The organism is Streptomyces sp. NPDC041122, assembly GCF_055592445.1.
On the sequence record NZ_JBVIYQ010000004.1, the window covers coordinates 221,933 to 276,100 of the forward strand.

General features: G+C 71.6%; 56 protein-coding genes and 2 pseudogenes (2 of these 58 only partly in view). 31 read left to right on the forward strand and 27 right to left on the reverse strand.

The genetic code is table 11. From position 1 onward, the window contains the following. From ACZ6B8_RS17030 to ACZ6B8_RS17040, 3 genes are all read left to right on the forward strand, one after another. Positions 1-81: the final stretch of a M6 family metalloprotease domain-containing protein gene (locus tag ACZ6B8_RS17030; protein WP_471607690.1), read on the forward strand. Its footprint begins 2,022 nt before the window's first position; the window shows 81 of its 2,103 coding nt (coding positions 2,023-2,103); its start codon lies off the left edge, out of view; the stop codon is at positions 79-81. 109 nt (positions 82-190) lie between these two features. Next, the gene (locus ACZ6B8_RS17035) at positions 191-973 is read left to right on the forward strand and encodes an arylamine N-acetyltransferase family protein (protein ID WP_471607691.1); all 783 of its coding nucleotides are present in this window, start codon (positions 191-193) and stop codon (positions 971-973) included. Positions 974-1,087: 114 nt separating this feature from the next. After that, positions 1,088-1,567 carry a VOC family protein gene (locus tag ACZ6B8_RS17040; RefSeq protein ID WP_471607692.1) on the forward strand — a complete coding sequence of 160 codons (480 nt, stop codon included), beginning with the start codon at positions 1,088-1,090 and terminating at the stop codon, positions 1,565-1,567. 14 nt (positions 1,568-1,581) lie between these two features. On the opposite strand, the gene ACZ6B8_RS17045 is transcribed toward ACZ6B8_RS17040, so the two are convergent. Continuing rightward, positions 1,582-2,313, reverse strand: a complete 732-nt coding sequence (locus tag ACZ6B8_RS17045) for a class I SAM-dependent methyltransferase (protein ID WP_471607693.1) — start codon at positions 2,311-2,313, stop codon at positions 1,582-1,584. A 152-nt stretch (positions 2,314-2,465) separates the two neighbouring features. Between ACZ6B8_RS17045 and ACZ6B8_RS17050 the strand changes: the two genes are divergently transcribed. Both ACZ6B8_RS17050 and ACZ6B8_RS17055 read left to right on the forward strand, forming a co-directional pair. Further along, positions 2,466-3,305 (forward strand): hypothetical protein, encoded by an 840-nt coding sequence (locus ACZ6B8_RS17050; RefSeq protein WP_471607694.1) that lies wholly within the window; start codon positions 2,466-2,468, stop codon positions 3,303-3,305. Positions 3,306-3,428: 123 nt separating this feature from the next. Then, positions 3,429-4,274, forward strand: coding sequence for a slipin family protein (locus ACZ6B8_RS17055; protein ID WP_471083519.1), 846 nt, complete (start codon positions 3,429-3,431; stop codon positions 4,272-4,274). Here the strand turns inward: ACZ6B8_RS17055 and ACZ6B8_RS17060 are convergent. Next, positions 4,182-4,679: a GNAT family N-acetyltransferase gene (locus ACZ6B8_RS17060; protein ID WP_471607695.1), complete on the reverse strand. Its 498-nt coding sequence runs from the start codon at positions 4,677-4,679 to the stop codon at positions 4,182-4,184. The genes ACZ6B8_RS17055 and ACZ6B8_RS17060 overlap by 93 nt on opposite strands. Before the next feature lie 9 nt (positions 4,680-4,688). Then, a complete protein-coding gene (locus ACZ6B8_RS17065; RefSeq protein WP_471083513.1) occupies positions 4,689-5,222 on the reverse strand; it encodes an ArsR/SmtB family transcription factor in 534 nt (177 codons plus the stop codon). A 58-nt stretch (positions 5,223-5,280) separates the two neighbouring features. Between ACZ6B8_RS17065 and ACZ6B8_RS17070 the strand changes: the two genes are divergently transcribed. The 3 genes and pseudogenes from ACZ6B8_RS17070 to ACZ6B8_RS17080 form a co-directional block, all read left to right on the forward strand. Further along, on the forward strand, positions 5,281-6,210 hold the full coding sequence (locus ACZ6B8_RS17070; protein ID WP_471607696.1) for a S41 family peptidase: 930 nt from the start codon (positions 5,281-5,283) through the stop codon (positions 6,208-6,210). Between the two features lie 29 nt (positions 6,211-6,239). Further along, entirely contained in the window at positions 6,240-6,683 is a 444-nt protein-coding gene (locus ACZ6B8_RS17075) for a DUF3093 domain-containing protein (RefSeq protein ID WP_471083507.1), read from the forward strand. Positions 6,684-7,369: 686 nt separating this feature from the next. Further along, positions 7,370-7,477, forward strand: a pseudogene (locus ACZ6B8_RS17080) (pyridoxal-phosphate dependent enzyme); the annotation flags it as partial. A 12-nt stretch (positions 7,478-7,489) separates the two neighbouring features. On the opposite strand, the gene ACZ6B8_RS17085 reads toward ACZ6B8_RS17080, so the two are convergent. Continuing rightward, entirely contained in the window at positions 7,490-7,753 is a 264-nt protein-coding gene (locus tag ACZ6B8_RS17085; RefSeq protein ID WP_471083968.1) for a hypothetical protein, read from the reverse strand. A gap of 226 nt (positions 7,754-7,979) precedes the next feature. On the opposite strand from ACZ6B8_RS17085, the gene ACZ6B8_RS17090 reads away from it, so the two are divergent. Further along, a complete protein-coding gene (locus tag ACZ6B8_RS17090; protein ID WP_471607697.1) occupies positions 7,980-8,420 on the forward strand; it encodes a subtilase-type protease inhibitor in 441 nt (146 codons plus the stop codon). A gap of 207 nt (positions 8,421-8,627) precedes the next feature. On the opposite strand, the gene ACZ6B8_RS17095 is transcribed toward ACZ6B8_RS17090, so the two are convergent. Beyond that, the gene (locus tag ACZ6B8_RS17095) at positions 8,628-9,842 is read right to left on the reverse strand and encodes a CaiB/BaiF CoA transferase family protein (RefSeq protein ID WP_471607698.1); all 1,215 of its coding nucleotides are present in this window, start codon (positions 9,840-9,842) and stop codon (positions 8,628-8,630) included. A gap of 137 nt (positions 9,843-9,979) precedes the next feature. On the opposite strand from ACZ6B8_RS17095, the gene ACZ6B8_RS17100 reads away from it, so the two are divergent. Beyond that, positions 9,980-10,480 (forward strand): GNAT family N-acetyltransferase, encoded by a 501-nt coding sequence (locus ACZ6B8_RS17100; protein WP_471083498.1) that lies wholly within the window; start codon positions 9,980-9,982, stop codon positions 10,478-10,480. A gap of 22 nt (positions 10,481-10,502) precedes the next feature. Here ACZ6B8_RS17100 and ACZ6B8_RS17105 read toward each other — a convergent pair whose 3' ends face one another. Continuing rightward, complete coding sequence (locus ACZ6B8_RS17105) at positions 10,503-11,378, reverse strand: TauD/TfdA dioxygenase family protein (protein WP_471607918.1); 876 nt, start codon at positions 11,376-11,378, stop codon at positions 10,503-10,505. Positions 11,379-11,624: 246 nt separating this feature from the next. Next, a complete protein-coding gene (locus tag ACZ6B8_RS17110; protein WP_471083495.1) occupies positions 11,625-12,476 on the reverse strand; it encodes an SAM-dependent methyltransferase in 852 nt (283 codons plus the stop codon). A gap of 275 nt (positions 12,477-12,751) precedes the next feature. Between ACZ6B8_RS17110 and lpdA the strand changes: the two genes are divergently transcribed. Together lpdA and ACZ6B8_RS17120 are read left to right on the forward strand one after the other, a co-directional pair. Then, positions 12,752-14,155, forward strand: a complete 1,404-nt coding sequence (gene lpdA, locus ACZ6B8_RS17115; RefSeq protein WP_471607699.1) for a dihydrolipoyl dehydrogenase — start codon at positions 12,752-12,754, stop codon at positions 14,153-14,155. 129 nt (positions 14,156-14,284) lie between these two features. Then, the gene (locus ACZ6B8_RS17120; protein ID WP_471607700.1) at positions 14,285-16,471 is read left to right on the forward strand and encodes an MMPL family transporter; all 2,187 of its coding nucleotides are present in this window, start codon (positions 14,285-14,287) and stop codon (positions 16,469-16,471) included. 212 nt (positions 16,472-16,683) lie between these two features. Here ACZ6B8_RS17120 and ACZ6B8_RS17125 read toward each other — a convergent pair whose 3' ends face one another. Next, the gene (locus ACZ6B8_RS17125) at positions 16,684-17,895 is read right to left on the reverse strand and encodes an LLM class flavin-dependent oxidoreductase (RefSeq protein WP_471607701.1); all 1,212 of its coding nucleotides are present in this window, start codon (positions 17,893-17,895) and stop codon (positions 16,684-16,686) included. A 440-nt stretch (positions 17,896-18,335) separates the two neighbouring features. On the opposite strand from ACZ6B8_RS17125, the gene ACZ6B8_RS17130 reads away from it, so the two are divergent. Further along, positions 18,336-19,877, forward strand: a complete 1,542-nt coding sequence (locus tag ACZ6B8_RS17130; RefSeq protein WP_471607702.1) for a DHA2 family efflux MFS transporter permease subunit — start codon at positions 18,336-18,338, stop codon at positions 19,875-19,877. Beyond that, positions 19,874-20,095, forward strand: coding sequence for a hypothetical protein (locus ACZ6B8_RS17135; protein ID WP_471607935.1), 222 nt, complete (start codon positions 19,874-19,876; stop codon positions 20,093-20,095). Before ACZ6B8_RS17130 ends, ACZ6B8_RS17135 begins: the two co-directional genes overlap by 4 nt. A 9-nt stretch (positions 20,096-20,104) precedes the next feature. Here ACZ6B8_RS17135 and ACZ6B8_RS17140 read toward each other — a convergent pair. Further along, positions 20,105-20,245 (reverse strand): annotated as a pseudogene (locus ACZ6B8_RS17140) (RNA polymerase sigma factor); the annotation flags it as partial. Between ACZ6B8_RS17140 and ACZ6B8_RS17145 the strand changes: the two are divergent. From ACZ6B8_RS17145 to ACZ6B8_RS17155, 3 genes are all read left to right on the forward strand, one after another. Then, entirely contained in the window at positions 20,213-20,527 is a 315-nt protein-coding gene (locus ACZ6B8_RS17145) for a hypothetical protein (RefSeq protein WP_471607936.1), read from the forward strand. The pseudogene ACZ6B8_RS17140 and the gene ACZ6B8_RS17145 overlap by 33 nt on opposite strands. Before the next feature lie 163 nt (positions 20,528-20,690). Then, positions 20,691-21,449, forward strand: a complete 759-nt coding sequence (locus tag ACZ6B8_RS17150) for a sulfite exporter TauE/SafE family protein (protein ID WP_471607703.1) — start codon at positions 20,691-20,693, stop codon at positions 21,447-21,449. Positions 21,450-21,699: 250 nt separating this feature from the next. Further along, on the forward strand, positions 21,700-22,038 hold the full coding sequence (locus ACZ6B8_RS17155) for a hypothetical protein (RefSeq protein ID WP_471083477.1): 339 nt from the start codon (positions 21,700-21,702) through the stop codon (positions 22,036-22,038). On the opposite strand, the gene asnB is transcribed toward ACZ6B8_RS17155, so the two are convergent. The 3 genes from asnB to ACZ6B8_RS17170 form a co-directional block, all read right to left on the reverse strand. Beyond that, positions 22,011-23,852 (reverse strand): asparagine synthase (glutamine-hydrolyzing), encoded by a 1,842-nt coding sequence (asnB, locus tag ACZ6B8_RS17160; protein ID WP_471607704.1) that lies wholly within the window; start codon positions 23,850-23,852, stop codon positions 22,011-22,013. The genes ACZ6B8_RS17155 and asnB overlap by 28 nt on opposite strands. A 290-nt stretch (positions 23,853-24,142) precedes the next feature. Then, complete coding sequence (locus tag ACZ6B8_RS17165) at positions 24,143-25,063, reverse strand: PDR/VanB family oxidoreductase (protein WP_471607705.1); 921 nt, start codon at positions 25,061-25,063, stop codon at positions 24,143-24,145. 48 nt (positions 25,064-25,111) lie between these two features. After that, a complete protein-coding gene (locus tag ACZ6B8_RS17170) occupies positions 25,112-25,741 on the reverse strand; it encodes an MSMEG_1061 family FMN-dependent PPOX-type flavoprotein (protein ID WP_471083468.1) in 630 nt (209 codons plus the stop codon). Positions 25,742-25,925: 184 nt separating this feature from the next. On the opposite strand from ACZ6B8_RS17170, the gene ACZ6B8_RS17175 reads away from it, so the two are divergent. Then, on the forward strand, positions 25,926-26,552 hold the full coding sequence (locus ACZ6B8_RS17175; RefSeq protein ID WP_471607706.1) for a TetR/AcrR family transcriptional regulator: 627 nt from the start codon (positions 25,926-25,928) through the stop codon (positions 26,550-26,552). Here ACZ6B8_RS17175 and ACZ6B8_RS17180 read toward each other — a convergent pair. Further along, on the reverse strand, positions 26,533-27,096 hold the full coding sequence (locus ACZ6B8_RS17180) for a TetR/AcrR family transcriptional regulator (RefSeq protein ID WP_471607919.1): 564 nt from the start codon (positions 27,094-27,096) through the stop codon (positions 26,533-26,535). The two genes, ACZ6B8_RS17175 and ACZ6B8_RS17180, sit on opposite strands and share 20 nt — an antisense overlap. Before the next feature lie 221 nt (positions 27,097-27,317). Between ACZ6B8_RS17180 and ACZ6B8_RS17185 the strand changes: the two genes are divergently transcribed. Further along, positions 27,318-28,283: a DMT family transporter gene (locus ACZ6B8_RS17185; protein WP_471607707.1), complete on the forward strand. Its 966-nt coding sequence runs from the start codon at positions 27,318-27,320 to the stop codon at positions 28,281-28,283. On the opposite strand, the gene ACZ6B8_RS17190 is transcribed toward ACZ6B8_RS17185, so the two are convergent. Further along, positions 28,201-28,878: a TetR/AcrR family transcriptional regulator gene (locus ACZ6B8_RS17190; RefSeq protein WP_471083459.1), complete on the reverse strand. Its 678-nt coding sequence runs from the start codon at positions 28,876-28,878 to the stop codon at positions 28,201-28,203. The two genes, ACZ6B8_RS17185 and ACZ6B8_RS17190, sit on opposite strands and share 83 nt — an antisense overlap. Continuing rightward, entirely contained in the window at positions 28,875-30,320 is a 1,446-nt protein-coding gene (locus ACZ6B8_RS17195) for an MFS transporter (RefSeq protein ID WP_471607708.1), read from the reverse strand. The genes ACZ6B8_RS17190 and ACZ6B8_RS17195 overlap by 4 nt, the downstream gene beginning before the upstream one ends. 247 nt (positions 30,321-30,567) lie before the next feature. Between ACZ6B8_RS17195 and ACZ6B8_RS17200 the strand changes: the two genes are divergently transcribed. The 4 genes from ACZ6B8_RS17200 to ACZ6B8_RS17215 all read left to right on the forward strand — a co-directional run bounded on the left by ACZ6B8_RS17200 (position 30,568) and on the right by ACZ6B8_RS17215 (position 34,891). Next, entirely contained in the window at positions 30,568-31,455 is an 888-nt protein-coding gene (locus ACZ6B8_RS17200) for a Gfo/Idh/MocA family protein (protein ID WP_471083455.1), read from the forward strand. A gap of 512 nt (positions 31,456-31,967) precedes the next feature. After that, a complete protein-coding gene (locus tag ACZ6B8_RS17205) occupies positions 31,968-32,789 on the forward strand; it encodes an MmyB family transcriptional regulator (RefSeq protein ID WP_471083452.1) in 822 nt (273 codons plus the stop codon). A 219-nt stretch (positions 32,790-33,008) separates the two neighbouring features. Continuing rightward, positions 33,009-34,049, forward strand: a complete 1,041-nt coding sequence (locus tag ACZ6B8_RS17210) for a PhlD (RefSeq protein WP_471083449.1) — start codon at positions 33,009-33,011, stop codon at positions 34,047-34,049. Positions 34,050-34,102: 53 nt separating this feature from the next. Further along, positions 34,103-34,891 carry a GNAT family N-acetyltransferase gene (locus tag ACZ6B8_RS17215; RefSeq protein ID WP_471607709.1) on the forward strand — a complete coding sequence of 263 codons (789 nt, stop codon included), beginning with the start codon at positions 34,103-34,105 and terminating at the stop codon, positions 34,889-34,891. Positions 34,892-34,922: 31 nt separating this feature from the next. On the opposite strand, the gene ACZ6B8_RS17220 is transcribed toward ACZ6B8_RS17215, so the two are convergent. From ACZ6B8_RS17220 to ACZ6B8_RS17240, 5 genes are all read right to left on the reverse strand, one after another. Beyond that, positions 34,923-35,474 carry an isochorismatase family protein gene (locus ACZ6B8_RS17220; protein ID WP_471607710.1) on the reverse strand — a complete coding sequence of 184 codons (552 nt, stop codon included), beginning with the start codon at positions 35,472-35,474 and terminating at the stop codon, positions 34,923-34,925. A gap of 123 nt (positions 35,475-35,597) precedes the next feature. Beyond that, the gene (locus ACZ6B8_RS17225) at positions 35,598-37,061 is read right to left on the reverse strand and encodes an MFS transporter (protein WP_471607711.1); all 1,464 of its coding nucleotides are present in this window, start codon (positions 37,059-37,061) and stop codon (positions 35,598-35,600) included. Then, a complete protein-coding gene (locus ACZ6B8_RS17230; RefSeq protein WP_471083437.1) occupies positions 37,058-37,501 on the reverse strand; it encodes a MarR family winged helix-turn-helix transcriptional regulator in 444 nt (147 codons plus the stop codon). The genes ACZ6B8_RS17225 and ACZ6B8_RS17230 overlap by 4 nt, the downstream gene beginning before the upstream one ends. A gap of 138 nt (positions 37,502-37,639) precedes the next feature. Next, on the reverse strand, positions 37,640-39,361 hold the full coding sequence (locus ACZ6B8_RS17235; protein ID WP_471607712.1) for a chitinase: 1,722 nt from the start codon (positions 39,359-39,361) through the stop codon (positions 37,640-37,642). Between the two features lie 222 nt (positions 39,362-39,583). After that, positions 39,584-40,810: an acyl-CoA dehydrogenase family protein gene (locus ACZ6B8_RS17240; protein ID WP_471083431.1), complete on the reverse strand. Its 1,227-nt coding sequence runs from the start codon at positions 40,808-40,810 to the stop codon at positions 39,584-39,586. 164 nt (positions 40,811-40,974) lie between these two features. Here ACZ6B8_RS17240 and ACZ6B8_RS17245 point away from each other — a divergent pair, with 164 nt between their 5' ends. Further along, the gene (locus ACZ6B8_RS17245; protein ID WP_471083428.1) at positions 40,975-41,619 is read left to right on the forward strand and encodes a TetR/AcrR family transcriptional regulator; all 645 of its coding nucleotides are present in this window, start codon (positions 40,975-40,977) and stop codon (positions 41,617-41,619) included. 41 nt (positions 41,620-41,660) lie between these two features. Here ACZ6B8_RS17245 and def read toward each other — a convergent pair whose 3' ends face one another. Further along, on the reverse strand, positions 41,661-42,200 hold the full coding sequence (gene def / locus ACZ6B8_RS17250) for a peptide deformylase (protein ID WP_471083425.1): 540 nt from the start codon (positions 42,198-42,200) through the stop codon (positions 41,661-41,663). 152 nt (positions 42,201-42,352) lie between these two features. Between def and ACZ6B8_RS17255 the strand changes: the two genes are divergently transcribed. The 5 genes from ACZ6B8_RS17255 to ACZ6B8_RS17275 all read left to right on the forward strand — a co-directional run bounded on the left by ACZ6B8_RS17255 (position 42,353) and on the right by ACZ6B8_RS17275 (position 46,895). After that, entirely contained in the window at positions 42,353-43,591 is a 1,239-nt protein-coding gene (locus tag ACZ6B8_RS17255; protein ID WP_355806916.1) for a MurT ligase domain-containing protein, read from the forward strand. Between the two features lie 52 nt (positions 43,592-43,643). After that, positions 43,644-44,372 (forward strand): type 1 glutamine amidotransferase, encoded by a 729-nt coding sequence (locus ACZ6B8_RS17260; protein ID WP_355806914.1) that lies wholly within the window; start codon positions 43,644-43,646, stop codon positions 44,370-44,372. 190 nt (positions 44,373-44,562) lie between these two features. Continuing rightward, positions 44,563-45,588 (forward strand): 6-phosphofructokinase, encoded by a 1,026-nt coding sequence (locus ACZ6B8_RS17265; protein WP_471083420.1) that lies wholly within the window; start codon positions 44,563-44,565, stop codon positions 45,586-45,588. A 107-nt stretch (positions 45,589-45,695) separates the two neighbouring features. Beyond that, the gene (locus ACZ6B8_RS17270) at positions 45,696-46,646 is read left to right on the forward strand and encodes a cytochrome c oxidase assembly protein (protein ID WP_471607713.1); all 951 of its coding nucleotides are present in this window, start codon (positions 45,696-45,698) and stop codon (positions 46,644-46,646) included. Between the two features lie 87 nt (positions 46,647-46,733). Then, complete coding sequence (locus tag ACZ6B8_RS17275) at positions 46,734-46,895, forward strand: hypothetical protein (RefSeq protein ID WP_471083414.1); 162 nt, start codon at positions 46,734-46,736, stop codon at positions 46,893-46,895. A gap of 55 nt (positions 46,896-46,950) precedes the next feature. Here ACZ6B8_RS17275 and ACZ6B8_RS17280 read toward each other — a convergent pair whose 3' ends face one another. After that, positions 46,951-47,406: an SSI family serine proteinase inhibitor gene (locus tag ACZ6B8_RS17280; protein ID WP_471607714.1), complete on the reverse strand. Its 456-nt coding sequence runs from the start codon at positions 47,404-47,406 to the stop codon at positions 46,951-46,953. A 210-nt stretch (positions 47,407-47,616) separates the two neighbouring features. Between ACZ6B8_RS17280 and ACZ6B8_RS17285 the strand changes: the two genes are divergently transcribed. Further along, positions 47,617-48,351: a lysophospholipid acyltransferase family protein gene (locus tag ACZ6B8_RS17285; protein ID WP_471607715.1), complete on the forward strand. Its 735-nt coding sequence runs from the start codon at positions 47,617-47,619 to the stop codon at positions 48,349-48,351. Between the two features lie 139 nt (positions 48,352-48,490). Next, complete coding sequence (locus tag ACZ6B8_RS17290; protein WP_471607920.1) at positions 48,491-49,522, forward strand: NAD-dependent epimerase/dehydratase family protein; 1,032 nt, start codon at positions 48,491-48,493, stop codon at positions 49,520-49,522. Positions 49,523-49,598: 76 nt separating this feature from the next. Here the strand turns inward: ACZ6B8_RS17290 and ACZ6B8_RS17295 are convergent, their stop codons facing one another. The 5 genes from ACZ6B8_RS17295 to ACZ6B8_RS17315 form a co-directional block, all read right to left on the reverse strand. Then, positions 49,599-51,236 carry an alpha/beta hydrolase gene (locus ACZ6B8_RS17295; RefSeq protein WP_471083405.1) on the reverse strand — a complete coding sequence of 546 codons (1,638 nt, stop codon included), beginning with the start codon at positions 51,234-51,236 and terminating at the stop codon, positions 49,599-49,601. Between the two features lie 193 nt (positions 51,237-51,429). Further along, complete coding sequence (locus tag ACZ6B8_RS17300) at positions 51,430-52,173, reverse strand: urease accessory protein UreD (protein WP_471607921.1); 744 nt, start codon at positions 52,171-52,173, stop codon at positions 51,430-51,432. 125 nt (positions 52,174-52,298) lie between these two features. Then, a complete protein-coding gene (gene ureG, locus ACZ6B8_RS17305; RefSeq protein WP_471607716.1) occupies positions 52,299-52,982 on the reverse strand; it encodes an urease accessory protein UreG in 684 nt (227 codons plus the stop codon). Positions 52,983-53,144: 162 nt separating this feature from the next. Beyond that, a complete protein-coding gene (locus tag ACZ6B8_RS17310) occupies positions 53,145-53,819 on the reverse strand; it encodes an urease accessory protein UreF (protein ID WP_471607717.1) in 675 nt (224 codons plus the stop codon). A 30-nt stretch (positions 53,820-53,849) separates the two neighbouring features. Then, positions 53,850-54,168: the 3' end of an urease subunit alpha gene (locus ACZ6B8_RS17315; protein ID WP_471083397.1), read on the reverse strand. The gene runs 1,403 nt beyond the window's last position; only the last 319 of its 1,722 coding nucleotides appear in the window; the start codon falls outside the window, past its right edge; its stop codon occupies positions 53,850-53,852.

Genomic DNA, 54,168 nt, shown 5'->3' on the forward strand with positions numbered 1-54,168 from the left:
ACCCTCACCGCCCGTTCGGTGAGCGACCCGCACAAGACCGCCGAGGCCTCCTGCACGCTCTCCAGGAACGGCCGCCACTGACGACAGGTCTCACCCGCCACGTCCTACCGGAGTCCTACGACCGATGAACGGTGCCGGCGCCGTCCCGGGTCCGTGTCCCGGGACAGCGTCGACCACCACACTGGTGTCCATGGACACCGAACAGCTCGACGCCTACCTGCGGCGCATCGGCGCCGAACGCCCCGCGTCCCCCACCACCGCGGCGCTGTACGACCTGCACGCCGCGCATCTGCGCAGCGTCCCCTTCGAGAACCTCTCGATCCATCTCGGTGAGGACATCGAGCTCACCGACAAGGCTTTGGTGTCCAAGGTCGTGGACGCGCACCGGGGAGGCTTCTGCTATGAGCTCAACGGCGCGTTCGCCGCGCTGCTCACCGCGCTCGGCTTCGACGTCACGCTGTTGCAGGCCCGCGTCTACGACGACGAGGGACGACCCGGCATTCCCTACGACCACCTGGCGCTGCGCGTGCGCACCGCGGACGGCGGCGACCACCTGGCGGACGTCGGCTTCGGCCGCCACACCCGGCTGCCGCTCGACTTCGCCGACCGGGGCGAGCAGGCGGACCCGGAGGGGACGTTCCGCCTCACCGAGACCGCAGAGGGCGATCTGGAGGTCGCCCGCGACGGCACGCGGCAGTACCTGCTCGACCGGCGCCCGCGCGCCCTGGCCGACTTCAAGGCCGGTGCCTGGTACCACCGCACCTCGCCCGACTCCCACTTCACCCGCTCCCTGGTCTGCTCCCTGCTCACCGACGAGGGCCGGGTCACCCTCAGCGGCCGCACGCTGACCACCACCGTCGACGGCGAACGGCACACCGCCGAGCTGGGCTCCCAGGCAGAGGTGCTCGCGGCGTACGAGCGATGCTTCGGCATCGTGCTCGACCGCGAACCGCAGGTGCGCGACCCCCGCTGACCGGGGCGGCACAGACGGCCCGCCGTGTGGCGATGAGTTCCGGGCGGTGCGACGGTCCATCTAGGCAAGACATGCGGGCGGACAGGACCGCCGCGTCAGTGACAGGAGAGCACCATGCCCAGGATCACGCCCAACCTCTGGTTCGACCTCCAGAGCGAGGAAGCCGCGAGGTTCTACGTCTCGGTCTTCCCGAACTCCGAGATCAAGAACGTCTCGTACTACGGAGAGGGCGCCCCGCGTCCGGCCGGTACCGTTCTGACGGTGGATTTCGAGCTCGACGGCCAGCCTTACACGGCGATCAACGGCGGCCCCGACTTCACCTTCACCGAGGCCGTCTCGTTCCAGATCGACTGCGCGGACCAGGCGGAGGTCGACCACTACTGGACGAAGCTCTCCGAGGGCGGCGAAGAGGGCCCCTGCGGGTGGCTCAAGGACAAGTACGGCCTGTCCTGGCAGGTCGTACCCGTCGTGCTCGGCGAGCTCATCACCGACCCGGACCCCGAGCGGTCCCAGCGCGCGATGCAGGCGATGCTCGGCATGAAGAAGCTGGACGTCGCCGCGCTGCAGGCGGCGGCCGACGGCAAGGCGCCCTGAGCCGGACCCGGCGCCTATGCCTTCCGGGCCACCACCAGCCGCCAGCGGGGACTGCCGTCGGCGCGCCGCCCGAACTCCTCCAGGGGGGACAGCCGCACGTCGAAGCCGGCCGCTGCGAGATCCTCGCGCACCCCGCCGAGCGGAAACGTCCGGTAGTACATGACGAACCTCGGACGCCACAGCAGGTTGCGCACCCGCATCGCGCCGTCGAAGCCGTGCAGCGCCCAGTACCAGGGTGAGGCGAAGGACTGCGGGGCGCCGACCGGGAACGCGAAGACGCCGCCGGGGCGCAGCGCCCGGTGGACGCCCGCGAACAGGCCGGGCCGCTCGGCGGGCAGGAAGTGACCGAACGCCCCGAAGCTGACGGCCAGGTCGTAGCCGCCGCGAAAGGGCAGGGCCCGCGCGTCGGCGCGCACCCAGTCGACGGCGGGGCCGTCGGTCCCCGGCTCGGGCAGCGACCGTGCCGCGGCGGCGAGCATCCCCTCGCTGAAGTCCACTCCGGTCACCCGCTCCCGGCACAGCGGCAGCAGCGTCCCGACCCCGGCGCCGGTGCCGCAGCACACGTCGAGGCCCGCGTCGAAGGGGCCGAGGGGGCGCAGGGCGTCGGCTGTGGCGGTCAGGAACCGGCCAGGCGTACGAAAGGGGGTGTGGTCGAACTTCGGGGCGAGCAGGTCGTACCCGTGCTCGGTGGACGAGAGCGCCTGAACGGCCAGCTCACGCAGCGTGGGACCCTGGGAGGAGAACATCGGCTCCAGGGTAGTCAGGGCGAGGGCCGCGCGGGTCCCCGCCGGGGCGGTGCCGTGGCCGGATAGCGCCAGGAGGTCTATCGGGGGCTGGGACGGGTCGGGTAGAGGTGCACGTCTGCCCCAGACCCGTTCCTCTCTCCCGGAGGTGCCCCATGGCCACAGAGCGGCACAGGACGACGACCGCATCGGGCAAGACGCGGTTCGACGACATCTACGACCGGCCGGACCCGCGCGCCTACTTCCGCACCCTGGCGCCCTACGAGTACGAAATCCCGCAGCACGCCCAGGCGGTGTTCCGCCGCACGCGCGACCTGCGGGCCCGGCAGGCCGCCGACGGCCCGGTGACGGTCCTGGACGTGTGCTGCTCGTACGGCATCAACGCGGCACTGCTCAATCACGACCTCACCCTCGCCGATCTGTACGCGCACTACACCTCCGAGGAGGCCGCCGCGCTCACGCCGCACGAACTCGTCGAGCGCGACAAGGAGTTCTACGCCTCGCGGCGGCGCCCCGACGCCACGCCGGTGATCGGTCTCGACATGGCGGCGAACGCCACGCGCTACGCGCTGGACGCGGGTCTGCTCGACGAGGCGTATGCCGAGAACCTGGAGCGGCATCCGCCCAGCGAAGGGCTGCGGCGTGCGGTCGCCCGCACCGGTCTGATCACGGTCACGGGCGGTATCGGCTACATCTCGGAGCGTACCTTCGACGCCCTGCTCGGCTGTGCGCGGCAGCCGCTCTGGGTGAGCGCGTTCGTCCTGCGGACCGTGCCGTACCGGCGCATCGCCGACACCCTCGCCGCGCACGGCCTCACCACCGTGACGGACACCTCGCGGACGTACGCGCAGCGGCTCTTCACCAGCCCCGAGGAGCGCCGCGAGGCCGTGCGCCAGGTGATCCTCGCCGGTGAGGATCCCACGGGGTACGAGGCGGAGGGCCGCTATCACACGCGGCTGCACGAGTCGCGGCCGCGCACGGACCGACGGTCCTGATCGAGACCCCGTACATGTCCTCCGGATCCGGTCGGAAAGCTCTTCGGGCAGCCCCTCGACCGGGGGACATATACGGGCATATCGTTGAGGCAGTGGTGGGCTCGGACGGCAGGGGGTCGTGCCATGGTCCAGGAACTGCTGACGGCAGGCGCGGCGGTCGCTTCGGGCTGCGTGGTCTACGCGGTGGCGGCGGCCCGCGTGATCAAGCAGTACGAGCGCGGTGTGGTCTTCCGCCTCGGCCGGCTCTCCGGCTCGGTGCGCGGCCCCGGGTTCACCATGGTGGTTCCCGGCATCGACCGGCTCCGCAAGGTGAACATGCAGATCGTGACGATGCCGGTGCCCGCGCAGGACGGCATCACCCGCGACAACGTCACGGTCCGGGTGGACGCCGTCATCTACTTCAAGGTGGTCGACGCCTCCAGCGCGGTCGTGGAGGTGGAGGACTACCGGTTCGCGGTCTCGCAGATGGCGCAGACCTCGCTGCGCTCCATCATCGGCAAGAGCGACCTGGACGACCTGCTCTCCAACCGCGAAAAGCTCAACCAGGGACTGGAGTTGATGATCGACTCCCCGGCCATCGGCTGGGGCGTACAGATCGACCGCGTCGAGATCAAGGACGTCTCGCTGCCCGAGACGATGAAGCGCTCCATGGCCCGCCAGGCCGAGGCCGACCGCGAACGCCGCGCCCGCGTCATCAACGCCGACGCCGAACTCCAGGCCTCCAAGAAACTCGCCGAGGCCGCCCACGAGATGGCCGAGGAGCCCGCCGCCCTCCAACTGCGGCTCCTGCAGACCGTGGTGGCCGTCGCCGCCGAGAAGAACTCCACCCTCGTCCTGCCCTTCCCCGTCGAACTCCTCCGCTTCCTGGAACGGGCGTCAGAGCGTCAGGGCGTAACCGGTCCCCGGGACCCCGTCCAGCCGGACGTCGCCGACCGGCACGAAGCCGGTACGCAGGAGCACGGCCCGTGAGCCCGGATTGTCGTGCGTCGTGGCGGCGCGCAGCCGCGTCAGGCCGTACCCGGTGACGGCGAGGTCGCAGACCTGCCGGACCGCCCGGGTGGCGAGGCCCCGGCCCGCCGCCTTCTCCGCGATCCGGTAGCCGAGCTCGGCGGCGCCGTCCGCGACGTCGACGAGGTTGACCCGTCCGAGTATCTCGTCGGCCTCTGCCACCAGCACGTGGAAGTAGCAGGCGCCTTCGGCCTGTTCGGCGAGGAGGGCGCGGTGCCGGGCGTCGAAGTCCCGGAAGTAGGCGTCCCCCCGGTCGGGGACCGACGCGGCGAAGTAGGCGCGGTTCGCCTGCTCGAAGGCGAGCAGCGCGGGGGCGTGGTCGGGGCGGAGGAGCTGGAGCCCGGGCGTGGTCGTGAGTGCGGACATGGGAGCACCTTACGCAGACGTGTCCGCCGCACCCGCCGTGTGTTCGTACAGCGCCACCAGCACACCGTGCACCGGCTGTTCGTCCCCGTCCTCCTCCGCCTCGTCGACCAGCGCGGCCAGCGTCTCGGCGAGGCGGCGCGCCTTTTCGGGGCTCAGGCGCAGGTGGCGCAGGGACAGGGTGGGCTGCTCCGACCGTGCCAGTTCCTGCGCCACGGCGCCGAGCATCGCGGCGGTCCCCTCGGCCCGTGGCGCCGCGACGGCCATACGCCGGGCCACCCGCTGGTAGTACTGCTCGGTGCCGCCCCTGACCTTGCGGGTCTCGGCGACGTGGATCAGTCCGGCGGTGCGCAGGACCTTCAGATGATGGGAGACGTTTCCCTTGCCGGTGTCCAGGCGCGCCGCCAACTGGCTGATGGTGGCGGGCCGATGGGCCAGCGAGAAGAGCAGGCGCTGCCGCAGGGGGTGGGCCAGGGCGGCGTGCTGCTCGGGTGACTCGATCTCGATGACCGGGTCCGGTGGGGACTCCTGTCGGTGCTCGGGCATGGACCAAGTGTCCAATCTTCTTGACGCTTTGGGAAGAGGGCTGCTCTACTCCTCTGCCATGACCACCGCCACGCACCACCTCAGAACCGCCGACATCGTCGACGAGACCGCCCAACTCCTGCTGGACCACTACGTTTTCCCCGAGACCGCCGCCCAACTGGCAGCCCTATTGCGGCGCCGGCTGACCGAGGGCGCGTACGACGTCCAGGAACCCGCCGAGCTCGCTCGCCTCGTCACCACGGATCTCCAGTCGCTCAACGGCGACCCGCACCTGCGGCTCAAGCACCACGACGGACCCGTGCCGACGGACCAGGGTGCCGCGACGCTGGCCATGATGCGCGCGAAGATGGACACGTCGCTGGGTGGCGTGCCCCGGACGGAGTTGCTGGACGGGAACGTCGCGCTCCTCGAACTGACCCCGGCGCTCTTCCCTCTGGACTGGTGCGCCGAGACACTGACCGCCGCGCTCACGCTGGTCGCCCCGGCCGACGCGCTCATCGTCGATCTGCGGGCCAACGCCGGCGGGGACCCGGACACCGTCGCGTTCGTCTGCGGGCATCTGCTCGACGAACGCACGCATCTCAACACCATGTACTGGCGCGACGGCGACCGCCTCGAGCAGTCCTGGAGCCCCGCGCACGTGCCGGGCCGGCGCTTCGGCGGCAGCAAACCGCTCTACATACTGACCAGCGCCCGCACCTTCTCGGCCGCCGAGGAACTCTCCTACGACCTGCAACAGTTGGGGCGCGCCGTCATCGTCGGGGAGACGACACGCGGCGGAGCCCACCCTTGTGAGGGGTGGACGGTCCACCCCCACCTGGAGACGACCATCCCGGTGGGCAAGGCGGTCAACCCGGTGTCCGGCACCAACTGGGAGGGCACGGGCGTCCGCCCCGACGTGCCCTGCGACGCCGCGGAGGCACTCGACCGGGCCCATGCGCTGGCGCGGACACGGACCGCGTCCCCACACGAACCCCCCGCTCTGTAGAGGCCTCGCGAGCCTGCCAATATGCGGTCATGCACATCTACGAAGAGCGGCTGAGCGTGCCCCGCTCCTGGTGGGGCCTCGTGGCGCTGGGCGGGCTCGGCCTCGGAGTGGGGGCGATGCCCTTCGGGCTCCTCGCCGCGGTGACCGTGGCGGTGACCGGGATCGCGGTGTCCGCCGCGCTGGTGCACATGCACGGCCGTGTGCGCATTCTCGTCACACCGGGCCATCTCGTCGTCGGCAAACGCACCATCCCCATCGAGGCACTCGGCGTGACGGAGATCCTCGACGAGCGGGAGGCCTTCGAGTGGCGCACCGTCCGGGCGAACCCGTACGCGCTGCTGCTCCTGCGCTCCTACGTCCCCACCGCGCTGCGCATCGAGTTGCGCGACGCCTGGGGAGGCGCGCCGTATGTCTATGTGTCGACACGGCAGCCCATGAATCTCGCGGCGGTCCTGGCGTTCACCAGGGGCTGACCGGCGGCGGCAAGCTGCGAGAAGGCCCTCTCGGTCACCGCACTGGACCGGAGCGGGACCGCGCCGCACGCTGGTCCCGTGATCGATCGTGTGACTGACTCCGCGGCCGGATTCCCCTCCCCTCCCCCCTCGTACGCGCGGCCCGCAGCCCGCTCCTGGAAGTGCGCCCGGCCTTCGGCGGACGCCCGTGACTTCCACGCGTCGCCTGTGTCTGGTGACCGCCACCGACGGCAATCACGGCCGGGGCGGTGGCCGCCATCGAGGGCGAGGGCGCAGAGGTCGCCGCCGCGGAAGGGTCGTACGACGCGGCGGTCCGGGCGGCGCGGGAGGCCGCCGCGCCGTCCGACGCGATCCTCGTCCAGGACATGGCGTGGGAGGGGTACGCGGGGTCCCGGCGCAGAGCGTCGAGGGGTACGCGACCCTGTTCGCCGAGGTCGACGCGCAACTGCGCGCCGCGAGCGTGCACTCACCCTCCCTGGTCGCCGTCCCGGTGGGCGTCGGGTCGCTGGCCAGGCCGCCGTCACGCACTATCGCGGCGTGCGAGCGACGGATCCCGACCCCGAGAGCGGACCTCCCGCCCTGCTGTCGGTGGAACCGGTGGGCGCCGCCTGCGTCCTGGAGAGGCTGCGCGCCGGCCGCTGACTCACGAGCGCGCCGACGGGCGTCACGTCCATGGCCGGACTCAACTGCGGACCCCCTCCGCCCTGGCCTGGCCCGTGCTGCGCGACGGCTTGGACACGGCGGTTGCCGTCTCCGACGCCGACACCGCGAGGGCGGCACGGGACCTCGCGGAGCTGGGGGTTTCGTCAAGGCCGTGCGGCGCGGCCGCGCTCGCGGGTGTCCGAGCGGCGCTCACCGGCCCGTGCGCGGCCCGGCACCGCGCCGAGCTGGACCTCGGGCCCGCGACCACCCTCGTACTCATCAGCACCGAGGGTGCGACCACCGATCAGCCGCATCTGCCAGACCGTCAGGAAGGTCCGAAGCAGCCGCAAAACGGACAGTGACGGATGATTCAGCGGCGATTTCCAGTCGATACAGATCGTCGAAGCTAAAACCAATTTTGCGTTCACGCAGCTCAGTGGATGGTTCTTGGTTATACCAATGGCGGTTGTCCACATACTGGACGGAGGCCGGGGGGCCGGTCCCACCGCTCGTGAGCTGCCCGAACGCTCGTACGGACACCGCTCACCGGACCGGCGCATCCGGAAATCGACCATCCGTATGGCATTCACTCTCCGCACCGGCAAGACTCCTCAGCGCAGTCACCAACCGAACTCGATCGAAGGAGAGTCCACCATGCGTCGCACCCTCAAGGCCGTGGGAGCAGCCGCCGCGGCGGCCACCTGCGTCCTCGCCGCGACAGCAGGCACCGCGCACGCCGAGGCCACGCAGACGAAGAGCCTCTACGCGCCGTCCGTCCTGGTGCTCACGGTCGGCCAGGGCGAGGACGCCGACTCCGTCACGGTCGAACGCGCCGTGACCCTCACCTGCGCGCCGCGCCCGGTCGGCACCCACCCCGCGGCGGGGGCCGCCTGCGCCGAACTCAACAAGGTCGGCGGCCAGTTCGCCCAGCTGGTCGGCGGCACGTCCGACGTCATGTGTACCAAGGAGTGGCGACCGGTCACCGTGACCGTCGCCGGCGTATGGAACGGCAAGCACGTCAACTGGTCCAAGACCTTCGGGAATCGGTGTGAGATGAAGGCTGGTCTCGGGGAGGGTGCCGCACTCACCTTCTGAGCGGACCAAGCCCTGAACCACACTCAGGGGAAGTCCCGGTGACCTTTCGTGGGGGAAGGCGGCCGGGACGCGGGGCGGCCCCCGGTGTCGGGCGACACCGGGGGCCGTAGTGTGCTCGCCGGAGCGTCTGTGCCTGACGACGTGCGGGAAGAGCTGCACGTCAGGGGGTCGACACGGACTGACTGCGGCGTCACCGGATCGGCTCCGTCAGACGTCGTCGCGATCCTCTGCGGCAGCCCGCACCACCCCACGTCCGACCGCCTCGTCGACCGCCGCCGCGTCGAGGCCGCCGGAGGCCAGCACCTCGCGCGTGTCCGCGCCCGCACCCCGCACCTCGGGGCGTACACGGGCCGGCGTGCGGGACAGGGAGACCGGCGACGCGAGCCCGCGGTAGCCGCCCTCCTCCACGACCAGTCCCCGGTGGCGCACCTGCGGTGCGGTCAGCGCCTCGGCGACGTCGTGCACCGGCGAGGCGGGGACGCCCCGGGCCGTGAGCTGCGCGGTGAGCTCCGCGCGGGGCCGGGCGCCGATCACCTTCTCCAAGAGCGCGCGCAGCTCATGGCGGTGGCGCACGCGGTCCGGATTGGTACGAAAGCGCGGGTCCGCGGCCAGCTCCGGGACCGCGAGGACGTCCGTGAGCGCGGCGAACTGCCGGTCGTTGCCGACCGCTACGAAGAGCGGTCCGTCGGAGGCGGCGAACGAGTCGTAGGGGGCGATGCTGGGGTGCGCGGAGCCGGTGCGCCGCGGGACCGTGCCGTCGGCGAGCCACGACGCGGAGTGCGGATGGAGCAGGCTGATCGCGGTGTCCAGGAGGGTGCAGTCGACGAGTTGACCGAGGCCGGAGCGCCGGCGTTCGTACAGGGCGAGCAGGATGCCGGAGAAGGCGAAGATGCCGGTGACCTGGTCGACGACCGGGACGCCGACCCGCAGCGGCTCCCCGTCCGCTTCGCCGTTCACGCTCATCAGTCCGCCGTACGCCTGGAGCACCGCGTCGTAGCCCGGCTGTCCGCCGAGCGGCCCGTCCGTGCCGAAGCCGGTGACGCGGCAGTGGACGAGGGCGGGGAAGCGGCGCCGCAACTCCTCGTCGGCGTAACCCCACTTGGCGAGGGTCCCGGCTTTGAAGTTCTCGACGAGCACGTCGGTCTCGCACAGCAGCGTGTCGAGGATGTCCCGCCCCTGTGGCACCGAGAGGTCCACGACGATGTTCTTCTTGCCCCGGTTGAGGTTCTGGTAGTACGCGGAGGTGTCCGGCGAGACGAACGGCGGACCCCAGCCCCGCGTCTCGTCACCGGCCGGCGGCTCCACCTTGATGACGTCGGCGCCGTGGTCGGCGAGGAGTTGTGCGCAGTAGGGCCCGGCGAGAACCCGGGACAGGTCGAGCACCCTGAGCCCGGTGAGGGCGCCGGCAGGCGGATGTGTCATCAGTACGACCTCGGCAGACCCAGCACGGAGCGGCGACGGAGTTGCGGATCGACTGAGGCTAAGAGCCGCATGATCAGCCGGTCAAGAGCCCCCGGGCCCCGTCGGCGCCGAGGCCGGCCGCGGGGCATGATGCGTCCATGATCCCCACCGAGACGCACACCGCCCGGCTCGACCTCGTCCCGCTGCGCGTCGAGCACGCGGATGAGATGTCCGTCGTCCTCGGCGATCCGGAGCTGCACGCCTTCATCGGCGGCGCCCCCGACGACGCCGAGGCGCTGCGCGCCCGCTACCGCCGGATGCTCGCCGGCTCCCCGGACCCCGGTGTGTCCTGGTGCAACTGGGTACTGCGGCTGCGCGAGGAGGGCCGGCCGTGCCTGGTCGGGACGGTCCAGGCGACCGTCGGCGCGGACGGGGCCGCGGAGATCGCCTGGGTCGTCGGGACGCCGTGGCAGGGCCGCGGTCTCGCGTCGGAGGCGGCCCGTGGACTGGTGGCCTGGCTGGCGGCGCGGGGCGTGCACACGGTCGTCGCACACGTCCACCCCGGCCACGGTGCTTCCGCCGCCGTCGCGCGGGCAGCGGGTCTCGCCGCCACCGATGTGGTCCAGGACGGCGAGATCCGCTGGGAGTCGATCCTCTGAGGACGACCCGGTAGGGGCCCCGCTAGTACGGCCGGTCACCCGCGATGGCGACGCGCTCCGCCACCCGGCGGTGCGGGGCGTAGTCGTCGACGGCGTAGTGCTGCGTGGCGCGGTTGTCCCAGAACGCGACGTCGCCCGCCTGCCAGTGGAAGCGCACCTGGTACTCCGGCACGTGCGCCTGCCGCACCAGATAGCCGAGGAGCCGGTCGCTCTCCTCGCGCTCCATCCCGACGATGTGCGTGGTGAAAGAGGTGTTGACGAAGAGCATCCGCCGCCCGGTCTCCGGGTGCGTGCGCACCACGGGGTGGGTGACGGGCGGGAAGCGGTCCTGGAGCGGGGCGAGCTTGTCGGCACCGTAGAAGCGGGCGAAGCCGGGGATGAAGTCGTGCACGGCGTGCGCGGCGTCGATGCGCGCCTTCACGGTGTCGGGAAGGTTGTCGTACGCGGCCGCCATGTCCGCCCACATCGTGTCGCCGCCGAACGGCGGCACCTCTCGCAGCTGCAACACGGCGCCCAGCGCGGGCCGTTCGCGGAAGGTGACGTCGGCGTGCCAGACGTTCTCGTACGTGGGGACGGCGCTGCCGCCCTTGTCGAAGCGGACGACGTCGTCGGCGGAGCCGCTCGCGAGCAGCGGATTGGTCTCCAGGTCACCCCAGTTGAGGGCGAACGCGCGCTGCTGCTCAGAGGTGATGTGGGCGCCGCGGAAGAAGAGCACCTTCCACTCCAGCAGCGCCCGGTTCAACTCGTCGCGCAGGGCGGGCGTCAGGGGGCGGGCGAGGTCGACGCCGCGGATCTCGGCGCCGATGAGGCGGCCCTGGGGCACGACATCGAGGAGCTCGTAAGGGTGTTCCCGCCAGCCTTCGGGCAGGCGGCGCAGGGTACGGCGGCCCTCGTACATGCCGTCGGCGGGGACACGGGCCTCACGCAGGGCGGCGGTCGCGGGAGGCTGGGGTGCGGCAGTCATGCGGTGTGATCCTTCGGGTGCGGGAGCGGGCGGGCTGCGGGGAGCGGGGCTCCGTACAGCTAGCGGCCCGATCGCTCGCACCCGCGCCGCCACGGGACATCGAACGTCCGTGCGGCGGCGGTCAGGTGCTGGATCATGGTCGCCATTGTGGGACCGTCGGTCCCGCAGGTCAACCGTGCGTCACGGCTTGCGCAGCACTCCGCCGTACTCGTAGATCCCCTTGTTGGCCTCGGTCACGCCGAGGTAGGGCACGAGGTCGGGGTCGACCGGCTCCAGGGCGGGCTGGTCGGGGTCGGGGCGCCAGTCGACGAGGTTGACCACGCCGGGATCCACGGCTTCGAGTCCTTCGAGCAGGACGTCGACCTCGGCGGGCGTGCGGGTCTGCCACGGCACGCCGCCGCCGGCGATGTGCTCGGTCATCGCCGCGCCACGCACCGGGTCCTCGCAGATGACCTGCGAGAAGCCGACGAAACTGCCGGGCGCCGCGCGGTCGATGACGGTGCGCAGGATGCGGCCGGGATCGTCGGCGTCGACGAGGTGGTGCCCGACGGACAGGAACAGCGTGGCGACCGGCTCGTCGAAGTCGATGAGACGTCGCACGTCGGGGTGGTTCAGGATGGCGTCCTGGTCCCGCATGTCCCCCATGATGACCGTCGTGGAGGAGTCGTCGGCGAGCAGCGCGCGCCCGTGGGCGAGGACGATCGGGTCGATGTCCACGTAGACGACGCGGGCGTCGGACGCGAAGCGCTGGGCGACCTGGTGGACGTTGTTGTCGGTGGGAAGTCCGCAGCCCATGTCGATGAACTGCCGGATGCCCCGCTCGCGCGTCAGGTGACGCACCGCGCGGTAGAGGAACTGGCGGTTCTGCCGACAGATGTCGACGACCTCGGGGAACGAGGGGACGGTGGAGAGGATGAAGTCGCGGTCCACCTCGTAGTTGTCCTTGCCGCCCAGCATCCAGCCGTAGCCGCGCGCCGAGGTCGGGACGTCGTAGGGGATGGACATCGTCTCGGGCCGGTCGTCACTCTCCACAGCGCGCTCTCCACCTTTCCCGTGGCATGTACGGAACGTGTTCCCGCTCGCGACACTAGCCGGTGATCCACGTTCGGGTGAACCAACTGTCGAATCTCCAACACACTTATGGGGAAGGGTGGTTGGCGCGGCGCCATGGGTCCCGCTCGGGTACGGGGGCCGGTGCGGACTGTGGCGTGTCCCACCCGGCGGGCCGGTGGGCCCGCGCATGGCGGATGATCGTGCCAAGAGCCATCCGTACCACCGGACCCGTACCACCCAGAGAGGACCTCCCCATGGAAGACCGCTTCGACGTCGTCGTGCTCGGCGCAGGACCCGGCGGCTACGTCGCCGCCATCCGCGCCGCCCAGCTGGGCAAGCGAGTGGCAGTCGTCGAGGAGAAGTACTGGGGTGGTGTCTGTCTCAACGTCGGCTGCATCCCGACCAAGGCCCTGCTGCGCAACGCCGAGCTCGCCCACCTCTTCACGCACGAGCAGAAGACGTACGGCATCAAGGTCGACGGGCAGGTCTCCTTCGACTACGGCGAGGCGTTCAGCCGCAGCCGCACGGTCGCGGACGGCCGGGTCAAGGGTGTCCACTTCCTGATGAAGAAGAACGGCATCACGGAGTTCGACGGCCGGGGCACCTTCCTGGACGCGAACACGCTGCGGGTGGCGAAGTCCGACGGCTCGACCGCCACGATCGGCTTCGAGAACTGCGTCATCGCCACCGGTGCCACCCCCCGCCTGCTGCCCGGCACGAGCCGCAGCGAGCGCGTGGTGACGTACGAGGAGCAGATCCTCGCCGACACCCTGCCGCGCTCCATCGTGATCGCGGGAGCGGGCGCGATCGGCATCGAGTTCGCGTACGTCCTGCACAACTACGGCGTGAAGGTCACCATCGTCGAGTTCCTGGACCGGGTCGCGCCGCTGGAGGACGCGGACGTCTCCAAGGAGCTGGCGAAGCAGTACCGCAAGCTCGGCATCGACGTGCTGACCTCGACGCGCGTGGAGTCGATCGACGAGTCGGGTGAGCAGGTCAAGGTCACCGTCACGGGCAAGGACGGCAAGGAGCAGATCCTGGAGGCCGACAAGGTCCTGCAGGCCATCGGTTTCGCGCCGAACGTGAGCGGCTTCGGCCTGGAGGCGACGGGCGTGGCGCTCACCGAGCGCGGCGCCATCGAGGTCGACGGCCGCTGCCGCACCAGCGTGCCGCACATCTACGCCATCGGCGATGTCACCGCCAAGCTGATGCTGGCGCACACCGCCGAGGCCATGGGCGTGGTGGCCGCGGAGACCCTCGCGGACGCCGAGACGATGGAACTCGACTACCCGATGATCCCGCGCGCCACGTACTCGCAGCCGCAGATCGCCAGCTTCGGCTGGACGGAGGCGCAGGCCAAGGAGAAGGGCTTCGACGTCAAGGTCGCGAAGTTCCCGTTCCAGGCGAACGGCAAGGCGCACGGCCTCGGCGACACCGTTGGCTTCGTGAAGATCATCAGCGACGACACGCACGGCGAGATCATCGGTGCCCACCTGATCGGTCCGGACGTCACCGAGCTGCTGCCCGAGCTGACCCTGGCCCAGCAGTGGGACCTCACCGTCCACGAGGTGGCGCGCAACGTCCACGCCCACCCGACCCTGGGCGAGGCCGTCAAGGAAGCGGTGCACGGCCTGGCCGGGCACATGATCAACTTCTGAGTCGCCCGGGCGCCCCGCCCGCCCGCGAACGACCGGAAACCGGTGGTTCGAGTGGCGGGGCCGCCCGGCCCGGCCGATGCTGGGCGGAACACGACTGTGTGCCTCGGGGGCGAGGAGAGGCAGTAGCCGATGTTCTCTGGTCTGGGCCGATTCGTGGTGCGCCGCCCCTGGTGGATCGTCCTGGCGTGGGTGGTCGCGGCCGGCGCGGTGATCTCACTGGCGCCGAAGCTGACCTCCAGCAGTGACGAGGCGAGTTTCCTTCCCGGCCACTACGAGTCGATTCGCGCCGCAAACGTGCAGGAGAAGGACTTCCCGCGGCAGCGGAACATCGGCGCGATCATCGTCTTCCAGCGCTCCGACGGCGCAAACCTGACCACGGCCGACTCCGCCGACGTGCGGCGCGTCTCGCAGGATCTGCAGGAGCGGAAGATCCCCGAGGTGCAGGCCGTCGTGCCGGGCCAGGTCTCACCCGACAAGCGCGTGCAGACGTCGGTCGTCGCGATGCCGAAGATCACCGACCCCGAGGACACCGCGCAGCAGGACGCGGTGAAGCAGCTGCGGACCGATCTGAAGCCGGAGTTGAAGGGCACGGACCTGTCCGCCGGCATCACCGGATCGGCGGCGCAGGCGCTCGACGAGAGCGACGCGTCGAAGCGGGCCGGCCTGCTGGTCGGGGTCGGCACGATCGTCATCATCGTCGTACTGCTGCTGGTGATCTTCCGCAGCCCGATCATCGCGCTGCTCCCCGTGGTTCTCATCGGTCTGATCTCGCCGATGGCCACCGGTCTGATCGCCTCCGCCAACAAGGCCTTCGGCATGAAGGCGGACTCCTCGATCCAGGAGCTGCTGACCGTCGTCCTGTTCGGCGTCGGCACGGACTACATCCTCTTCCTGCTCTTCCGGTACCGGGAGGCCCTGCGCTCGGGCGAGGACGTCAAGGGCGGCATGGTGCACGCCGTCGAGCGGGTCGGCGAGGCCATCACGTCGGCGGCGGGCGCGGTCATCGTCGCCTTCGCCGCGCTGACGCTCTCCTCGCTCGGCATGCTGCAGTCGATGGGCCCGGCCCTGGCCATCGCCGTGTTCGTGACGCTGCTCGCCGGCCTCACCCTCGTCCCGGCCGTGGTCTCGCTGCTGGGCACGAAGGTGTTCTGGCCGTCGAAGTCCTGGCAACGTGAGCCGCACGGCACGGGGTTCGCGGGGCTCGGCGCGTCCGTGGCCCGCAGGCCCGCCGTGTGGGCGCTGGTCTCCGCACTCGTCATGGGCGCGCTCACGCTCGGCGCGCTCGGCTACCGGGCCAACTTCGACCTGGCCGGATCCTCGCTGCCCAAGGACAAGGAGTCGATGGTCGCCCTGGACGACCTGCAGAAGGGCTTCCCCGCGGGCAGCACCGACCCGACCTCCGTGTATCTGACCTCCACCGCCGACGAGCCGCTGGCGCCGTCCGCTGCCGCCGCCTTCCGGGAGCGGCTCTCCGGCGTGACGGGAGTGGGCGAGGTCGCCGCTCCGAAGCTGAGCCCGGACCGCGCGACGGCCTCGTACTCCGTGATCCTCACGGACCCGCCCGCCTCGGACAAGGCGCTGGCGACCGTCAAGGACCGGCTGCGGCCCGCCGCCCACGACGACGCGCCGACCGGCACGCGGGCCCTCGTCGGCGGCACGACGGCCGTGTACGTCGACATCAACAAGGCGGTGGACCGCGACTACTCGGTGGTCTTCCCGGTGGCGGCGCTGGCCATCATGGTCATCCTCGGGCTGCTGCTGCGCAGCCTGGTGGCGCCCTGGTACCTGATGCTGTCCGTCGCGCTCGGCTTCGGCGCGACCCTCGGCGCGACATCACTGCTCTTCCAGCGGATCGGCAGCCAGCCCGGGCTCATGTTCATGCTGCCGGTGATCATGTACTTGTTCGTCGTCGCGCTCGGCACGGACTACAACATCCTGATGGTGTCGCGGCTGCGCGAGGAGGCACGGGAGGGACGGACTCCGCGCGACGCGGCGGGTACGGCGGTGCGTCACTCCGGGCCCACGATCGGTTCGGCCGGCGTGATCCTCGCCGGTACGTTCGCGACGCTGATGCTCGCGGGCAACTCCACGCTCTCGCAGATGGGTTTCTCGCTCTCCTTCGGCATCGTCATCGCCGCGTTCGTCATGGCGATGGTCTTCACCCCGGCGCTCACGGCCCTCATCGGCCATGCGGCGTGGTGGCCCGGCCACGGTGACGAGAAGCGCGAGGGGGCGGGAGGGAACGGGGGCGGTGCGCCGGGCCGGGCCGGGGATACGGACGAGGAGCGGCTGGGCGGGGCGACGCGGAGTCGGTGAGCGGGGCGGCTCGGCGGGGTTGCCCGACCTGGCTGGGCCCGTCGCCCGGGCTGGGCGGACGTCGCTTGGACCTGGCGGAAGTCGGCCGGGCTGCTGCGCCGGCCACCCGCGCGGAGCGGGGCCGACCAGGCAGCACCCGACGCTTGAGCGGTTGCTTTTACGCCGGCCGAGTCAGTGGGTCGCAGCGACCCTCAGCCCAGACGCACCGCCCCTCACCGATCCGTGCCGGCGCGTTCCGCGATCAACGCTTCCGCGACCGCCTGGCGACCCACCCTGCGGAACACCGACTCGTTCGCGTCGACCGCGTGCACCCATGCCCGGTGCACCCGGACCGTGCGGGCCTCGCCCCCGAGTCCTTCGCGCACGCCCTCCTCCAGAGCCGCCGCGAACTCGTCCTCAAGGTGGTCCGCGCCGAGGGGATTGACGAAGGAGTACGTCCCCGACTCCTCCCCCGCCCCGGACTGCCGTTCGACGTCGAGGGTGACGCGCGCCCAGCCTCCGCAGCCGGTCTGGCTCCCGGCGGTGGCGGTGGACCGGAGCGGCAGCACAGAACGTGCCAACCGGGCTGCCTGTGCGACGAGTTCGTACTGCGTCCGCCAGTCGGAGTCGGGCAGGCGCAGAACGAGCCGGTCCGCCCCCGCCCGCGCGTACTCGACGATCGCCGCGGCGGCCTGTCCCGGTTCGGCGCCGATCAGCAGGGCGGCGCCGCGCTCCACGTCGACGCCGTAGCGGCTCAGGAGGTGACCGACCCGCGAGGCTTGCCGGTCGGCCTCGCCGGCGGGGCACAGGGCCGCGGGGACCGCGGTGCTCATCGTCGGCTGTGTGATGCCGTGGGACGCGGCGGCCAGGGCGTTCAGCCGCGGGCGCGCACCGGCGAGATCCGCGGGCGAGGCGAGGCCGGGGAACCAGCCGTTGTGACGGGCCGCCCGCCGCAGGGAAGCCTCCGACCCTCCGCCGATCAGACAGGGCGGCCACGGCACGCGGGAGCCGAGCGCGGACTTCGCCCCGCCGGCCGTGGTGTAAGTCTCCGCGAGCAGATCGCGCAGCCGCTCCAGCCCGCGATCGGTCCGCTCGTCGCGCTCCGCGTCGCCCTCGTCGTACGAGCCACCGGCGCCCACCCCCAGCAACACCCGTCCGCCGGAGCGGGATTGCAGGTGCGCAAGCCGCTCGGCGAGGTGATCGGCCTCCTCCACGGAGACCGTCGGGACGCCGTAGCCCACCCTGGTACGGGTGGTCGCCGCCGCGGCCGCGCTCAGGGCGGCCACCGCGTCCGGCGCCGACGCGCCGCCCGCCGGGTCGTCGCTCGCCCACACCGATGCGAAGCCCAGCCTTTCGGCACGGCGCGCCGCGGCGGCGCAGTCGTCGGCCCGCCCCGAACCGCCCCTCGCCGGATTCGGCAGGAACACCCCGATGTCGATGGCCACACGCCACCCCCTCAACCCGCTCCACTGCTTGCCCCGTCACCCGCCTCGACGGCGCGGGACCACCTGCGACGACATTAGTTCAACTTGCCTTTTCGCGGAAAGTGTGAGCAACGAGCCACAAACTGATGACCCATCAGAAAACCTATTGCTCACAACTCGAACGAGAATGCAAGTGAAATCGAGAAACCCCGCAAAAGTCAGTGGCCTAGGAAAGAGACGCAAAAGTCAAGTCCGCCGTCGAGTATCGCTCGATTGCCGAAACCTTGGCCCCGACCTGCGGGAATCCAGTGCTAGGGTTTTCTCTCGTCCTCAGTAGGACCGCATTCCAGCGTCTAGCCACAGCCCTTCTCCGCGCCCCTCGCACCGAAAGGGAAACGCGCCTTTCACTGCCGCTTCCCGTTCCGGTGAAATATGTCCGAGCCTCGTTCTGGAGCCCTTTCATGTCTGCTGACAGCACGGCTGTCACCCCCTCCGCACCGACGGACTCCCTCGGTGCCCCGGCCGGCACCCCGCCCGGTGGCCGGCACCTGGGCCTGGCCCTGTTCGTGATCGCCGCGGCCCAGCTGATGGTGGTGCTCGACGGCACCATCACCAACATCGCCCTGCCGAGCATCCAGACCGCACTGCACGTCTCCGACGCGAATCTGGCCTGGGTCGTCAACTCCTACGCGCTGGCCTTCGGCGGCCTGTTGCTGCTCGGCGGCCGGGCCGGTGACCTCTTCGGGCGCCGGCGGATGTTCCAGGTGGGCATCGCCCTGTTCACCCTGGCCTCGCTGCTCGGCGGACTGGCCCCGAACGAGGGCCTGCTGATCGGCGCCCGCATCATGCAGGGCGTCGGCGCCGCCGTCGCGGCGCCCAGCGCCCTGTCGCTGATCGCCACGACGTTCCCCGAGGGCAAGCCGCGCAACAAGGCGATGGGCGTCTACGCCGCGATGGCCGGCATCGGCGCCACCGTGGGACTGCTGCTCGGCGGCGTCCTCACCGACGCCCTGGACTGGCGGTGGGTGTTCTTCGTGAACATCCCCATCGGCCTGGCCGTCCTCGCCGGGACCAAGACGCTGGTCGAGGCCGAACGCCACCAGGGCCGCCTCGACATCCCCGGCACCGTCTCCGGCACCGGCGGCCTTCTCGCCCTGGTCTACGGCATCACCCGCGGCGGCGAACACGGCTGGACCGACGGCCTGGCCCTGTCCTGCTTCGCAGTCGCCGCCGTCCTGCTCAGCGCCTTCCTGATCGTCCAGAGCCGCACCACGCACCCGATGATGCCGCTGCGGCTCTTCCGGGACCGCAACCGCTCGGGGTCGTATGCCACGATGCTGTTCATCGGCGCCGGCATGATCGCCACCTTCTACTTCCTCACCCTCTACATGCAGTTGATCCTCGGCTACAGCGCGGTCAAGACCGGCTTCGCCAACCTGCCGTTCAGCCTGGGCATGGGGGTCGCGGCGGCCGTCAGCGCCAAGCTGGTCACCCGGCTCGCGCCGCGCGCGATCGCCGGGCCCGGGCTGCTGGTGGCGGCAGCGGGCATGTTCTGGTTCGCCACGCTCACACCCGACTCCTCGTACACGGGCCATCTGATGCCGGCGATGTTCGTGACCGCGCTCGGCCTCGGCATGGGCTTCGTACCGATGACACTGGGCGCCGTCAGCGGCGTCGGCCACCAGGAGACGGGCATCGCCTCCGCGCTCCTCAACACCGCCCAGCAGATCGGCGGCGCCCTGGGACTCGCCGTCCTGGCGACGATCTCCACCTCGGCCGCCGACGACCGGCTGCCCGACGCCGCCGCCTCGCTCTACCGGGGAGCGGCCACCGGGGACCACGCCCTGGTGGCCAAGGCGGCCGACGCGCTGACGCACGGCTACACGCTGGCCTTCGTCGGTGCGGGCGTCATGTTCCTGGCAGGTCTCCTGGTCACCGGCCTGGCCATCACGGCCGGCAAGCAGGAAGCGGCCGAGGGCGCGGCCCCCGTGCACATCGGATGAGCCGCGGGGTTCGGGCGGCCCGCCGTTCCGGACCCGTCGACGGGCAGGAGCTCACCGAGCTCGCGCGGGCCCACGAGGCGCGTCGGCGGCGCGAGGGGGACGCGGCGCCGCTCACCCCAAGGGACGCCTTCACCGCTCCCCCACCGGGTGAGAACCGCGCCCCGGCGGACGTCGACACCGCCGTACGGCCGCGAGGACCGGACCGCACGGCGAGCTGATCCCGTCGGGGCCTCGTCGTGCAGGGCCGCGATCGCCGCCTGCAACTGATAGGCGCCCGACGGGCCTTGGGGGCGCGCCTCCCCGACGAGCGCCGTGCCCTCGTCGATCGCCCGCCGGTGCCAGCGGCCGCGGTCCTGCTCGTCGAGCGGGCCTGCGCCCTGGTGCACGGCCCACACGTCGGCCTCGCCGAACTTGCCGTACTGGAGGAGCGGCTGACGGGCCATCACCGGATGGTGGCGGTGCGCGCCCACCTCCTGGAGAAGGCGTGCGACACCGAAGGCGCCCGGGCCGCCTATCGCCTGGCGGCCTCGGGGCACCCTCGGCCGCCCCGAGGCCGACCATCTGCGGACGCGCGCCGCCCGGCTGCCGACCGGAGATGTGTGAAGGTGCTCCTGGGTATGCGTGTCATCGGCCCCCCGCGCCGCCCCTAGGTATCCCTTAGATGGTTGCAAGTAAACCCGAGGATTGACTTGGGTTTCCGCCGTGCACCAAGATCGTTGCTGACCCGGGCGGCGACCCGGCGACGGGCCCCGGCCCGGGGCGCGGACACGGCTCCAGCCGACGGAACCCCGCACACGGCAGAAAAGGTGACAGGTGGAACCGCTCGAAATGGTGGCCGTCGGAATCGCCGGCGTCGCGGCAGGCAGCATCAACGCGGTGGTCGGATCCGGGACGCTCATCACCTTCCCCACCCTGCTCGCCTTCGGTTTCCCACCGGTCCTCGCCAACGTGTCGAACAACATCGGCCTGGTGCCGGGCGCGCTGAGCGCCGCGTACGGCTACCGCCGGGAGATGAAGGGGCAGTTCAGGCGGCTGGTGCGGTTCGGCACGGCCTCCCTCATCGGCGGCCTGATCGGCGCGCTGCTCCTGTTGAAGCTGCCCGCCGACGCCTTCCAGGCGGTGGTCCCGGCCCTCATCCTGACCGCCTGCGTCCTGGTGCTGCTGCAGCCCCGGCTGGCCCGCAGGCTCAAGGAGCGCGGGACTCCCGCGCGCACGGACGGCGGGATTCCGATGTGGTGCGGGATCCTCGCCACCGGCATCTACGGGGGCTATTTCGGCGCCGCCCAGGGGGTTCTGCTCATGGGCCTGTTCGGCGCCTTCCTCCTGGACGACCTGCAGCGGCTGAACGCCGCGAAGAACGTGCTCGCCTCGCTCGTGAACGGCGTCGCCGCCATCCTCTTCATCATCGTGGCGGACATCGACTGGACGGCCGCGGGACTGATCGCGCTGGGCTCGACGGCGGGCGGCCTGATCGGCGCGCGCTACGGCCGCAGACTCCCCCCGGTGGCAATGCGCGCCTTCATCGTCGTCGTCGGCATCACGGCTTCGGTGATCATGCTCGTACGCCGGTGACGGCGCGGGGGACGCCGCCGAGCGCGACGGAGACGCCACGGGCGTAACACAGCTCACACCACCGGGCCCCCCGGCCAGGGAACCCGCGCCCATGGTTTATCGTTGAACATAGTGTGGCCCCGACCGAGATTCCCCCGTCCGGTCGGGGCCGCACCCCATTGACGTGGGCGGCTTCCGCTGTTTTCACGCCTTCGAGGGCGAATATGCCAACCGCATCGCGTCACATCCGCCCGAGCGGCATCATGCGTCCATGGACGGTGCCAAGCCTGTGCAGGTCTTGTTCACGCCCGACGAGTACGCCGCGATCCTGAGCCACGCGGACCGGCTCGGAGTGCCGGTGGCCGAGTTCATCCGCCGTGCCGTGACCGTCCGGGCCGAGGAACAGCCCGGCCCGTGCCAGTCGTCCGACACCCGGCGCGGAGCGGCCGTGCCGCCGGTCCAGCGGGGTCTCGGCCCGGACGGGACCCCGGCGCTCCAGCGGTTCCTCGACACGCTCGCCGCGTCGGCGGAGCGCGACGACGGTTCCGGAGGGTGCGGAGCCGGGCCGGCCGGTGAGGAGACTCAGGACAGGACGATCTCCGGCTCGTAGAGCTCCAGCCAGATCGCCAGGTCCAGGGTCCGCTCCAGATCGCGCCGGGAGGCCTGGGTGATCTGCGCCCCGCCCCGCTCGGCGGCCCGCGCCGCCCGCTCCCGGTCCACCAGCCGGAAGACCGGGTGCTCGGGCTGGGCGAGCAGCTTCTTGACGTGCTCCTGGAGGGCGACGGCGTACTTGGGGTCCTGCGTCGAGGGGTACGGGCTCTTCACCCGGTCGTAGACCGAGCGCGGCAGCACGTCGGCGGTCGCCTCGCGCAGCAGGCTCTTCTCCCTGCCGTCGAAGGACTTCAGCGACCAGGGCGTGTTGTAGACGTACTCCACCAGCCGGTGGTCGCAGAAGGGCACCCGCACCTCGAGGCCGACGGCCATGCTGGCGCGGTCCTTGCGGTCGAGCAGGATGCGCACGAACCGGGTCAGGTGCAGGTAGCTCATCTTCCGCATCCGGAACTCGAAGTCGCTCTCGCCGTCGAGGCGCCGGACGCCGGCGACGGCCGCCGCGTAGCTCCGCTCGACGTAGCCCGGCAGGTCGAGCGCCGCGGTGAGCTCGGGGCGCAGCACGCCGGACTCGTCCCCGAAGTGGTCGGCGAACTTCACCAGCCACGGGAAGGTGTCGGCGGCCCGCGCCTCCTCGTCGAAGAACTGCAGATAGCCGCCGAAGACCTCGTCGGCGGACTCCCCGGACAGCGCGACCGTGGAGTGTTCACGGATGGCACGGAACAGCAGGTAGAGGGAGGCGTCCATGTCGCCGAAGCCCATGGGTATGTCCCGTGCGCGGATCATCCTGGCGCGTACGTCGGGGTCGGCGAGGGCGTGCGAGTCCAGGACGATGTCGCGGTGCTCGGTGCCCGCGGACTCCGCCACGTCGTGCACGTAGGGGGTGTCGGGCGTGCCGCGCAGCTCGTCGGCGACGAAGTTGTCGGTCTGGCCGACGAAGTCGACGGCGAAGCTGCGTACCGTCTCACCCGCTTCGGCCAGTTGCCGGGCGGCGAGGGCGGTCATCGCCGAGGAGTCGAGGCCGCCGGAGAGCAGCGTGCAGCGCGGCACGTCGGAGACGAGCTGGCGGCGCACGATGTCCTCGAGGAGCTCGCGCACCGTGGCGATCGACGTGTCGCGGTCGTCCGTGTGCGGACGGGTGCGCAGCGACCAGTAGACGTGCCGGCGCAGTCCTGCGCGGTCGACGCTCACGACGGTGCCGGGCTCGACCTCGCGCATGCCGTCCCACACCGCGTGGCCGGGCGTCTTGACGACGGCGAACAGCTCGCGCAGACCGTCCAGGGTGACGCGCCGCCGGGCCAGCGGATTGGCGAGGATCGCCTTGGGCTCGGAGCCGAACAGGACGCCGTCGGGGGTCTCGTAGTAGTAGAAGGGCTTGATGCCCATGCGGTCCCGGATCATGACGAGCTTGTCGTCGCGTGCGTCCCAGATGGCGAAGGCGTACATGCCGTTGAGCCGCTCCGCGACGCCCTCACCCCATTCGAGGTAGCCGCGCAGCACGGCCTCGGTGTCCGACGCGGTGGTGAACCGGTGGCCTCGATCGGCCAGTTCGCGGCGGAGCTCGGTGAAGTTGTACGTCTCCCCGGAGTAGACGAGGGCGACGGTGCCGGTGGGCGTCTCGACCGTCATGGGCTGCCGGCCGCCGGGCAGATCGATGATCGCCAGACGGCGGTGCCCGAGACCGGCGGGCCCGCCGGTCCAGGTGCCGCGGTCGTCGGGACCGCGGCAGGACATCGTCTCGGTCATGGCGTCCAGAGTGGTGGACTCGGCCGTCAGATCACGGTCGAAGGAGACCCAGCCGGTGATGCCGCACATGCGCTTTTCCTTCCCCTGCCGCACTAGATGTATCTAGCACCTACCTCTGCAGCGTGCGCCTGCGACTGCGTACGGTCAACGCCGCACGGAACGGACCCCTCGCTTCGACCCTCGCGATTTCGGCCGCTCTTTACCGGGGTGAGACGACGTCCCGTGGGGGCGCCACATCCGCCTACCGGGCAGATCCGGGGACGCGGACCCGCCCGGAACGAAGAATTCCGGCCACGGGCAAAGACTTGTCCACGATCAGCCTTCCCGGCCTCAGTCCCTGAGGTCGGCCCCCACCCCGCTCACAGGTCCACGACGATGCGCGCGGAGCGTGCGCGCGAGACGCACGGATACATCCGGCCCGCGGGGGCGCCGATGTCGTCGCGGTGGTCGATGTCGCCCTCGACGACGGCGATCTCGCAGCTGCCGCAGACGCCTTCCCGACAGCCGGCGGACAGCGGGTATCCGGCGTGGGTCAGCGCGTCGAGCAGCGACTCGTCCGCCGGGACCGGGACCGTCCTGCCCGACCTGCCGCAGACGGCCTCGAACGCGACGTCGGGGCCGGCCGGTCTGACCGACGGACGGAAACGCTCCACGTGCAGCCGTTCCGCGGGGAACACCGCCTCGGCCGCCGCCAGCAGCGAGGCCGGACCGCAGCAGTACACCAGAGTGCCCGCGTCCAGCTCCGCGGCCAGCGCCCCCAGGTCCGGCCTCCCCTGGCTCCGGGTGGCGACGACCCGCACCGACTCCGCGTGCTCGGCGAGGAGTTCGGCGGCGAACGGCATGACCTCCGGCGAGGGCCCCGCGTACACCAGATCCGCCGGCACCCCCGCCCGCGCGGCGGCCCGGAGCATCGGCGCGACGGGTGTGATGCCGATCCCGCCGGCCAGGAACAGGTACCGCCGCGCGGGCAGCAGCGGGAAGTGGTTGCGCGGGGTCGACACGGTGAGCGGCCGGCCCCGGCGCAGATGGCGGTGGATGTACTCCGAGCCGCCCCGGCTGAGACGGTCGTGGCGGACGGCGACGCGGTAGGTGTCCAGGTCGGCCGGGTTTCCGCACAGGGAGTACTGCCGGGTGAGCCAGTTGGGCAGCCGCAGGTCGATGTGGGCACCCGGCTCCCAGGGCGCGAGGGGCCCGTCGGCGCCGCGCAGGGTCAGGGAGACGACGCCCTCGGCGACGGGGTCGATGCGGTCGACGACGGTCGCCTGGGTCGGTGTTGTCATCTGGGGGTCCCTTCGGGGGTGGTCAACAGGAGGTCCCTTCGGGGCGGGTCAGTAGAGCTTGCGGTAGGCGTCCTCGAGCTGTGCCTCGAACGCCTCCGGTGCGACGTCCAGGCCGAGTTGGTCGGTGACGACCTCGCCGACCGAGGGCATCTCCTCGGCGAGGGCCTGGCTGGCGGGGTCCCACAGTCGGGACCGGAGCAGGGCGCGGCCGCAGTGGAAGAACGCCTCGTCCACCTCGACGACGATGGCGAGCACCGGCCGCTTGCCCTGCGTCTCCATCCGGGCGAGGACATCCGGCTCGTCGGTGGCGTGGGCGCGGCCGTTGACCCGCAGCACCTCGCGCACCCCGGGGATCAGGAAGAGCAGCCCGATGCCGTCGTTCTCGGCGAGGTTGGTGAACGAGTCGGCGATCTTGTTGCCGGGCCGGTCGGGCAGGGCAAGGGTGTGCTCGTCGAGGACCTTCACGAAGCCCGGGTGGTCGCCCCGGGGTGAGCAGTCCGCGCGCCCTTCGGCGTCAGCGGTGGCCATCGTCAGGAACGGCGAGTGGGCGATGAACCGGCAGACGTGCCGGTCGAGTCGGCCGGTCTTCTTCGCCTCGTTCATGGCGTCGGGCTCACCGAGGCGGGCCCGCACCTCGTCGGGGGAGATCCGCCGGGGGCGGGTGTCGGTGGGCGTCATGAAGGGGTCCTTCCGGTGGTTCGGCAGGAGCGGTGGGCCGGTGGTCGCCGACGGCAGGGAGCGCCGCGCGCAGCCCGTCCGCGGATGACCGTCGTGGGCGGTTCCGCCGCAGTTCATGACAGTATTCTGAGCAATTACTCAGCTTTTTTGCTACTCGCTTTCACGGTGCGGATCAGGAGGTCCCATGCCGTCCGACCGACGCGGACTCGCCCCACGTAAACAGCCCAGACAGGTCCGGGCCGAGCTGACCCGCGAGCGCATCCTCGATGCGGCTGCTCACGTTTTCGGCGCGTACGGATACGCCGCGGGGACCACGAACCGGATCGCCGAGCGTGCCCGGGTGTCGATCGGTTCGCTGTATCAGTACTACCCGAACAAGGACGCGATCCTGGTCGAGTTGTTGACCCGTCACCTCGACGCCGGACGAGCCGCCATCTCGCGCTCGCAGGCGCAGGGGCTGCCGGAGTCACTGGAGGGCATGCTCCGCGTCTTCGTCCGGACCACCATCGACAACCACCTGGACGATCCGCGGCTGTTGCGGGTCATGGTCGAACAGGCTCCCCGCTCCGCCGAGTTGCTGGAGAAGGTGGAGGCCCACCAGGCGGAACGCCTCGCGTACACCGAGGAGTTGCTGCGTCACCACCCGGAGGTCCGGGTGGCGGACATCTACACCGCCTCGCGGCTCCTCGTGACCACGGTCGAGCTGGTGATCCACAAGGTCATCGCGGCGCCCGACCCCATCGACCTGGGCCGGTTCGAGGACGAACTCGTGGCCATGCTCCACCGCTATCTCAGCGGTCCGCCGAGCTGATCCGCAGCAGGTCCGCCGCGGCCTCGCGCGCCTCGTCGAGGGCGTCCGGGAAGATGTGCAGTCCGTGCGCCACGAGGCCGCCCTCGTGCACCAGCATCAGCGTCCGCCCCAGCCGGGCCGCCCTCGACGGGGCGATCTCCTCGGCGAGTTCGGTGAAGAGCGCGAGCATCCAGGCCTTCTGACCGGCGATGATCGGGTACGCGGGATGGGCGGGGTCGCTGATCTCGGCGTGCGCGTTGACCATCGTGCACCCCTTGGCCAGATGGTCCTCGGCCCAGTCGCGCACGGCGTCGAAGACGGCCAGGATCCGGCCCTCGGGCGTCCTCGCGGCCGCGAGGTAGGGGGCGAGGAAGGCACGCCAGCGCTCGTCCCGGTCGGCGAGGTACTCGACGACGATCTGCTCCTTGGAGCCGAACCGGTCGTAGAGGGTCTTCTTCGTCACGCCGGCCTCGGCGGCGATCAGATCCACGCCGACGGCATGGATGCCGCGTTCGTAGAAGAGCCGGCTCGCGGCCTCCAGGGCACGCCGGGCGCCCGGCGTCATGGCGATGCGCCGCGGCGTCGCCGCCTCACCCCCCGCACCGTCGCCCGTGCCGCTCGCCGCCCCATTCGCCGTTCCCGCACGCGTGCCGTGCGCGCCGGCGGTCATCGCATCGTCCGTCATGCCTCCCATAGTAGACCGATCTGTATACTCGACGTCGGGTAAACAGATCGGTTTACTCACTCTGCTTCGCGCAGCACCACGCCGCACGACGGGAGGAATCCATGAACGTCCTGCTCTCGACCGCCTTCGTGCTCACCTGGAGCTCCGGATTCATCGGGGCCAAGCTGGGCGCGGGCAGCGCGCCCGCGGTGACCGTGCTGATGTGGCGGTTCCTGCCGCTTGCCGTCGTCCTCGGGCTCGTCGCCGCGCTCTGCGCGCGGGCCTCCTGGCGCGGCCTCACGGTGCGCGACCTGGGCCGGCAGGCGGCCGTCGGGGCGCTGTCGCAGAGCGGCTACCTGCTCACCGTGTACTACGCCATCCAGCTCGGCGTCTCCAGCGGCACGACCGCGCTCATCGACGGCACCCAGCCGCTGGTCGCGGGCGCGCTCGCCGGGCCGCTGCTCGGCCACTACGTATCGCGCACCCAGTGGGTCGGCCTCGCCCTCGGCGTGAGCGGCGTCGTCATCGTCACCGCGGCCGATTTCTCGGGCGGCGGGGACGCCGCGTGGTGGGCGTATCTGGTGCCGTTCCTCGGCATGTTCTCCCTGGTGGGCGCCACGTTCCTGGACCGGCGCGCGCCCCGCGCCGTGGGCCCCGCGGTGTCGCTGACGGTCCACTGCGGCACCAGCGCCGTCGTCTTCACGGGACTCGCGCTGGCGGCGGGCGCCGCCACGCCGCCCGCCGAGGCCTCCTTCTGGACGGCGATCGGATGGCTCGTGGCGCTCTCCACCTTCGGCGGCTACGGCCTGTACTGGCTGATCCTGCGGCGTTCGGGCGTCACGCAGGTCAATACGCTGATGTTCCTCATGGCCCCGGTGACGGCTCTGTGGGGCGCCCTGATGTTCAAGGAGCCCTTCGGCCCGCAGACGATGACGGGTCTGGCCGTCGGGCTCGCGGCGGTGGTCGTGGTCCGGCGCGGCGCGCGTTCCGGGCGCGGTGCTTCGTCTACGCGCCGTGCGGCCCCGCCTGCGGCCCGGGTCGGCCGGGCGTCAGGAAGTCCTGCACCGCGGGCGCGTACCGGTCGGTGATCTCGGCGATGTCCGCGGCGCGCAGATGCGGGCCGCGGGCGATGCCGTACATCACGCCGAGGCCGAGCAGCATGCCGACGGCGAGCTCCGCGCGCAGCCCGGCGTCCGGCCCCGGCAGCCGCTCGCTCAGCCGCTGGACCACCTGGGCGCGGAAGTTGGCGCGCAGGATGTCGCCCTGCTCGCCGTGGAGCGGGGCGAAGACGATGCGCAGGATCGGGTCGGCGCCCCGCTCCGCCTGGCCGGTGAGCAGATGGCGGACCAGGTGTTGGCCGAGCTCCGCGAGGGGCGCGTCGAGGAACTCCGCGGCGTCGGCGTCGAACGACATGATCCGCGAGAACAGCGCGTCCTTGTTGCCGAAGTACTTCAGGATCAACGGGGCGCTCACCCCGGCCCGTTCGGCCACCGCCTTGAGGGTGATGTCGCCGTGCGCGTGCCGCGCGAGGAGATGGCGTGCGGCGCGCACGATGGCGTTCTTGGTCGTCTCGGCGTCCCTGCGGCCCGCGGGCGCGGCGAGCGCCGGGCGCGTGCCCGCATCGTCTCCCCCGTGCCCGTTCGCGCTCCGGCCTTCGATCGTGTCCCCGTATCCGTCGGTCATCTTCCCTCCAGGGCGGTCTCCTGGGCGGGCCCCCCGTGCCCGGTGGGTGTCCGCCCGCCTCCCGGGACCGTGTCCGAGGGTATGGCCAGGGCGGCCACGCAGGCGACGAGCGCCACGGCTCCCGCCATGGCGAAGGCGAGCTGGTAGCCGCCCAGGGTGGGGAACCGCAGGCCGCCCGCGGCGACGGCCGCACTGGACACGCTCTGCCCGATGGTCCGCATCAGGACGTTCACCCCGTTCGCGGAAGCGGTCTGCTCGACCGGCACCGCCCGCAGGATCAGGGTGGGCAGCGCCGAGTACGCGAACGTGGTCCCGGTCGACACCACCGCGGCGCCCACCATGATCACCCACAACTCCCTGCTGTCGACGATCCGTACGGCGTATCCGAGCGCCATGAAGACCGCGCCGACCGCCAGCGTCACCCGGGGGCCGCGCGCGGTCGAGACACGCGCCGACACCGGCGAGAGGAGCAGCATGATCAGCCCGTTGGGCAGCAGGCACAGGCCGGTCGCCACGATGGACAGCTCCAGTCCGTAGCCGCTCACCGCGGGCGCCTGGACGAGTTGCGCCGTCACCAACGAGTTGGCGTAGAAGGCGAATCCGGCCAAGAGCGCGGTGATGTGCGGCAGCGCCACGCGTCGCCCGGAGGCCAACCGCAGGTCGACGAGCGGTTCTTCGGTCCGCAGTTGCATCCGCCACCACAGGCACAGGATCACGACGGCTCCCACGAGGAGCCCGACGATCGGACCGCTGCCCCACCCCCACTGGCCGCCCTGCGACACGGCGAGCAGCAGACAGACCAGTCCGGCGGCCAGGCCCAGCGCGCCCCAGGTGTCGAACCTCCCCGCCGAGCGCACCGGCGACTCCCGCACGGCCCACCGGGCGAGCAGGAGCCCGCCGGTGCTGAGTGCGGCCGTCGCCCAGAACATGGCGTGCCAGTCCGCGTACTGCACGATGAGCGCGGCGAGCGGCAGCCCGAGCGCGGCGCCGATCCCCACCGTGGAGCTCATCAGGGCGACCGCCGACGCGGTGCGGTGCGGCGGGAGTTCGTCGCGCAGGATGCTGATGGACAGGGGGACCACCGCGGCGGAGGCGCCCTGCAGGGCGCGCGCGGCGATCAGCAGCCGGATGTCGGAGGTGAGTGCGCAGAGCACCGAGCCCCCGGCCATCAGACCGAGGGCGATGAGCAGGACGCGCCGCTTGCCGTACATGTCGCCGGCCCGCCCGAGTACGGGCGTGAGGACGGCTCCGGACAGCAGGGTGGCGGTGACCAGCCAGGAGACGGCTCCCGCCGAACTGTGCGTGAGCCGGGGCAGATCGGGCAGCAGCGGCACGACCACGGTCTGGGTGACGGCCATCAAGATGCCGCCGAAGGCCAGCACCGGGACGGCCAGTCGGGCGCGGAGGTCCCGTGCGTCACCCGGTATCGGAACGGCCCCCATGGCATCTCCCCCCACCCGTTCACCCCGGCCGAGGTGAATTCGAATTCACCATAGCGGGTGAATGCGCATTCACCCGCTATGGAATAGGGAGAGAAATGGTGGAGGACCGCGGATTCACGCCTCGCCGCGGGCCTCGGGGCGGCGGCAGGCGGCCCGGGTGGCGCGTCGTCGCCGTCCGCTGCCGCCTCGGGCGGAACGGCCTCCACCGGGGAGGCCGTCACGCACGGGGTCGGTCATACTGCCGCCCATGAACCGACTCCGTATCGGCCTGGTGGGCACGGGTCCCTGGGCCGCCGCGACATACGCCCCCGCGCTGGCCCGGCATCCCGGCGTCGACCTCGGCGGCATCTGGGGCCGCCGCCCCGAGGCCGCCGCCGAGCTCGCCGACGCCCATGGAACCAGGGCCTGTTCGGACGTGGACGAGTTGTTCGCCGCATGTGACGCCGTGGCGTTCGCGGTGCCGCCCGACGTCCAGGCGCCGCTCGCCGCGCGGGCCGCGGCGGCCGGCTGTCATCTCCTGCTCGACAAACCGCTGGCCACCACTGTGGACGGGGCCCGGGATCTCGCGGCGGCGGTCGAGCGCGCCCAAGTGGCGTCCGTGGTCTTCTTCACGCTGCGCTTCGCCGCCGTCAGCTCGGCCTGGGTGACCGAACAGGCCGCCGTCGGCGGCTGGTTCACCGGCCGGGCCGACTGGTACGGCAGCTTCTACGCGTCCGACGGCGACGCCCCGTACTCCTCACCGTGGCGCGCGAGCCGGGGCGGGCTGTGGGACGTGGGGCCGCACGCGCTGTCGATGCTGCTTCCCGTGCTCGGCGATGTGACGGCCGTGACGGCGGCGCCCGGCCCCCGGGACACCGTCCATCTGATCCTGCGGCACGCGAGTGGGGCGTCCAGCACGGCGGCACTCAGTCTCACCGCGCCCGCCAAATGTGCCGGGCTGACCGTCGAACTGCGCGGCGAGAGCGGGACGGTGACGCTGCCGGAAGGGGAGGAGGCCGGGGACGCGATCCGGACGGCGGTCGACGAACTCGTCGCGTGCGCGAGCAGCGGCAGGGCGCATCCGTGCGATGTGCGGTTCGGGTTGCGGGTCACGGAAATCCTGGCGCAGGCGGAGGAGTCCCTCACGGCCACGTGAACGCGTGAACACGTGATCTTTCAGACACCGCAGTGATCTCTCACGGCTCCGAACGACCGCTCCGGGGGCGCCACTTCGAGAGCGCCGGGCACAACCACGGGCGGTCGGTACCGTGGCCGCTACGTAATGGCGAGTGACGGCACCGACCGCAGCCGGTGGCCCTATCAAACCGGCGCGGGAAGAAGATCCGCGCGGTCCCGGACTGTTCCGATTCCGTCCACGCAGACCGGAATACGAACAGTTGTCCCACGCGCTTCCCGCGTCGACCCCATAGGCCCAGGGGGTACCCAATGCCGGGGAATTTCAGCCATTCTCGAGCTCCCCGGACAAGATGCCCCGCTGTTGTGCACGGGTGCCCGCCGACGATCAAACCTGCAGGTCGGTGACCCCGCACGCTCCATCATGCCTGAGCAACTGATCGTTTTCTTCGGGCAATGTTTATTACCAAAGCCGATGTGAATATTTAGACTGATCACGCTCCAACTCGGCGTGCACCAAGGGGATTACCCACCATGAACAAGTCGGCGCTCCGCGCTCTGCTCCGCGAACGACGCGCCCTCATAGCCCCCGAATCGCACGGCTTCGCCCGCCCGACGGGTCAGGGCCGGCGCGCCCCCGGCCTGTCCCAGCACCAGGTCGACCAGCTCCTCCACCGCACGTTCGGGACCTACCACCGGCTGGAATCCGGCAACTACCCCAACCCTCCGGCCTCACTTCTCCGCGATGTCGCCCGGCTGTTCGGGCTCAACGAACAGGAGTGGGTCTCCCTCTGCCGCTACGCGCTGCTCCAGGACCCGCCGGGGCCGCTGCACCTCTCCTCCGGCAAGGAGGTGCCCGGCGTCTGGCAGGAGGCGGTCGACGGCATCGGACACATGGCGTACGTGACGGACGCGTCCTGGGAGATGCTCGCCTGCAACGCGGCGTTCGCGGGCATGTTCCCGAACGGCAGAGTGCCGGGCAACACCCTGCGCTGGATGCTCCTCGACCCGAGCGGCCGCGAGACCCTGATGGACTGGCGCACGGCCTGGGCCCCGATGATCCTGCCGCAGCTGCGCGCCGCCCTGGCCACCCGGCCGGACGACGACATCCTGCGGCAGATCGAGAAGGAGGTCCTCGCCGATCCGGAGATCGCGGACCTGTACGCCGCCGGCAACGCGCATCCGCACCCCGACGGGGACGAGCGCCCCCTGCTGCACGCCCTGGAGGGTCCCGGCTGGGTCACCATGTGCGCGGCGCAGCCCATGACGGCGCCCGGCTCCCGGCTGATGATCCTCGTCTTCCACGCCGGGACGCGGCGCAGCACCACACAGGCGCCGACCCTCCGCTCGGAGTGAGTGCCGCCCCCTCCCGCCCGAACACGGCACACAACACCCCGCCACCTGACACCTCACCTCACCTCACCGCACAAACTTTCGACAGGGCCGTGCCCGCCGGGCCCCTGGCACGTCCGTCGAGCCGGACCGCAGCCCTCCGGATCTCGACAGGGCACTCGCCGCACAGTGCAGTACGTTGGCCACAGCCGACCTTTTGCACATCTCCGGGGAGGCCACCCCGTGACTGCTCACATACTCAGGCCCCACACCGTCGTCGGTGACCACAAGGTCACGACGGCCGAGATCGCCGACGACGTGAGCGCGCACCACGCCGACCATCCGCGCCTGCGTGCCCTGCTCCGCGTCATCGGCAACAGCGGAGTGCAGACCCGCTACTTCACCCGGCCCCTCGACTCCCCCACGGTGTCCGGGACCACCGACGTCGGCGAGCGCGTGCGCACCGCCTTCGCCGACTCGCTCGCCATGGCCGAGCGTGCCGCCGTATCGGCCCTGGACGCGGCGGGGCTCGCCCCGTCGGACATCGACGCGCTCGTCACCACGCACACCACCAGCTGGACCGTCCCCAATCTGGACGTCCATCTGGTGTCCCGGCTCGGCCTGCGTCCGGACGTGCGCCGCGTCGCGCTCAGTACGGTGGCGTGCCCGGGCGGCACTCAGGCCCTCATCCGCGCCGCCGACCTCCTCGCGGCGCGGCCGGGCAGCAGGGTCCTCGTGGTGGCCGCCGAGGTGCTCTCCAGCATCTACCACCACAGCGACACCGGCATCGAGTCGATGATCTACAAGGCCCTGTTCGGCGACGCGGCGGCCGCGACGGTCGTCGCCGACACCCGGCTGGGGCCGGGGCTCGCCGTCGACGACACCTTCGAGTACGTGCTCCCGGACAGCCTGGAGCGCCAGCGTGGCCGGATGGCCACGGACGGCATCCACTTCGATTCAACGAAACAGGTGCTGGCGGCGGTCACCGACGTGATGCCCCGCCTGCTGGAGTGGCTCGGCCCGCGACAGCTGGACTTCGCCGTGCTCCACCCCGGCAGCCCGCGCATCATCGCCGACACGGTCGCGGCCCTGCGCCTGGACGAGCACGCGGCACGGCACACCACGGACACGCTCAGCCACGAGGGGAATCTCGGCGGTGTCAGCATCCTGCGGGTCCTCGAACGGACCCACGCGGATCCGCCGGCGGACGGCGCGGAGGGCGCCGCCATCGCGTTCGGCCCCGGCTTCGCGGCCGCGGCGCTGCGGTGCCGCTGGCAGAGCTAGCCCGCTCCCGAAATCCGATTGCCCGCGCCCCGCCGCCCTGCTGAGGTGACCCCATGGATCACACGGCGGCGCTGGCCGCGTACGACCGGCAGATGCGCCAGGGCGCACCGGGCGAGGGCGACGGGACGCGGATCGAGCGCGTCGACGGTGTCGTACGGGCGACGGGGGCGGCGCACGACTGGAACGGCGTCCTGTGGGCCGACATCGACGCGGCGACGGCCGACGCCGCGATCGCGGCGCAGGTGCGCCACTTCACCGACACGGGAAGGGAGTTCGAGTGGAAGCTGCACTCCTACGACCGTCCCGCGGACCTCGCCCAGCGGCTCGTCGCCGCCGGGTTCGAGGCCGAGCCGCCGGAGACGCTCATGGTCGCCGAGGCCGACGCCCTGCCCCCGGGCCCCGGCCTCCCCAACGGCATCCGGCTGCTCCCGGTGACGGACGCGGCGGGCGCGCGGCTCATGGCCGAGGCGCACCTGGCCGCCTTCGGAGCGGACGACGCCGCCCTCAGCGAGCGGCTCGCCCGGCGCGTGCTCGACCGGCTCGCCCACGCACCGGACGAGATCGTCGCGGTCGTCGCCATGGCCGGTGACCTGCCGGTGTGCGGCGCACGGATGGAGCTCCGCCCGGGCACGGACTTCGCCGGCCTCTGGGGCGGCGGCACCGACCCGCGCTGGCGCGGCAAGGGCATCTACCGCGCGATGGTCGCCCACCGCGCCCGGATCGCCGTCGAGCGCGGTTACCGCTACCTCCAGGTGGACGCCTCGGACGACAGCCGCCCCATCCTGGACCGACTCGGCTTCGCCACGCTCTGCACCACCACGCCGTACGTGTACCGGCCGTAGCCGCCGCGCCCGGCACGCCGGTCTCCCGGCCTCAGCCGAGCAGCTTGACGATGGCCTCCGCCGTGTCCGTCTCGCCGAGCCGAGGGAAGATCTTCTCCACGCTGTTGCGGTGGGCGTCGGCGTCCATGTCGGTCACGGCGTCGACGGCCACGGTGACGTGGTAGCCGTGCTCGTGCGCCGCGCGGGCCGTGGACTCCACGCCGATGCTGGTGGCGATGCCGGTGACGACGACCTGGGTGACGCCGCGGCGGCGCAGCTGCAGGTCCAGGTCGGTGCCGTAGAACGCGCCCCACTGCTGCTTGGTGACGACGATGTCACCGTCCGTGCGCCCCAGTTCGGGCACCAGCTCCGCCCAGTCCGCGGGCACGTCACCCGCGCGCGCCGGGGTCTCGGTGCGGCCCGGGGCGCCGCCCGTCACGCGGACCAGGACCACGGGCAGGCCACGCGCACGGAAGGCGTCGGCCAACGCGGCGGACCGTTCGACGATCTGCTGCGCGGGGTGGGCCGTCGGCAGTGCGGTGATGCCCTTCTGGAGGTCGACGACGACGAGGGCTGTGGAGGGGTCAAGGACGGTGGCGGTCATGGGGAGTTGCCTTTCGTTGGTGCTGTTTCTCCGGCTCGCTGCTGTGTTGCCGGATGGGGTTCTGGTCTTTGGCCTCTTGTGTGAACTGCCCTCATCGGGACGGAGGTTGGGAAGTGCATCCGGTCAAGGGGATGTCCGGGTCCGGCTCGTGCGGGACCGAAGTGCCCGGTCCGCCACGGTCAGGACGATCAAGGCCAGGGCCAGGACGCCGCCGACGGCGCCCATGAGGTGGAGCCCGCCGTCGTCGGCCCGCTGCCCGTAGGCGAGGCCGATCAGGCCGGAGGCCGTGATGGCGCCGAGGTACTGGGCGGTGCGCTGGAGTCCGGCCGCGGCGCCGATCGCGTCGGCAGGCGCGTACTGCTGCACGGCCGCCTGGTTGGCGGTGCCCATGAGCCCCTGCGGAACACCGAAACAGGCGCCGGTCAGGAGCAGTACGGCGAGCGGCGTGGAGCCCGACGTGCAGAGCAGCAGCGCGCTCCCCGCCGTCAGCAGCACCGCGGCCACGGTGAGCGGCGCCCGGATGCCCTTCGTCCGCGCCCCGATCAGCGAACAGGCCAGCGCGGCAAGGGACATGGGCAGCATCACGAATCCGGTGTGCAGCGACGAGTAGCCGCGCTCCTCCTCCAGCCACTGGGTGAAGCCGTACAGCACGCAGTACACGACGAGGTAGCTGAGCCCGTGCCGCAGATAGGTGCGGGCGAGCGCGCGGTTGGCGCCCAGCATGCGCAGGTCGATGAAGGGGCTCGGGTGGCGCAACTGCCACCAGGTGAGCACGGCCGACAGCACGACGGCGGGGGCGAGCAGCCACCACAGCGGGTGGCGCAGGTCGAGGAGGAGGACGACCGGGCAGCAGAGCGCTCCGGTGAAGAGCAGTATGCCGAGCGGATCGAGCCCGCCGGCCCGGCCACCGCCTCCGCGCCACCGGCCGGCCGCACCCTCTTCCGGCCTTCCCCGGACCTGGCTGCCCGCACGCGGCGGGTCGCTCGGAATCCAGCGCAGGGCGCTGCCGTACGCGAGCAGCGCGACCGGCACGTTGACGGCGAAGATGCCGCGCCAGCCCGCGGTCGCGACGAGGAGGCCGCCGAGCGTCGGCCCGACCGCCGCGCTGCCGAGCGCGGCGAACGAGAGCCGGCCGAGGACGGTACGCGGGGTGGGGCGCCCGAGCCGTACGGACTCGGCGCGCAGGACGGCCATCGCCGCCGGGTACGCGGCCGACGTCCCGACGCCGAGCAGCAGCCTGGAGACGAGCAGCCAGCCGAAGCCGGGAGCGAGCGCCCCGACGAGACCGGACGCGACGACGACCACGAGGCCGCCGAGGAAGACCCTGCGCGGGCCGACGCTGTCGGCGAGCCTGCCGAGGACGGGCTGGCCGACGGCGCTCGCCAGGTAGAGCACGGAGACGAGCCAGGCGGTGTCGGAGGCGCCCACGCCGAAGTCGTGGCCGATCGCCACCAGGCCGGTGGAGATCATCGTGGTGTTGAGCGGGTTGAGCAGGGAGCCGAGGAGCAGAGGCGCGGTGAGCCGCGCGCCGAAGCCGGGCCGCTCCCGCGCCGCCGGGTCCGCCCGTGCGGGCGATGTGGCTCTCACTTGCGCACCAGTCGCTCCAGGAGCTCGACGGCGTCCGCCAGTTGGCGCCGCTCGGCCGGGTCGAGCTCCTCGGCGACGGCCACCGACAGCCAGTTCTGCTTGGCGGCGCGCGCGTCGCCGAGCGTGCGGCGGCCCTCGTCGGTCAGGGAGAGGACGGACTGCCGGCCGTCGTCGGGGTCGGGGGTCCGCTCGACGAGCGCCAGGGACTCCAGGGCGCCCACGGTCATCCGCATCGACTGGGGTCGTACGAACTCGGCCCGCGCGAGGCCGGCGGTGGTCGCCGGGCCCTCGCGATCGAGCCGGGAGAGCACGGACCGCTGCGTGGGACTGAGGCCGCTCCCGGGCGACGCGCCGCGCAGCCTGCGCACGAAGCGCCCGACGACGTTCGTGAGGTCGGCGGCGACTTGCTCCGGCGTCGGATCGTCCAGGTGCTCGGTCATGTCGGCAAGCCTACGATTCAGACAGGCAAACTTGCAAGCTTACCTGTCGACCTGGTGGCGCCCTCCCCAGTCGGCGCCGTGCGGCACGAGGAACGGGCGGGCCCACACGCGGCCCGCCCGTTCCTCCGCGGAATGTCGTTACGGGAGGCCGTGCACCTTCGGCCCGACGGAGCCCGACCACACGCCGCCCGCCGTCGCGTCCCAGTTCGTGGACCACGTCATGGCCCCACGGAGGCCGGGGTACGTCTTCGAGGGCTTGAACGAGCCGCAGCCGGTGCCGCGGGTGAGGCAGTCGAGAGCGTTGTTCACGACCGACGGCGTCACGTAGCCGCTGCCGGCGGCGCGTGTCGACGCGGGTACGCCCAGCCCCACCTGTGACGGATCGAGGCCGCCTTCCAGCTGGATGCAGGCGAGCGCGGTGAGGAAGTCGACGCTGCCCTGGCTGTAGACCTTGCCGTCGCAGCCGAGCATCGAACCGCTGTTGTAGTACTGCATGTTGACGACGGTGAGGATGTCCTTCACGTTCAGCGCCGTCCGGAAGTACCCGCCGGACGTGGACTGCATGTCGATGGTCTGCGGCGCCATCGTGAGGACCAGCTTCGGGCCCGCCTTCGCGGCGAGCTGGCGCAGCGCCTTCGTCATGTAGGTCGGGTTGAGGCCGTTCTCCAGGTCGATGTCGACGCCGTCGAAGCCGTACTCCTGCATCAGCGCGTAGGCGCTGTTCGCGAACGCCGTGGCGGAGGCGTCACTGTTGACCGAGACGCTGCCCTTCTCGCCGCCGACCGAGAGGATCACGGACTTGCCCGCGGCGCGCTTCGCGGCGATGTCCGCCTTGAAGTCGGCGGGCGAGGCGTAGCCCACGGCCGGGTCCAGGGTGAAGGCGATCTGGCCGGGCGTGGAGGTGGCGTCGGCGAAGGAGACCGCGATGATGTCGTACTGCGCCGACACGTCCCGCAGCTTCTGCACGGTCGCGCCGTTGTCGAAGTTCTGCCAGTAGCCGGTCAGGGCGTGCTTCGGCACCGGACCGCCGTCTCCGCCGCCGCCCTTCGCGGTCCGCGCGGACACCGCCGCCGACTTCGCCGACTCACCCGCCGCGTTCACGGCGCTCACCTGGAAGCTGTAGGCGGTGTCCGGCGCGAGGCCGGTGGCGGTCGTGGAGGCGCCGCCGACCGAGGCGACCTTCGTGCCGTCGCGGTAGACGGTGTACCCGGTGGCCGTGGCGACCGGGGTCCAGGACAGGTCCACCGACGACGAGGTCGTCCCGCCCGCCGCGAGGCCGGCCGGGACAGCAGGTATCTCCACCGGGTCGGTGCCGCCGCCCCCGTCGGGCCCGAGGACGCTGACATCGTCCACGTAGTACGCGCTCTGCCCGTACCAGCCGTGCGTGTACACGGTGACGGACGTGGTGTTCGCCCCCGTGGTGAAGCTGGTGGAGAGCTGCTGCCAGGAGGAGTTGCCGGGCGTCCAAGTCGACACATCGGTGGTCCCGGTGCCGCGGGCGCCGAGGTAGGCGTAGCTGCCCTGAACCCAACTGCTCAGCTTGTACAAGGAGTTGGGCTTCACGGCGACGACCTGGGAACACTCTGCGGTGTCCTGGCCCGACGGCGTGGCCTTGAGGGCCTTCGCGCCGCCGCGCACGGGAGAGGAGACGGCGGCGCCGCTGCCTGCGGTGCAGGTCCAGTTGCTCAGACCCGCCTCGAACCCGGCGTTCTTGGCGACATTGACATCCGCCGCGGCGGCGTCCGCCGACTGCGCGGGTGCGGCGAGCGCGGTGACGGCGAGCGCGGCGGCCGCACCGGCGCCGATCACCGCGCCGATTCTCCGGCGAATGCCGGAGCGGCCCTGACGTACACGGTCCACGGATTACCCCCAGGGAGAGGTGAAGGACGGAAGTGAACGACGGTGGCCACCGCTACTGCGGGCAAAGCTGGTCCAGACCAATCGAGTTGTCAAGGTCTCCGGAGAGACGAATCCGCCGCGCAGTCACGGCTCCCGGTGCGCAACCACACGGGAGCCCGCCCCCGAATCGGGGACGGGCTCCCACGGAACGTCCGGCTCCGCAGTGCGCGCTGGGCGCTGCCGCTAGCGGATCGGCATCCCCGACAGCGTCCGCGCGATGACCAGGCGCTGGATCTCGCTGGTGCCCTCGAAGATCGTGTAGATCGCGGCGTCGCGGTGCATCCGCTCCACCGGGTACTCGCGGGTGAAGCCGTTGCCGCCGAGGATCTGCACGGCCTGCGCGGTGACCTTCTTGGCGACCTCGCTCGCGTACAGCTTCGACATGGAGCCCTCGGCCGACTCGAACTTCTTGCCGGTGGTGGCCATCCAGGAGGCGCGCCACACCAGGAGACGGGCCGCGTCGATCTGGGTGCGCATGTCGGCGAGCTGGAAGGCGACGCCCTGGTTGTCGATGATCGGCCGGCCGAACTGCGTACGCGTTTTGGCGTACTCCAGAGCCTCCTCGTACGCGGCACGGGCGGTACCCACCGCCATGGCGCCGACCGCCGGGCGGGAGGCCTCGAAGGTGGCCATCGCGGCGTTCTTCACCCGCTCGCCGCCCGCCTTGGCGCGCTCCCGGGCGCGGGCCAGGCGCTCGTCCAGCTTCTCCTTGCCACCGAGCAGACAGTGGCCGGGGACGCGCACGTCCTCCAGGACGACCTCGGCGGTGTGCGAGGCGCGGATGCCGTGCTTCTTGAACTTCTGCCCCTGGGCCAGGCCGGGGGTGTTCGGCGGGACGATGAAGGAGGCGTGCCCCTTCGAGCCGAGCTCCGGGTCGACCACCGCGACGACCACGTGGACGTTGGCGATACCGCCGTTGGTCGCCCAGGTCTTCGTGCCGTTGAGGACCCACTCGTCCTTGGCCTCGTCGTAGACGGCGCGGGTCCGCATGGCCGCCACGTCGGATCCGGCGTCGGGCTCGGAGGAGCAGAAGGCGGCGACCTTCACGTCGTTCACGTCGCCGTACATCTGCGGGATCCAGGTGCCGATCTGCTCCTCGGTGCCGTTGGCGAGGACGCCGACGGCGGCCAGACCCGTGCCCATGATGGACAGGCCGATACCGGCATCGCCCCAGAAGATCTCCTCGGTCGCCATCGGGATGCCGAGGCCCGAGGGGTCGAAGAACTGCTGGGCGTAGAAATCGAGCGAGTAGATCCCTATCTTCGCGGCTTCCTGGATGATGGGCCACGGGGTCTCTTCGCGCTCGTCCCACTCGGCGGCCGCGGGGCGGATCACATCGGCGGCGAACCCGTGGAGCCAGTCCCGGACCTCCTTCTGTTCGTCGTTGAGTTCCATGGTGAACTCGGCCATGACCCCTCCAGGACCTGCGATCAGCTGCGACGTTACTTGCGGTAACCGCAGTGTGTTACCGGCCAGTAGTCCATGTCAACTCCCGGCAGCCCGTTCGATGGGCACCCGCCGGCGGGTGTTACGTTGCGCGTGCGTCACCGATTCAGCACGGGCGGGGAGAAACGATGGAGACCACGCAGCGGACCGAACAGCAGCGGTCCGCGGAGCACCGACGGCGCGAGCTGCTCGAGGCCGCCGACCGGGTGGTGCTCCGCGACGGCCCCGGCGCCTCGATGAACGCCATCGCCGCCGAGGCGGGCATCACCAAGCCGATCCTCTACCGCCACTTCGGCGACAAGGGCGGCCTGTACGCGGCGCTCGCCAAACGGCACACGGACGCCCTCCTCGAAGCCCTGCGCGCCGCGCTCGACGCACCCGCCGAGCGCAGGGAACGCGTCGAGGCCACCCTCGACACCTACCTCGCGGCCATCGAGGCCCGTCCCCAGGTCTACCGCTTCCTGATGCATCCGTCGGAGGCCCCCTCCCCCGGCGAGCAGGGCTTCGACGTCGGACTGCACTCCGCCCCGCTGCTGCGCCGGCTCGGCGAGGAGCTCGCCGAAGTCATCGAGGAGCGCGTCGACCTCGGCCCGGAGAGCGCCGAGCTCGCCCGGGTGTGGGGACACGGCATCGTCGGCATGATGCACGCGGCCGGCGACTGGTGGCTCGGCGAACGGCCGTGCCCGCGCGCCCAGTTGGTGCGCAGCCTCGCCGACCTGCTGTGGGGCCGGCTCGCCGCGGCCGGCAACCGCGTCGGCGGCCCCGGCTTCTGACGTCCGGGAGCGGGCGCCGGGCCCGGCCCGGGAGGCCGGCGTCAGGAGTTCCAGGAGGCCTTGGCGGCGGCCCGCAGCACCCTGCGGCGCCGCCAGCCCGTGACGTGGTCGGTGTAGACACCGCCGTCCAAGTGGTCGCACTCGTGCTGAAGACAGCGCGCGAACCAGCCCGTGCCGTGCACCCGTACGGGCTCCCCGTGCAGGTCGACCCCCTCGACCACGGCGTGGTCGAAACGCGGTGTGCCGGCCTCCAGACCGGGCAGCGAGAGACAGCCCTCCGGGCCGCGCACCGTCACACCGTCCGCCTCCACGAGCCGGGCGTTCACCACGTGCCCGAGATGGCGGACGTCCTCGTCGTCCGGGCAGTCGTACACGAAGACCCGCAGGCCCACGCCGATCTGGTTCGCGGCGAGCCCCACCCCCCGGGCGGCGTACATCGTGGCGAACATGTCCTCGACGAGCCGCGCCAGTTCGGGACCGAAGTCGGTGACCTCCGCACAGGGCGCGTGCAGCACGGGGTCACCGAGCAGGGTCAGAGGTCGTACGCGCCCCGAGGCGCCCGGGATCGTGCCGTGTCGCATGGCGGCAAGAGTACGGTCCGTGGGTAGGAGCGGCACCGGCGAGGTGCCGAGGTGGTGCCGTGATTCGGGCTTGCCAGTGGATCTCGATAGGCTGAGCAGCGAATCGATGCCGGGGGCAGGCGCGGCGCCGTACGCAAGGAGGATCTCGACAGATGTCAGGCAACACGGACCCGCTGTCGCCGCGGGCCAAGCTGGCCGTGACGGCGGGCAAGGCGGCCGCGGCGGTGTCACGCGCGGCAGGCCGCGGCAGCGGATCGGTGATCGGCGGCAAGGTCGCGCTCAGGCTCGACCCCGAACTGCTCGGACGGCTCGCCACACACCTGGACGTGGTCCTCGTGTCGGCCACCAACGGCAAGACGACCACCACGCGACTGATCGCCGAGGCGCTGCGCGCCAGCGGCCCGGTGGTGTCGAACGCGCTGGGCGCCAACATGCCCGCCGGAATCACCTCCGCCCTCGCGGGCGGTTCGGACGCGCGGTTCGGCGTGATCGAGGTCGACGAGAAGTACCTCGCGGGCGTCGCCCGTGACGTCGACCCCAAGGCGATCGCGCTGCTGAACCTCTCGCGCGACCAGCTCGACCGCGCCGCGGAGACCCGCATGCTCGCCGAGCACTGGCGCGAGGGCCTCGCCGGTTCCAAGGCCGTGGTCATCGCCAACGCCGACGACCCGCTGGTCGTCTGGGCGGCCTCCTCGTCGCCGAACGTGGTGTGGGTGGCGGCCGGCCAGGAGTGGAAGGACGACGCCTGGTCGTGCCCCTCCTGTGGTGGCGTCATGCAGCGCCCCGGGGACGACTGGTTCTGCGGCGAGTGCGGTTTCCGCCGCCCCGCGCCCAGCTGGGTGCTCTCCGGCGACCACGTCCTGGACCCGCACGGCTCGGCCTGGCCGATCCATCTGCAGCTGCCGGGCCGGGCGAACAAGGCCAACGCCGCCTCCTCGGCGGCCGTCGCCGCCGTGTTCGGCGTGCCGCCGCAGGTCGCCCTGGAGCGCATGTACCAGGTGCAGGCCGTCGCCGGCCGCTACGACGTCGTGCAGTTCCAGGGCCGCGACCTGCGCCTGCTGCTCGCGAAGAACCCCGCGGGCTGGCTCGAAACGTTTTCGCTGATCGACCCGCCGCCGACCCCGGTGATCCTCTCGGTGAACGCGCGCGGCGCCGACGGCACCGACACCTCCTGGCTGTGGGACGTCGACTACACGCGCCTCGCCGGTCACCCGATCTTCGTGCTCGGCGACCGCAAGCTGGACCTCGCCGTGCGCCTGGAGGTCGCGAACCTGGACTTCCGGGTCTGCGAGAGCCTCGACGAGGCGGTGCAGCTCGCCCCGCCCGGACGCATCGAGACCATCGCCAACTACACCGCGTTCCAGGACCTGCGCCGTCGCGTCGGCAACTGACCCACCGGCCCCCTTTACCGGCCCCTCAAGAATTTCGTAGGGACGAATGAGCATGAGCGACAACAGCCTGCGGCTGGTGTGGGTCTACCCCGACCTGCTGAGCACGTACGGAGACCAGGGCAACGCCCTGGTCGTGGAGCGCCGCGCCCACCAGCGCGGCCTCCAGGTCGAGCGCTACGACGTGCGCAGCGACCAGCCGGTGCCCACCTCCGGCGACATCTACCTGATCGGCGGCGGCGAGGACCGCCCCCAGCGCCTCGCGGCCGAGCGGCTGCGCCGCGACGGCGGCCTGCAGCGGGCGGTGGGCAACGGCGCGATCGTCTTCTCCGTCTGCGCCGGCTACCAGATCCTCGGCAACGAGTTCATCAACGACCTCGGCCAGCGCGAGCCGGGTCTCGGCCTGCTCGACGTGGTCTCCACCCGCGGCGAGGGCGACCGGTGCGTCGGCGACGTCCTCGGCGACATCGACCCGCAGCTGGGCCTGCCTCCGCTGACCGGTTTCGAGAACCACCAGGGCATCACGCACATCGGCCCGTCCGCGCGTCCCTTCGCCCGCGTCACGCTCGGCCGGGGCAACGGCACGGGCGACGGCACCGAGGGCGCGTACAACGGCACCGTCTTCGGTACGTACATGCACGGTCCCGTCCTCGCCCGCAACCCGCTCATCGCGGACCTGCTCCTGAAGCTGGCCCTCGACGTGAACGCGCTGCCGCCCACGGACGACCGCTGGTACGAGGCGCTGCGCAACGAGCGCATCGCGGCCGCCCAGCAGCCCGCCTGACCCCGGAAGAACAACCCGCGCGACACGCGGGAGGAGAGCCCGCTTGACGCCCCGCCCGCACATGTGAGCGGGGCAGTCCAGCCCTCGGACGCCCGATGCCGCCCCGCCCCCCGGCGCCTATAGGGTGGCGGGGATCCAGCCGGACGACGTGGTCCGGTCATCGACCCACGTTGCAAAGGTATTCCGGGCCATGCGCATTGGTGTCCTGACCTCCGGCGGCGACTGCCCCGGCCTGAACGCCGTCATCCGTTCCGTCGTGCACCGCGCGGTGGCGGACCACGGCGACGAGGTCATCGGCTTCCACGACGGCTGGAAAGGCCTCCTGGAGTGCGACTACCGCAAGCTGGACCTCGACGCGGTGGGCGGCATCCTCGCCCGCGGCGGAACGATTCTCGGCTCCTCGCGCGTGCAGCCCGCCCATCTGCGGGACGGCGTGGAGCGCGCCAAGGGCCACGTCGCCGACCTCGGCCTCGACGCGATCATCCCGATCGGCGGTGAGGGCACCCTCAAGGCGGCCCGGCTGCTCTCCGACGCGGGTCTTCCCATCGTCGGCGTGCCCAAGACGATCGACAACGACATCGCCGTCACCGACGTCACCTTCGGCTTCGACACCGCCGTGGGCGTGGCGACCGAGGCGCTCGACCGGCTGAAGACGACCGCCGAGTCCCACCAGCGCGTCCTCATCGTCGAGGTCATGGGGCGGCACACCGGCTGGATCGCCCTGCACTCGGGCATGGCCGCCGGCGCGCACGCCATCGTCGTCCCGGAGCGCCCCTTCGACATCGAGGAGCTGGCGGCGAAGGTCGGCGAACGCTTCTCCGCCGGCAAGAAGTTCGCGATCGTCGTCGCCGCCGAGGGCGCGAAGCCCCGCGCCGGCTCCATGGAGTTCGACGAGGGCGGCAAGGACGTCTACGGCCACGAGCGGTTCGCCGGCATCGCCCGCCAGCTCTCCCTCGAACTGGAACAGCGCCTGGGCAAGGAGGCGCGGCCGGTGATCCTCGGCCACGTCCAGCGCGGCGGCACCCCCACCGCGTACGACCGCGTCCTCGCCACCCGCTTCGGCTGGCACGCCGTGGAGGCCGTGCACCGCGGCGAGTTCGGCAGGATGACGGCGCTGCGCGGCACGGACATCACGATGGTGTCGCTGGCGGAGGCCGTCGAGACCCTGAAGACCGTGCCCGACGAGCGGTACGCGGAAGCGGAGTGCGTGCTCTAGGTCCGGCCCCGTCGTCTTACTCGCCCCCGGTCGTGTCAGCGGCCGGGGGCAGTTCTACTCTGGTGCCGTCACACGTCGCACAATCCGCACGAATCAGGAGCCACTGGATGGATCACAGCGGGCACGGCATGAACATGGATCTGCCGCCGTTCACGCTGGGGCGAGGCCTGGAACTGTCGGCCGACCCCTTCTTCCTCATCGGCTGCCTGGTGGCCCTCGCCCTGTACGGGTGGGGCGTGGCCCGGCTCGTGCGGCGCGGCGACAAGTGGCCGGTCGGCCGCACGATCGCGTTCGTGAGCGGCATCCTCACGGTGCTGCTCGTGATGTGCACCAAGCTCAACGACTACGGCATGGTCATGTTCAGCGTGCACATGTCCCAGCACATGGTGATCAGCATGCTCTCGCCGATCCTGCTGCTGCTCGGCGCACCGATCACCTTGGCGCTGCGGGCCCTGCCGGTGGCGGCGCGCGGCAGCAAGGGCCCGCGCGAGTGGCTGCTGTGGCTGCTGCACAGCCGGTACATCAAGATCATCACGCACCCCGCGTTCACCATCCCGCTCTTCATCGCGAGCCTGTACGCGCTGTACTTCACACCGCTCTTCGACACCCTGATGGGCTCCAGGGCGGGCCACATCGCGATGATGGTGCACTTCCTCGCCGTCGGCCTGGTCTTCTTCTGGCCGATCATGGGCGTCGACCCGGGCCCGCACCGCCCCGGCTACGTGATGCGCATGCTGGAGCTCTTCGCCGGCATGCCGTTCCACGCGTTCTTCGGCATCGCGCTGATGATGGCCACCCAGCCGATGATCGGCACCTACATGCACCCGCCCGCCTCGCTGGGCATCGACGCGCTCGCCGACCAGGAGGCCGCGGGCGGCATCGCCTGGGCCTTCAGCGAGATCCCGTCCGTGGTGGTCCTGGTCGCCCTGCTCTTCCAGTGGCGCAAGTCCGAGGACCGCGAGGCGCGGCGCAAGGACCGTGCCGCGGACCGCGACGGTGACAAGGAGCTGGAGGCGTACAACGCCTACCTGGCCTCACTGGCCTCTCGCGGACGCTAGCGCCGAAGGGTCCTTCGGGGTGACGATGGCCTGAGGACCGAGGTCTCGGCGCACGGGCGCCGCAGACCGCCGGGAGGAGGCTGAGCGATGCCCAGTTCCACGCAGACCATGGGTGGGTTCACCATCGGAGGGCTGGTCATGGTGACGGCCTACACGGTGGCCCTCGGAAGCAACGGCTGGCTCTGGTTCGGCTGGGTGGTGGTCGGGCTGATCACGCTGGCGATGGTCCTGTCCCGCGGGACGCCCTGAGGCCCGGGCGACCCCGCCTGGGCCCAGACGGCCCGGCAGAACTCGTCAGAACCCGTCAGAAGCGGAAGACGTGACCGGTGTCGCTCTCCATGACGCAGGCGTTCGGGTAGGTCTTGTGCCAGCTGACGTCCCGGCCCCGGAACGTGCCGGTGGCGGTCGCGGTGACCGGCTCGAACTCCTTCGTGCACACCCGCGGGGCCGCCCGGAGGGCCTCGAGGTCGCCGGCCGCGTCGCCGATCTCCGCACAGGCCTCGGCCGCCGCGGGATGGTGCCCTGACGGCTTCGGCTCGCACTGCAGCAGCACCCCACGGACCCAGGTGTTCCCGTCGCCCGAGAGGGTGAGGAAGAGCCCGCGGTTCGGGGCGGGAGCGGCGTCCGCCGCCTGGGCGGGGACGGCCGCGGCGAGCGCGATGAGGGTGACGGCCGCGAGAGCGAGCGGGCGCGTGCGGCGCGTGCCGACACGGGTGGAGCGGGCGCTCGTGGGGACCGGGTTCATGAGGGCCGGGCTCATGCTGACCTCCGGAAGGGGGTTCGGTGACGTTCCGTGGTGGCGGGAACGCCGGGCAGAGGCCAGGGCACTCCCCGTACGGGCCGCCGACCCAGCCGCCGCGCCGGTCGGTCCCCCGCGCGGCCGCACGCAAGGGCCCGAACGGGCTCTCGCATCCGCGCCGTCGATTGGCTACTGTGCGTCGGCACCGGGTCGAGGGGGAAGGCTGCCGCCATGTTCTACCTACTGCTCAAGCACGTGATCCTCGGCCCACTGCTCCGGGTGATGTTCCGGCCGAGGATCGAGGGACTGGAGCATGTGCCCGACAACGGCGCGGCGATCGTCGCTGGCAACCATCTGTCGTTCTCCGACCACTTCCTGATGCCGGCGATCATCAAGCGCCGGATCACCTTCCTCGCTAAGGCCGAGTACTTCACGGGGCCCGGCATCAAGGGCCGGCTGATCGCCGCGTTCTTCCGCAGCGCCGGACAGATCCCGGTGGACCGCTCCGGCAGGGAGGCGGGCCAGGCCGCCATCCGTGAGGGGCTCGGCGTACTGCGCAAGGGCGAGCTCCTCGGCATCTATCCGGAGGGCACCCGCTCGCACGACGGGCGGTTGTACAAGGGCAAGGTCGGCGTCGCGGCGATGGCGCTCAAGGCGCAGGTGCCGGTGGTCCCGTGCGCCATGATCGGCACGTTCGAGGCCCAGCCGCCCGGCCGGAAGGTCCCGAAACTGAAGCGCGTGACGATCCGCTTCGGCGAGCCCCTCGACTTCTCCCGTTACGTCGGTATGGACGGCGAGAAGGCGGTGCTGCGGGCCGTCACCGACGAGATCATGTACGCGATCCTCGGGCTCTCCGGACAGGAGTACGTGGACAAGTACGCGGCGGTGGTGAAGGCGGAGGAGGCGGAACGCGCCGCGGCGGGCGTCAGGGAGCCGCGGAAGTTCCCACGGATGCCGCTGAGCTGACGGGCTTGCCCCCCTGCCCCTGGCGCCGGTGCAACCGCCGGGGTGCGGTCCGGCCAGGGCCGGGGCCCGTCTCTGCTGAGAGCAGATGCCGTCCCGTGGAGCGCCCCACAGGACGTACGGTCCGATCATGAAGAACGCGATGGTGATCGGAGCGACGGGACAGACCGGGCGCGTGACGGTCGGGGCACTGGCCCAGGACGGCTGGGCGGTGACGGCGGCGTCCCGGGGAGCGGGGCGTGACGAAGGGTGGCCCGAGGACGTGCGGGTCGTGCGTCTCGATCGCGAGGATGACGCGGCGCTCGCCGACGTGCTCGGCGACGGCGTGGATCTGGTGGTCGACACGGTGGCGTTCACCGCGGCGCACGCCCGGCAGTACGCCCGCCTCGCCGACCGGATCGGGTCGGCTGTGGTGCTCTCCAGCGGGACGGTGTACGAGGACGAGCAGGGCCGCAATTTCGATACCCAGGACGAGACGGACGGCTTCCCCCGCCTTCCCGTGCCGATTCCGGAGACGCAGCGCACGGTGGCGCCGGGCGACGGCAGCTACAGCACCCGCAAGGCCGAACTGGAGCGTGAACTGCTCGCGCTCGGTGACCGGCTGCCGGTGACGATGGTGCGGGCCGGGGCGATCCACGGGCCGCACTGCCGTGCGCCGCGCGAGCTGTACTTCGTGAAGCGGAATCTGGACGGCCGACGTACACGTGTGCTCTCGTACGGCGGACTCAGCCGCTTCCACCCGGTGAGCGTGCACAACATCGCGGAGCTGGTACGGCTCGCCGCCGCGAAGCCCGGCGCCCGGGTGATCAACGCGGGCGATCCCCACGCGCCCACGGTCGCCGAGATCGGCGCGGCCGTGGACGCCGTGATGGGCTTCCGGAGCGAGACGGTGACCGTGCCCGGCGCGGCGCCCCACCAAAACGTCGGCGTCACGCCGTGGTCCACGGCGCATCCGGTCGTCTACGACATGTCCGCCGCGGAGCGCGAACTCGGCTACCGCGCGGTGACGACGTACGACGAGGCGCTGGAAGAGACCGTCTCCTGGATCACCCGGCGGCTGGCGGGCCGGGACTGGCGCGAGGCGTTCCCGGCGATGGCCGCGGCCTACGACCCGTCGACCGACCTCTTCGACTACGCGGCGGAGGACACCTGGCTGAGGGGCCGCAAGGCCTGAGGCCGTACACCGAACCGGCCGCCACCGGGTTAAAGCACCCGATGACGGCCGGTTCGGCGTCAGTTCCTTGCGGCCGCTACGGCTTCGGTGTGGCGTGCGGGCCGCAGGTCACGTCCGAGGCGTCCGACGTGCCGGTCAACAGGTAGGTGTCGACACGGTTGTTGACGCACGGGTTGACGAGTCCGGTGACCCCGTGGGAACCGGCTCCCTTCTCCGTGATCATGCGGGAGCCCTTGAGCCGCTTGTGCAGTTCGACGGCGCCCGTGTACGGGGTGGCCGCGTCACGCGTGGACTGCACGATCAGCGTCTTCGGCAGACCCTTGTGGCTGCGGACCTCCAGCGGGGTCTGCTGCTTGCTCGACCAGGTCGCGCAGGGCAGGTTCATCCAGGCGTTGGCCCAGGTCATGAAGGGGCTCGTCCGGTGGATGCGGGAGTTGTCGCGGTCCCACTTCTGCCAGCTGCGCGGCCACTTGGCGTCCGCGCACTCGACGGCCGTGTAGACGGCGTTGCTGTTCTCCGAGGCGGCGTTGCCGGCCTTGTCGCTCAGGTCGGGGCTGGCCGCCGCGATGAGGGGCTTGGGGTCCCCGGCGACGTACTTGCTCCAGTTCGTGGCGATCTCGACCCAGGAGGAGTCGTAGTACGGCGCGCTCTGGAAGTACGCGATGAGTTCGGCCGGACCGACCACCCCGTCCAGGGGCTGCCTCTTCGCGGTGGCGCGCAGCTCGTCCCACTGGGCGCGGACCTTGCCCACGGTGGTGCCGAGGTGGAAGGCGGAGTCGTTCTTCGCGACCCACTTCATCCAGTCGGCAAGGCGCTTCTCGAAGGCGACGTCCTGGTCGAGGTTGACCTGGTACCAGATCTTGTCCCGCGAGGGGTCCACCACGGAGTCGAAGACCATGCGGCGGATGTGGGTCGGGAAGAGGGTGCTGTAGACGGCGCCCAGGTAGGTGCCGTAGGAGACACCGAGGTAGTTGAGCTTCTTCTCGCCGAGCGCGGCACGGATGACGTCCAGGTCACGGGCGGTGTTGGGCGTCGTCATGTGCGGGAGGAGGCGACCGCTGCGCTCCTGGCACCCGTCCGCGTACGCGGCGGCGAGCTTGCGCTGGGCCCGCTTGTCGGCCTCGCTGTCGGGGACCGGGTCCGGCTTCGGGGCCTTCACGAACTCCTGCGGGTCCACGCAGGACACGGGCGCGGAGTGGCCGACGCCGCGCGGCTCGAAGCCCACGAAGTCGTAGGCCTTCGCGGTCTTCTTCCAGAGCTCGCTCTTGGTGGTCACCCGGCGCGGGAAGCGCAGGCCCGAGCCGCCGGGGCCGCCCGGGTTGTAGAGGAGGGCGCCCTGGCGGTCGCTCTTGTCACCGGTGTTGCCGATACGGTCGACGGCGAGCTTGATCTTCTTGCCGTCGGGCTTGGCGTAGTCCAGCGGGACGGTGACCCAGCCGCACTGGATGGGCTTCTCGAGCCCCCAGTCGGCGGGGCAGTCCCGCCAGTCGATGCCGGCCTTCGCCGCGCGCTGGGCGGCGAGCGCGGCACCGCGGGCCTCACGGTCCTTGCCGGAACGGGCCGCGACGCCGCTGCCCGCACCGGCCTCGGCGTTCGCCGTCGGCGCCGCGACGGCGCCGGCTATGAGCGTCGCCGCGACGAGGGCACCCGCAGAACCGAGCACCGCCGTCCGTCTGGTCCCTGGGGTCCTTCTCAAGTGAGGCCTCCCGCACATCGATTCGAGCAGATTCGATCAGTACGAGGGATCCTTGCGCCTGCGAGGTGGCCGAGAACAGATGGGACGGGTGTTCTTTACCAATCCGATAAACGGAACGGGATGCCCCGGTGAGCGGAACGTGCACGCTCTCCGGCGGCCCGCATCCCCTCACCGGCGAGACCGGCCCGCGCCGTGGGCGGGCGGGCTGCGTTCAGCCCAGCCGCCGCAGGGCCTCGTCCAGGGCCTTCCTGACGAGCAGCGCGTCCGGCGCGACGGCGGTGACCAACACCGCGGCGCCCGCGAGGGGAGTGAGCGCCGCCCACTCCCCCAAGAGCGCGGGGGGAGGCTTCTCGTCTTCGAACTCGGGTCGCACCACGAGGAGTTGGCCGACGGCACGGCGTCCCGACAGGACGGCCGGGCCGTCCCAGCCGCCCGGCGCGCCGGGGCCGCAGGAGAGCTCCTGGTCCAGGAGCGGGCGGCCGGCGCGGTGCAGGGTGAGGCGGCTGGTGAGGCGGCCCGGGGGCTCGCCGGTGCGACCGAGGACCTGCTCCTCGCGGAACACCAGGCGGGCCCCCGCCGCGAGGTCCACGCGCGTGGTCACGCGCAGGTCGCTGTCGCACACCGAGATCAACTGCTCGGGCAGCCAGCGCAGTTCCGCGCCGTCGTCGACCGTCAGTCGTACGTCGTACCGTGCCGTCGCCTCCTGCTGGCCCGGCAGCGCGATGGTGGCCGCCGCCGAGCCGACGTGCAGCGCCGCGCCCGGGCGGACCGTCGCCTCCACGGTGAGGTGGTCGCCGCCGAGGGGGCCGCTCATCGCGCCGACCAGCGTGACGTGCGCCGCCGGTCCGGTGGAACGGGTGCGGCGCAGGGCGAGCGGTCCCTCGCCGTCGAGGACGGGCAGGGAGGTGCGGCCGCGGGCGTCGGCACGCGCCTCGACCCGCGCGGTGGCGCGGATGCCCGCGCCACCGGTGACGCGGGGCGCACCCGTGACCGCAGACGCCGTCGGCGGGCGGGTGCCCGTGCCCGTCGAGGTCGCCTGCGGGCGCGCGCTCGCGTCCTCCCGCTGGGCCAGGTCCACCGTCACGCCGACGCGGTCCACGCCGCGTACTGCGCACGGACCCAGGCGGCGACCGGCCCGACACCCTCGGCCGACCGCAACGACTGGAAGGCCACCGGGAGTTCGGCGCGCTGCGCCTTCGCGTCGGCGGCCATCCGGGCGAGGTCGGAGCCGACGTGCGGGGCGAGGTCGGTCTTGTTGACGACCAGCAGGTCGGCCGTGGAGACGCCGGGGCCGCCCTTGCGCGGGATGTCGTCGCCGCCCGCGACGTCGATGACGAAGATCTGCGCGTCGACGAGGCCCTTGGAGAAGGTGGCCGTGAGGTTGTCGCCGCCGGACTCGACGAGGATCAGGCCGAGCGGGCCGACCTCGTCCTCCAGGTCCTCCACCGCCTCCAGGTTGGCGGAGATGTCGTCGCGGATGGCGGTGTGCGGGCAGGCACCGGTCTCCACGGCGGTGATGCGCTCGGGCGGCAGGACGGCCTCGCGCAGCAGGAACTCGGCGTCCTCGCGGGTGTAGATGTCGTTCGTGACGACGGCGAGGGAGAGCTCGTCGCGCAGCTCGCGGCAGAGCGCGGCGACGGTCGCGGTCTTTCCGGAGCCGACCGGGCCGCCGAGCCCGATGCGCAGTGCGCGGCGGGTGCCGTCGGGACGGTGGGCGTCGGCGCTGACGGCGGCGGGACCGTCGTGCGAGTGGTCCAGATGCATGGTGCAGCTCCTTCAGGTGATGCCAGTGATGCCTGTAGTGCCAGTGGTCCGGGATGGTGAGAGGTCCGCGCCGGATGCGCGTCCGGCTTCGTCGCGGTGCCGTGAGCCGCCGTGACGTGCCGTCGAGTGTCACGACGTGTCTCGGCGCGCCGTGGCGTGCTGTCAGGAGGCGAAGAGCCGTACCGACCAGCCGGCGTGCGCCTCCGCGCTGATCTCCAGGAGCGGCGCCGACGCCGCGGGCAGGGCCGCGACGCCCTCGTCGGCGGCGCGTCTCGCCGCGTCGGCCGCCCGCAGAGCCACGTCGTCTAGGTCCGGGGCGAGCCGGGCCAGGACGGCCGTGGCGTCGAACGGGTCGAGGCTGAGCAGCCGCACGGTGGCCGTCGCCGGCCCGCTGATCCCCTCGTACGCCGAGCAGTACGCGGCGTCGTCGGGCCCGAGCCCCGCCGCGCGGGCGGCGAGGCCGAGGACCACGGGCTGATGCGCCCCCTTGGGGAACTGCCGTGCCAGCGCGTCGAGTTCGGGGTGGGGCCAGGTGGCGCGGGCGGCCCGCATCATCTGGCGGCCGAGCCGGCGCGCGGCCGTGCGCAGGGCGGGCGAGGGGGTGCGGGCGTCCGCGGCCTCGTCCAGGGTGACCGGGTCGATGCCGAGGGCGGCGGCCGCCGCCAGGGCCGCCGACACCAGCCCGGAGGTGTGCAGCCGACCCCGGCAGAACGTCTCCAGGCTCGCGGCGCCGGTGATCCGGCCCGCCTTGACGGCCGCCTCGGCCCCGCCGGAGTGGGCGTGCCCGCCGGCGGGGAAGCGGCCGTCGGCCAGGACGAGGAATGCTGCTCGTGACATGAGAATCGTCGCCTGAACGTTGCGGGGCCGTCAGAAGAGGAAGTACCGCTGGGCGAGCGGAAGTTCGACGGCCGGTGACGGTTCGACGAGTTCGCCGTCGATGGTGACGGCGAAGCTGTCCGGCGCGACCTCGACCCGGGGCAGCGCGTCGTTCTCGTACATGTCGGCCTTGCTGCGGCCCCGGGTGGAGCGGATGGCGGCGAACGGCTTGTCCAGGCCGAGGCGTTCGGGGAGCCCGTCGTCCAGTGCCGACTGCGTCACGAAGTTGATCGAGTTGAGGCTCGGGGCTTTGCCGTGCGCCCCGTACATGCGGCGCGGCAGGACCGGCTGCGGGGTCGGGATGGAGGCG

Coding starts and splice junctions, on each gene's coding strand:
- ACZ6B8_RS17035 (WP_471607691.1), top strand. CDS start 191: ATGGACACCGAACAGCTCGACGCCTACCTGCGGCGCATCGGCGCCGAA.
- ACZ6B8_RS17040 (WP_471607692.1), top strand. CDS start 1,088: ATGCCCAGGATCACGCCCAACCTCTGGTTCGACCTCCAGAGCGAGGAA.
- ACZ6B8_RS17045 (WP_471607693.1), bottom strand. CDS start 2,313: ATGTTCTCCTCCCAGGGTCCCACGCTGCGTGAGCTGGCCGTTCAGGCG.
- ACZ6B8_RS17050 (WP_471607694.1), top strand. CDS start 2,466: ATGGCCACAGAGCGGCACAGGACGACGACCGCATCGGGCAAGACGCGG.
- ACZ6B8_RS17055 (WP_471083519.1), top strand. CDS start 3,429: ATGGTCCAGGAACTGCTGACGGCAGGCGCGGCGGTCGCTTCGGGCTGC.
- ACZ6B8_RS17060 (WP_471607695.1), bottom strand. CDS start 4,679: ATGTCCGCACTCACGACCACGCCCGGGCTCCAGCTCCTCCGCCCCGAC.
- ACZ6B8_RS17065 (WP_471083513.1), bottom strand. CDS start 5,222: ATGCCCGAGCACCGACAGGAGTCCCCACCGGACCCGGTCATCGAGATC.
- ACZ6B8_RS17070 (WP_471607696.1), top strand. CDS start 5,281: ATGACCACCGCCACGCACCACCTCAGAACCGCCGACATCGTCGACGAG.
- ACZ6B8_RS17075 (WP_471083507.1), top strand. CDS start 6,240: ATGCACATCTACGAAGAGCGGCTGAGCGTGCCCCGCTCCTGGTGGGGC.
- ACZ6B8_RS17090 (WP_471607697.1), top strand. CDS start 7,980: ATGCGTCGCACCCTCAAGGCCGTGGGAGCAGCCGCCGCGGCGGCCACC.
- ACZ6B8_RS17095 (WP_471607698.1), bottom strand. CDS start 9,842: ATGACACATCCGCCTGCCGGCGCCCTCACCGGGCTCAGGGTGCTCGAC.
- ACZ6B8_RS17100 (WP_471083498.1), top strand. CDS start 9,980: ATGATCCCCACCGAGACGCACACCGCCCGGCTCGACCTCGTCCCGCTG.
- ACZ6B8_RS17105 (WP_471607918.1), bottom strand. CDS start 11,378: ATGTACGAGGGCCGCCGTACCCTGCGCCGCCTGCCCGAAGGCTGGCGG.
- lpdA (WP_471607699.1), top strand. CDS start 12,752: ATGGAAGACCGCTTCGACGTCGTCGTGCTCGGCGCAGGACCCGGCGGC.
- ACZ6B8_RS17120 (WP_471607700.1), top strand. CDS start 14,285: ATGTTCTCTGGTCTGGGCCGATTCGTGGTGCGCCGCCCCTGGTGGATC.
- ACZ6B8_RS17130 (WP_471607702.1), top strand. CDS start 18,336: ATGTCTGCTGACAGCACGGCTGTCACCCCCTCCGCACCGACGGACTCC.
- ACZ6B8_RS17135 (WP_471607935.1), top strand. CDS start 19,874: ATGAGCCGCGGGGTTCGGGCGGCCCGCCGTTCCGGACCCGTCGACGGG.
- ACZ6B8_RS17155 (WP_471083477.1), top strand. CDS start 21,700: ATGGACGGTGCCAAGCCTGTGCAGGTCTTGTTCACGCCCGACGAGTAC.
- asnB (WP_471607704.1), bottom strand. CDS start 23,852: ATGTGCGGCATCACCGGCTGGGTCTCCTTCGACCGTGATCTGACGGCC.
- ACZ6B8_RS17165 (WP_471607705.1), bottom strand. CDS start 25,063: ATGACAACACCGACCCAGGCGACCGTCGTCGACCGCATCGACCCCGTC.
- ACZ6B8_RS17170 (WP_471083468.1), bottom strand. CDS start 25,741: ATGACGCCCACCGACACCCGCCCCCGGCGGATCTCCCCCGACGAGGTG.
- ACZ6B8_RS17175 (WP_471607706.1), top strand. CDS start 25,926: ATGCCGTCCGACCGACGCGGACTCGCCCCACGTAAACAGCCCAGACAG.
- ACZ6B8_RS17180 (WP_471607919.1), bottom strand. CDS start 27,096: ATGACGCCGGGCGCCCGGCGTGCCCTGGAGGCCGCGAGCCGGCTCTTC.
- ACZ6B8_RS17185 (WP_471607707.1), top strand. CDS start 27,318: ATGAACGTCCTGCTCTCGACCGCCTTCGTGCTCACCTGGAGCTCCGGA.
- ACZ6B8_RS17190 (WP_471083459.1), bottom strand. CDS start 28,878: ATGACCGACGGATACGGGGACACGATCGAAGGCCGGAGCGCGAACGGG.
- ACZ6B8_RS17195 (WP_471607708.1), bottom strand. CDS start 30,320: ATGGGGGCCGTTCCGATACCGGGTGACGCACGGGACCTCCGCGCCCGA.
- ACZ6B8_RS17200 (WP_471083455.1), top strand. CDS start 30,568: ATGAACCGACTCCGTATCGGCCTGGTGGGCACGGGTCCCTGGGCCGCC.
- ACZ6B8_RS17205 (WP_471083452.1), top strand. CDS start 31,968: ATGAACAAGTCGGCGCTCCGCGCTCTGCTCCGCGAACGACGCGCCCTC.
- ACZ6B8_RS17215 (WP_471607709.1), top strand. CDS start 34,103: ATGGATCACACGGCGGCGCTGGCCGCGTACGACCGGCAGATGCGCCAG.
- ACZ6B8_RS17220 (WP_471607710.1), bottom strand. CDS start 35,474: ATGACCGCCACCGTCCTTGACCCCTCCACAGCCCTCGTCGTCGTCGAC.
- ACZ6B8_RS17230 (WP_471083437.1), bottom strand. CDS start 37,501: ATGACCGAGCACCTGGACGATCCGACGCCGGAGCAAGTCGCCGCCGAC.
- ACZ6B8_RS17240 (WP_471083431.1), bottom strand. CDS start 40,810: ATGGCCGAGTTCACCATGGAACTCAACGACGAACAGAAGGAGGTCCGG.
- ACZ6B8_RS17245 (WP_471083428.1), top strand. CDS start 40,975: ATGGAGACCACGCAGCGGACCGAACAGCAGCGGTCCGCGGAGCACCGA.
- def (WP_471083425.1), bottom strand. CDS start 42,200: ATGCGACACGGCACGATCCCGGGCGCCTCGGGGCGCGTACGACCTCTG.
- ACZ6B8_RS17255 (WP_355806916.1), top strand. CDS start 42,353: ATGTCAGGCAACACGGACCCGCTGTCGCCGCGGGCCAAGCTGGCCGTG.
- ACZ6B8_RS17260 (WP_355806914.1), top strand. CDS start 43,644: ATGAGCGACAACAGCCTGCGGCTGGTGTGGGTCTACCCCGACCTGCTG.
- ACZ6B8_RS17265 (WP_471083420.1), top strand. CDS start 44,563: ATGCGCATTGGTGTCCTGACCTCCGGCGGCGACTGCCCCGGCCTGAAC.
- ACZ6B8_RS17270 (WP_471607713.1), top strand. CDS start 45,696: ATGGATCACAGCGGGCACGGCATGAACATGGATCTGCCGCCGTTCACG.
- ACZ6B8_RS17275 (WP_471083414.1), top strand. CDS start 46,734: ATGCCCAGTTCCACGCAGACCATGGGTGGGTTCACCATCGGAGGGCTG.
- ACZ6B8_RS17280 (WP_471607714.1), bottom strand. CDS start 47,406: ATGAGCCCGGCCCTCATGAACCCGGTCCCCACGAGCGCCCGCTCCACC.
- ACZ6B8_RS17285 (WP_471607715.1), top strand. CDS start 47,617: ATGTTCTACCTACTGCTCAAGCACGTGATCCTCGGCCCACTGCTCCGG.
- ACZ6B8_RS17290 (WP_471607920.1), top strand. CDS start 48,491: ATGGTGATCGGAGCGACGGGACAGACCGGGCGCGTGACGGTCGGGGCA.
- ACZ6B8_RS17295 (WP_471083405.1), bottom strand. CDS start 51,236: ATGTGCGGGAGGCCTCACTTGAGAAGGACCCCAGGGACCAGACGGACG.
- ureG (WP_471607716.1), bottom strand. CDS start 52,982: ATGCATCTGGACCACTCGCACGACGGTCCCGCCGCCGTCAGCGCCGAC.
- ACZ6B8_RS17310 (WP_471607717.1), bottom strand. CDS start 53,819: ATGTCACGAGCAGCATTCCTCGTCCTGGCCGACGGCCGCTTCCCCGCC.